The organism is Klebsiella sp. JB_Kp042 (genome assembly GCF_040065275.1).
In the GTDB taxonomy this organism is placed as follows: domain Bacteria; phylum Pseudomonadota; class Gammaproteobacteria; order Enterobacterales; family Enterobacteriaceae; genus Klebsiella; species Klebsiella quasipneumoniae.
Genome location: NZ_JBEAJL010000115.1, coordinates 1 through 56,259, shown reverse-complemented (window position 1 = coordinate 56,259; position 56,259 = coordinate 1). Strand labels below are relative to the sequence as shown.

Genomic DNA, 56,259 nt, shown 5'->3' with positions numbered 1-56,259 from the left:
TGCCCAGTGATGAGCGATGACTTCAGTGGATGTTGACATACGCATTGCTTAACCAAAAAAGTGTAGCGCCAAAACCCTCTGCTCTTACTGGCAGATGAACGCCACAGCGTTTCACGGGAGGAATAAAAAATAACCGTGCAAAAAAGCGTCCCTGGAAGATGTGAGAAGCCCAGATGCCGTGGCTTTTTACCCCTTTCTTTAACCTTTTGTCAACTTTAACAAAAGTTTTCATAACATTAATTTACATTGGAATCTTTTCATTAACATTAAATGCCCTTTTATGCGAAATAACCTTGCATACTGTTCGGTTTTAGTGTTGTTGAATCGTGTCCGTTTCCGTCGTAAATCAAAAATCCCTGCTATTTTGACAGGATTTAGCCTCGATTCCTCCCCCCAAAGAGGGGTATTTTCTTGATCTGCGACACGGTTTTGTTAATTACCCCAGGAAATCGGCAACAATCCATCCGGTTTTTTAACATTAGCAGGAAGTGTTGAAAGTGCAGGAAAAAGTCGGCAAGGTGAGCGTCCGGTCACGCCAATGTGCTGATTTTTCTGCAAAGAAATAAAAAAAAGATTCAAAACATCAATAAGAGTGCAAAAAAAAGAGCCACCAGACGAGAAACCCACCCCTGAGGCTCTTTTTGGACACTTACATTCTGTTACCAGTTTTTGTGATCTTTGTTAGCAAAATAACCTCACAAAATGAAGGTGCTTCCTCCCTCTTCCGGAGTAAGTGCCGGCCCCGCGCGCCAGGGATCGCTCTCCTGGCTCAGAGACTGAAAAATCGCCTGCGGTAGTTCGCTCACCGTCTGCGGATTGCAGCTGACGACGTACCGGGTATCCGGCAGGACCGGCAGGCCATCGCTAATGCCGGCCACGCGCAAATCCGGGCTCATCATTTCGACCGGACGCGCGGTGACCCCCAGTCCGGCTTTCACTGCCGCTTTCACCCCGGAGAGCGACGAGGCGCCGTGGGCCAGATGCCAGGAGACGCGGGCAGCCTCCAGCACGGCGATGATGTCCTCACGGAACGGGCCAGGCTCTTCGAGCAGGATCAGGGGGATCGACTCCCCTTTAGCCAGCACGTAGTCCGCCGCACAGTACCAGAGGGTAGGCGACGTTCTCAGCGTAAAAGCGGTAAAACCGGGAAGCTGATGGGTGGTTAATGCCAGATCGACCTCTCCCCCGCTCAGCATCGCCATGATGACGGCGTGGGGATGGACTTTAATCTCCAGCGTCATTCTGGGATAGAAGCAGCCGATGCGGTTTAACAGAAACGGCAGGATAGTATCAGCGGTTTCTTCCGACGCGCCGATGGTCAGTCCCCCCTGCAGACTGCCATACATCAGCGACATGCAGGCTTCATCGTTAAAGCGCAGGATTTTGCGGGCATAGCCCAGCAGCTGAATGCCCTGCTCGGTCAGCAGTTTATTGCGTCCGTGACGAGCGAAAAGCTCCTTGCCAACCAGCTGCTCCAGGCGTTGCATTTGCTGGCTGACCGCGGACTGGGTACGGCACACTGCGGCGGCGGCGGCGGCGAAGGTGTTCAAATCAGCGACGGCTACAAAGGTGCGCAGCAGATCGAGATCGAGGTTGAGTATCGGACGTGTTGTATTAATCATCTTTCTTCACTTACAGGTGGCTAACGCTGACCTGCCTTGTTGATGCTTTACGCCAGGTTTCCGGCTATTCCCTGAGCCTTGTGCTCACCGTCAGATGGCGGATAAACAACTGGACGAACGTTATTACATGCCAAAGTACTCATCTGAGCAAATGCGCAGAACACCGGAGTAATATATTGTTCGTATTCCTCATTATTATTAATTACCACGGCCAGCAAGGCGTCATACGTCGCCCCGGGAAATCGCACAGTGGTGGTGAGAAAGCCTCTCTTTCGCCGGACTTCTTTTTTGGCGAAAAACGAACAATAAAATTCTGTAATAACAATATATTAGATACCAATTCAGCCGTAAATCATACCGACTACCACTGATATTAACGGCGATATTCTAACCGATCCCCATCCTTTTTATAAGCCTTAATAAGGATTAACTGAGTTAATTTTAAATTTTTTTCAACATTTTATATAAATTAACAAACCTCAGATTATTACCTGTCAAAAATAATAATAATGCGCTTGCGCACAGTTTTTTATTAAAATTACTTAACATCAAGATTACAAATCAACCGCTATTACATTAAGGATAGCGTTTTTTTGCGGCCATCCATTCTTCAGCCCCCCCGTTTACCCGACAAACAAACCAGATAAATGATGGTAAAAAAGGCACAACCTCAACATAGACGACCGAAAAAATGCCATGAAAAGGCATAAACAACAGGAAAAATCAGCAATCAGCAGATAAATCAATTACGCTTAAAATCCTGCGTTAGCAAAATCTTCTCCTGCAAAGCCTTCAAAACAGCGGGGAGGCGGAGTACATTGTTCCGTGCTGACTTCCACGGCAGGGAGTGGCGATAACAGCTAAAAGGTCAAGATTCATGTCCCCCATCGAAAAATCCAGCAAGTTAGAGAACGTCTGTTATGACATCCGCGGCCCGGTTCTGAAAGAAGCGAAACGTCTTGAAGAAGAAGGCAATAAGGTTCTGAAACTGAACATCGGCAACCCGGCGCCCTTCGGCTTCGAAGCCCCTGACGAGATCCTCGTCGACGTCATCCGCAATCTGCCTACCGCCCAGGGTTACTGCGATTCGAAAGGATTGTACTCGGCGCGTAAAGCCATCATGCAGCATTACCAGGCGCGGGGAATGCGCGATGTCACCGTGGAAGATATTTACATCGGCAACGGCGTGTCCGAACTGATTGTCCAGGCGATGCAGGCGCTGTTAAACAGCGGCGATGAGATGCTGGTTCCCGCCCCGGACTACCCGCTGTGGACGGCGGCGGTGTCCCTTTCCAGCGGTAAAGCGGTGCACTATCTGTGTGACGAATCCTCTGACTGGTTCCCGGATCTTGACGATATCCGCGCTAAAATTACGCCTCGCACCCGCGGGATCGTGATCATCAACCCCAACAACCCCACCGGCGCGGTCTATTCCAAAGAGCTGCTGCAGGAGATCGTGGAGATCGCCCGCCAGCACAACCTGATTATTTTCGCCGATGAGATCTACGACAAGATCCTCTACGACGAAGCCCAGCATCACTCCATTGCCGCTCTGGCGCCCGATCTGCTGACGGTGACCTTCAACGGACTGTCGAAAACTTACCGCGTCGCCGGCTTCCGTCAGGGCTGGATGGTGCTGAATGGCCCGAAAAAACATGCGAAAGGCTATATCGAAGGACTGGAAATGCTGGCGTCGATGCGTCTGTGCGCCAACGTGCCGGCCCAGCATGCTATCCAGACGGCGCTGGGCGGCTACCAGAGTATCAGCGAATTCATCATTCCCGGCGGGCGTCTGTATGAACAGCGCAACCGCGCCTGGGAGTTGATCAACGATATTCCGGGCGTCTCCTGCATGAAGCCAAAAGGCGCGCTGTACATGTTCCCGAAAATCGACGCCAAACGCTTCAATATTCACGATGACCAGAAAATGGTGCTCGATTTCCTGCTGCAGGAGAAAGTGCTGCTGGTGCAGGGTACTGCCTTTAACTGGCCGTGGCCGGATCACGTACGCATTGTGACCCTGCCTCGCGAAGACGACCTGGAGATGGCGATCTCCCGCTTCGGCCGCTTCCTCTCCGGCTACCATCAGCTGTAATCGTGCCGCCGCCGGCATTTGCATCCGGCGGCGATCCCTGCGCACAATGGAACCCGATGTTGTCACTGATTAAGGGTTCCTATGAGTCAGAGTCATTTCTTTGCCCACCTCTCCCGTCTGAAACTGATTAACCGCTGGCCGCTGATGCGCAACGTGCGCACTGAAAATGTCTCCGAGCACAGCCTGCAGGTGGCGATGGTCGCCCACGCGCTGGCGGCGATCAAAAACCGCAAATTCGGCGGCCAGGTCAACGCCGAGCGTATCGCCTTGTTAGCGATGTACCATGACGCCTCGGAAGTCTTAACTGGCGATCTCCCTACTCCGGTGAAATATTTCAATTCGCAGATTGCCCAGGAATATAAGGCGATTGAGAAAATCGCCCAGCAGAAGCTGGTGGATATGGTGCCTGACGAGCTGCGCGATATTTTCGAACCGCTGATTGACGAGCATCACTACAGTGAGGAAGAGCAGTCGATCGTCAAACAGGCTGACGCCCTCTGCGCCTACCTGAAATGCCTCGAAGAGCTGTCGGCGGGCAACAACGAATTTCTGCTGGCCAAAGGCCGTCTGGAAAAAACGCTGGCATCGCGGCGCAGCGCGGAGATGGATTACTTTATGCAGGTGTTTGTCCCGAGCTTCCAGCTGTCGCTGGATGAAATCAGCCAGGATTCGCCGCTGTAATTTTTCAGGCCGGGCAGCGGTCGCCCCCTACCCGGCCTGCATACCTTAAAACGGGAAGAGCACCGGGATCAGCAGGACGCAGACCACCATTACCAGCACGGTAAAGGGCACGCCAATCTTTACAAAGTCGCTGAAGGAATACTTACCCGGGCCAAGCACCAGGGTGTTGACCGGCGAGGAGACCGGGGTCATAAACGCCGCCGAAGCCGCCATCGCCACCACCATGGCAAAGGGATAGGGCGACACGCCCATCGACTTCGCCGCCGCTAAGGCAATAGGCGCCATCAGCACTGCAGTGGCCGTGTTAGAGATAAACAGGCCTATCGCCGCGCACATCACAAACAGGCAGCCGAGCATCAGATAAGGCCCCTCGCCTCCGGCAACGTCCATCAGTCCCTTGACCACCAGATCCACCCCACCGGTTTTCTGCAAGGCCAGGGCAAACGGCATCATCCCGACAATCAGAATAATGCTCGGCCAGTGGATCGCCTTGTAGGCACTTTCGGCGTTGATGCAGCGGAATTTGCCCATCAGCAGACAGGCGATGATCGCGGCGATAGGGTTGGGGATTTCATCCGTCAGCATCAGGGCCACCATCAGCACCAGACAGAAAATCGCGTGCGGAGCCTGGCTGTGGGCCGGCGAAGCGTCATCGACCTCAACCGGCATATTGAGCACCACGAAATCCCGACCGCGCTTCGCCAGCAGGGCAATTTGCCGCCAGTTGCCGACCACCAGCAGGATATCGCCGAGCTGCAGCGGCTCATCGACCACGGAACCATCCATCGCTTTGCCATCGCGCTTCATGCCGACGATATTGAGACCAAACCGGGTGCGGAAGGCTATCTCACGCACCGTTTTACCTATCATCTCTGAATCCGGGATCAGCGCCACCTCCGCCATCCCCACATCCAGCGCCTGATCGGCAAAATACTCGCCGCGCAGCACCATCGGCTCGAGCATTTGCTCGCCGCAGAACTGGCGCAGGTCGACATCGGAGGCGGACATATCGATCAGCAGGACGTCGCGGGCGCGAAATTCCGATACCCCGTTGACGTTAACAATCACCCGACGGAACCGCCGCCAGCGCTCAACGCCGATAACGTTGGCACAGTAGCGCTCACGCAGCTTTAAATCATCCAGCCGCTGACCGATCATCGGCGAACCGGGTCGGATCGCCAGCCGGCGGGCGCGGCCGGTGAGGTGATATTCGCGAATCAAATCGCGGAAGGTGCTTCTTTTTCGTCCATCGCGCGCGGATTCGCCATTATCCGTCTTCAGCATAAAGCGCACCGCCAGCATATAGACGATGCCCAGGATCAGCACCACCAGGCCAATCGGGGTGACGCTGAAAAAACTGAAGCCGTGCAGCCCTTCGCGCAGCAGTTCGCTGTTGACCACCAGGTTGGGCGGCGTCGCCACCAGGGTCATCATCCCGCTGATAAGCCCGGCGAAGCTCAGCGGCATCATCAGCCGCGAGGGGGAGGTATTCATCCGCGCCGAGACGCTAAGGACCACCGGAATGAAAATGGCGACCACGCCGGTGGAGCTCATAAACGCGCCCAGCCCGGCGACGGTGAGCATCAGGTAGATCAGCATTTTGGTTTCGCTGTTGCCTGCTACGCTCACCAGCCAAGCGCCCATCTTGGTGGCTACCCCGGTACGCACGAGGCCGTCGCCGATAATAAACAGGGCGGCAATCAGGATCACGTTAGGATCGCTGAACCCGGAAAAAGCTTCGGTCAGCGTCAGCGTGCCGCTGAGGACAAAGGCGACAATGACCATCAGGGCGATAGCATCCATGCGCACCTTGCCGGTAGCAAACAGCACAACCGCGATGGCCAGGAGGGATAAAACCCAAATCAATTCACCGTTCACAACGTTTCCTTGTCACAAGTGGGAGTCGACATAGTGGCATAAAAAAGCCCCGACGACGCGGGGCGAAATCATGGGTTTACGCTTTAAGACGCACATTCACCACGCCGTCGGCCTGGCGTTCAACCAGCAGATCTTCCAGGCTGCTCAGCACGAGGTCGGCTTCATCCAGACGGGGGGCATCGGCAGGCACCTTGACCGCGATGGTGCGACAGCCTGCCGTCAGCCCGGAGAGCAGCCCCGCCGGCGCATCTTCCACCACCGCGCACTCCCCGGCAGGCAGCCCCAGCCGCTCGGCGCCCAGCAGATAGGCGTCCGGCGCCGGCTTGCCGTGCTTCACTTGCTCTGCGGTGACAAACACCTCCGGCATCGGCAGGCCCGCCGCGCGGTGACGCGCGTGCGCAACCGGAATCGAGCCGGAGGTGACAATCGCCCACGGGATCCCAGCCTCATTGAGCGAATTCAGCAGGGCTAACGCCCCCGGCAGGGCGACGATGCCTTCGATATCAGTGGCTTCCATCTGCTCGAGATAACGGAATTCGGCCTGGATATCTTCCTCGCTGCGACCCGGCATAAAATGGCGAATAGAGGTAATGGCCTGCTTGCCGTGAATAAAACTGAGAATTTCATCATGGTCGATGGCGAAACGATCCCCCCACTTGCACCATGAACGCTCCACCACCGGCAAGGAATCCACCAGCGTCCCGTCTAAATCGAACAGGAAACCTTTACACTGCACGGGCACCTCCCTCAGGCATTGATGATTTGGTTAATTTCGTTACTGCTCAGATGATACTGGCGCGGGCAGGCGTGCCAGACGCTCAGCATCCGCTGATATTTCTCCCACATCGGGGTCTGCGAGTTAAAGCCATGGGTGCCAGCGTCAAAGTGGCTGTAACGGCCTTCAACATTGACCATAAAGCGCACGTAGCCGAGAAAACGCGCTTCGGTGGCGGCATCAAAGCCGAGGAAGGTGACTCGGCGCTCGTCGATACCCTCCGCGTCTTTCAGGTTGGTCCAGGAGACGTGTAGCGCGTGGTACATCTCCATGATGTCGATAACGGTACGGCAGGTTTCTTCCGTCAACTGGCCGAACTCGCGGTCCAGTTCACGCATCTGCAGCCCATACCCACGCTCAATGATGGTTTGCAGACGACGGTAGCGCTCCGCATTGTCCGGGTCGAGCATCGTCATCATTTTGTACTGATTGGATAAAATCAGACGCTGCGCATTGGTCATTTCCATGTTGTGACTCCTGTAGCACGGTAGGGCGTGAAATAAAGAAGGCGCATAAATCATGCGCCTTCTTTTATATGCGTTTTCCGTAGTGAATTACAAATCATCAAGGAAAGTTTTATCGAGTTGTTTGAAGGCGCGCTTAAGCGTGTCAGCCAGCGCCTGATAATCGGGCTTGCCTTCGACAGGCGCCAGCGCCTGCCCCGCCTCCTGCAGTTTGCCGCGTACTTCGTAGAACCAGTTAAGAATGGAAGGCGGCAGCGGCGTCACTGAACGTTTACCCAACCACCATAACCCCTGCATCGGCAGGCTCAATGCAAACAGCGCGGTGGCCACGGCGGGACCCAGCTGGCCGCCCAACGCTATCTGCCAGCAGAGGGTGAAAATGGCGATCGGCGGCATGATGCGGATGGCGTAGCGGGTGGCACGAATGATGCGGTTTTCAATAAATACCGGCGCGAGGCGCTTGTCGAGAGGCCAGGTCTTGGCGTAGTGCTGCCCGCGGTTGAACAAGCTAAAGAAGCTAACGGGGCGTTTCTCAGGGGTCGACATGGCTTTACCTCAACTTTACATATAAAACTTAAAAAATTCGTGCAAAACACCAACTATGCATGACATCGTTCAAAAGATTTTGGCAAAGGATGCCGCAATCAGGTATCCTGTGCCCGCCTGAAAGGGCGGATAGACTCTTTTGCCAGGCTAGTCAAATTATCGCATATTCTGCCATTGGCTGAAAATTATGCAAAATGGCATAAAATCAAATGTACTTATCTCATCGTGCCTGAAAACAGAACAAGGCATGATGTTAATCATAAATGTCGAGGTCATCCTGCGCTACGCTAATGACACACTGACGTTTTTTTAGCCACGTATCATAAAAAGGTACTTCCATGTCGAGTAAGTTAGTACTGGTTCTGAACTGCGGTAGCTCCTCTCTGAAATTTGCTATCCTTGACGCCGTGAACGGCGACGAATACCTGTCCGGTTTAGCGGAATGCTTCCACCTGCCGGAAGCCCGTATCAAATGGAAAATTGACGGCGGCAAACAAGAAGCCGAATTAGGCGCGGGCGCCGCGCACAGCGAAGCACTGAACTTTATCGTTAACACTATTCTGGCACAAAAACCAGAACTGTCTGCTCAGCTGACCGCAATCGGCCACCGTATCGTCCACGGCGGCGAAAAATACACCAGCTCCGTAGTCATCGACGAGTCCGTGATTCAGGGCATTAAAGACGCCGCGTCCTTCGCCCCGCTGCACAACCCGGCACACCTGATCGGCATCGCTGAAGCGCTGAAATCCTTCCCGCACCTGAAATACAAAAACGTGGCAGTATTCGATACGGCGTTCCACCAGACCATGCCGGAAGAATCCTATCTCTACGCCCTGCCGTACAGCCTGTACAAAGAGCACGGCGTTCGTCGTTACGGCGCGCACGGCACCAGCCACTTCTACGTGACTCAGGAAGCCGCTAAGATCCTGAACAAGCCGGTTGAAGAGCTGAACATCATCACCTGCCACCTCGGCAACGGTGGTTCGGTTTCCGCTATTCGTAACGGCAAGTGCGTTGACACCTCCATGGGTCTGACCCCGCTGGAAGGCCTGGTGATGGGTACCCGCTCCGGCGATATCGATCCGGCCATCATCTTCCATCTGCACGACACCCTGGGCATGAGCGTTGACGCCATCAACAAAATGCTGACCAAAGAGTCCGGCCTGCTGGGCCTGACCGAAGTCACCAGCGACTGCCGCTACGTGGAAGACAACTACCAGGAAAAAGCCGACGCTAAACGCGCGATGGACGTCTACTGCCACCGCCTGGCGAAATACATCGGCTCCTACACCGCGCTGATGGACGGCCGTCTCGACGCCGTGATCTTCACCGGTGGCATCGGTGAAAACGCCGCGATGGTGCGTGAGCTGTCGCTGGGCAAACTGGGCGTACTGGGCTTTGAAGTTGACCATGAGCGTAACCTGGCTGCCCGCTTCGGCAAGTCTGGCTTCATCAACAAAGAAGGCACCCGTCCTGCCGTGGTTATCCCGACCAACGAAGAGCTGGTCATCGCGCAAGACGCCAGCCGTCTGACCGCATAATTCCACACCGCCAGCCCTGACCCGCAATACTTCGAGCTGCAGGAAAGCGGCGACACAGCAGATCCCCGGCGCGTACAGCGCGTACGCGACCGGGGCGAGCATGTAGAGCCAACGCACGTGCAACGTGGAGTATGACGGGTCGCTGGTGGTGCTGTTTTGTATCCCGCCTGATACTGGCGGTAACGAAAGAGGATATACCGTGTCCCGTACTATCATGTTAATTCCTACCGGTACCAGCGTAGGCCTGACCAGCGTCAGCCTCGGTGTGATCCGCGCTATGGAACGCAAAGGCGTTCGTCTGAGCGTCTTTAAACCTATCGCCCAGCCGCGCTCCGGCGGCGATGCCCCGGACCAGACCACCACCATCGTTCGCGCCAGCTCCTCCACCACCACCGCTGCCGAACCGCTGAAGATGAACCACGTTGAGTCTCTGCTCTCCAGCAATCAGAAAGATGTGCTGATGGAAGAGATCATCGCCAACTACCACGCGAACACTCAGGACGCGGAAGTGGTACTGGTGGAAGGCCTGGTGCCGACCCGTAAGCATCAGTTCGCCCAGGCGCTGAACTTTGAAATCGCCAAAACCCTGAACGCGGAAATCGTCTTCGTGATGTCGCAGGGCACTGATACGCCAGAACAGCTGAACGAGCGTATTGAACTGACCCGCAATAGCTTTGGCGGCGCGAAAAACACCAGCATCACCGGCGTTATCATCAACAAACTGAATGCGCCGGTCGACGAGCAGGGCCGTACCCGTCCTGACCTGTCAGAAATCTTCGACGACTCATCCAAAGCGAAAGTCGTGAAGATCGACCCGGCTCAGCTGCAAAACGGCAGCGCGCTGCCGGTGCTGGGCGCCGTACCGTGGAGCTTCGATCTGATCGCCACCCGCGCGATCGACATGGCCCATCACCTGAATGCGACCATCATCAACGAAGGCGACATCAACACCCGCCGCGTCAAATCCGTGACCTTCTGCGCGCGCAGCATCCCGCACATGCTGGAGCACTTCCGCGCGGGCTCGCTGCTGGTTACCTCCGCAGATCGTCCTGACGTGCTGGTTGCCGCCTGCCTGGCTGCGATGAACGGCGTGGAAATCGGCGCCATCCTGCTGACCGGCGGCTATGAAATGGACGCGCGCATCAGCAAGCTGTGCGAACGCGCCTTCGCCACCGGCCTGCCGGTATTCATGGTCAACACCAACACCTGGCAGACCTCCCTGAGCCTGCAGAGCTTCAACCTCGAAGTACCGGTTGACGATCACGAGCGCATTGAGAAAGTTCAGGAATACGTCGCCAACTACATCAACGCCGACTGGATCGAATCGCTGACCGCGACCTCCGAGCGCAGCCGTCGTCTCTCCCCACCAGCCTTCCGCTACCAGCTGACCGAGCTGGCGCGCAAAGCCGGCAAACGCGTGGTTCTGCCGGAAGGCGACGAGCCGCGTACCGTGAAAGCCGCCGCTATCTGCGCCGAACGCGGGATCGCCACCTGTGTGCTGCTGGGTAACCCGGATGAGATCAACCGCGTTGCGGCAGCGCAGGGCGTTGAGCTGGGCGCCGGTATCGAAATCGTCGACCCGGAAGTGGTACGCGAAAGCTACGTGGCTCGCCTGGTCGAACTGCGTAAGAGCAAGGGCATGACCGAAGCGGTCGCCCGCGAGCAGCTGGAAGATAACGTGGTTCTCGGCACCCTGATGCTGGAACAAGACGAAGTCGACGGCCTGGTGTCCGGCGCGGTACACACCACCGCCAACACCATTCGTCCGCCGCTGCAGCTGATCAAAACCGCACCGGGCAGCTCGCTGGTCTCTTCGGTGTTCTTCATGCTGCTGCCGGAACAGGTTTACGTTTACGGCGACTGCGCGATCAACCCGGATCCGACCGCAGAGCAGCTGGCGGAAATCGCGATTCAGTCCGCTGACTCCGCGATTGCCTTCGGCATCGAACCGCGCGTGGCGATGCTCTCCTACTCCACCGGTACTTCCGGCGCGGGTAGCGATGTAGAAAAAGTCCGCGAAGCGACCCGTCTGGCGCAGGAAAAACGTCCTGACCTGATGATCGACGGTCCGCTGCAGTATGACGCCGCGGTGATGGCTGACGTCGCGAAATCCAAAGCGCCGAACTCGCCGGTAGCTGGTCGCGCGACCGTGTTCATCTTCCCGGATCTGAACACCGGTAACACCACTTACAAAGCGGTACAACGCTCTGCCGACCTGATCTCCATCGGGCCGATGCTGCAGGGTATGCGCAAGCCGGTCAACGATCTGTCTCGTGGCGCGCTGGTAGACGATATCGTCTACACCATCGCACTGACCGCGATCCAGTCAGCTCAGCAGCAGAAGTAATCGCTCGCTGAGAGAAAAGCAAAAGGCAGCCAGATGGCTGCCTTTTTTTGTCAGGAGGCGAACAGCGTTTGCTGCCACGCGTTCGCGCGATTATTCGCGCTCGCTCTCTTCCGCGTCATCATACTCGTTACCGGCGTTGCGGGTCATCCACAGCGCCAGCGCTTTCAGGGAGTCGGGCGTGAACTCATCGCAGCGGGCGGTGATCTCTTCCGGCGTTAACCAGCACACCTCGCTTACCTCTTCTTCCTGCAGGGCAAACGGCCCGTGGGAAACGCAGCTGAACAGGCTTCCCCAGACGCGGCAGAATTTATCTTCGTAGTAGAACTGGCCGTGATCGGCGAACGGCACCCCGGCGATGCCTAACTCCTCTTCCGCCTCGCGGCGGGCCGACTCCAGCAATTGCTCATCAGCCTGCACGACACCGCCGGCGGTGGCATCCAGCATGCCCGGATGAAAGTCTTTTGTCTCGGTGCGTCGCTGCACCAGAATTTTCCCCATTCCGTCGTGAACGACGATATAGGTCGCCCGGTGGCGCAGGCACTGCGCGCGCATCTGCTCGCGGCTGGACTGTGCTATCACCTCATTGTTTTCATTAACAATATCGACCCATTCTGTGCTTGCCAAATGATTCTGTTCCGCCATCAGGAAACCTTACTTTAAAAGCGCTCTTGCGGCGCGTCTTTATGATTGAGGGCTAAATTACGGGTAAATTGCGACCTCTGCAATAACCTGATTATCATTGAGTGCTAAAACCTGCAGACGCCCCTCATCCAGTAGCCCATAGCTGGCGGAATATCCCCCTTTCGGGATACTCACTGAGCCTGGATTAAACAGAGAGATCGCCCCGCGTTTTTCAGCAACCGGAATATGAGTATGGCCATACGCCAGGACATCGCCAGCGGCAAGTGGCGGCAAATTGTCCGGGCTATACAGATGACCGTGGGTCAGAAACAGGCGATAGCCTTCGCCAAGCACCTGCTGCCAGGGCGCGGTCATGGGAAAACGAAGCAGCATTTGATCCACTTCGCTGTCGCAGTTACCGCGGACGGCAATGATGCGCTCCGCCACGCTGTTCAGCCGCTCGGCCACCTCCGCCGGCGCATAGCCTTCCGGCAACGCGTTGCGCGGTCCGTGATTAAGCACATCGCCGAGGATGATCAGCCACCTGGCGCCACTTTGCGCGAAACGTTCAAGCACGCGTTCCGTGGCGGGCAGCGAACCATGAATATCGGAGGCAAACATCAGCTTCATAGGTTCCATCTCCACTGGTTACGATGCCTCTATGATAGCGGAAGCGCAGCGGGTTATCAGCCTCCGCGTTTGGCGGAAAGCGCCACGTAACGCTGGATTGAGGCCCGCTGCCACTGGAACGCCGCATAATCCGCCAGCGCCTCCGGCACCTCATCGCCATTGAGAACCAGACGATTGAGCATCAGCGCCAGGTCGGCGTCGGCTATAGACCATTCGCCGAATAAATTTTGCCCGCCGTGGGCCAGCAGTGTGGTCGCGGTGGCAAACAGTTTTTCCGCCGACCGCTTGCCTGCCTCGCTGAGCGCCGGCATTTTCACTCCGCCAAACACCACGGCGGTGGATCGCTCTTCACGAATGGGCACCAGATCGCTGCGCAGCCAGGCCTGGATCTGCCGGGCGCGGGCCCGCTTTTGCAGATCGTGTGGATAAAGGCGCTCCCACTCAGGCGGCGCGAAACGTTCATCCAGATATTCGGTAATCGCCGAAGACTCGCTCAGCGCGAAATCGTCAACCTCAAGCAGCGGTACGCGACGGGTGGCGGCATAGCCCGTCCAGCCGGCCTGCAGATGTTCGCCGCGGTTCAGGTCGATGGTTTTAAGGCTAAAAGGCAGGCTCTTTTCCTGCAGCGCGACATAGACAGACATCACGTACGGTGAGAAAAAATCGGCATCGGACCACAGGGTAATCACAGGCTGGCTCATAGCTTCCTCAGGGTTGGTAGACAGGGCAATAAACCAACATAGCCTGTCTTACAGGCGATGTCACTGCTCGCCCGCTGCGTGGCTGGCGACAGACCGACGCGCCGCTCGCGGATTTTCTCCCGGGTCGCGCAGCTTCACCTATACTCGATCAGTTTGCGACCCACGACGGCGGGAAATATTATGATCGATCTCTACTATGCGCCCACCCCAAACGGCCACAAAATCACCCTCTTTCTCGAAGAGGCGCAGCTGGCTTATCGGCTAATCCGGGTCGATATCGGTAAAGGGGAGCAGTTTCATCCGCAGTTTCTGGCGATTTCGCCGAATAACAAAATTCCGGCTATCGTCGACCACATGCCTGCTGACGGCAGCGCGCCGTTGAGCGTCTTTGAGTCCGGCGCCATTCTGCTCTATCTGGCGGAAAAAAGCGGCAAGCTGCTGAGCGGGGAGCTGCGGGCGCGCTATACCACCCTGCAGTGGCTGTTCTGGCAGGTCGGCGGCCTGGGACCGATGCTGGGGCAAAATCAGCATTTTTCCCACTCAGCGCCGCAAACCGTGCCCTACGCGATTGAGCGTTTTCAGGTGGAAACCCAGCGACTCTACGGGGTACTGAATCACCGCCTGGGATCAAGCCCGTGGCTGGGCGGGGACCACTACAGCATCGCCGACATCGCCGCCTGGCCCTGGGTGAACTGCCATGTCCGCCAGCGGATCGATCTGGCGAACTATCCGGCGGTGCATAACTGGTATGAGCGCATTAAGCAGCGGCCGGCGACGGTGGAAGCGATGCTAAAAATTCAGTCTTATTAACCCCCTGCTCGCCCGTCGCGCTTTGTTGTATGATTGCAGGACTTACACCACGGAGGAAGCCTGCAATGTCTCAACCAGACGCCATTATTCGTATTAAGAACCTGCGCCTGCGTACTTTTATTGGTATTAAAGAGGAAGAGATCGCCAACCGCCAGGACGTGGTGGTGAATGTGGCCATTCACTACCCTGCCGATAAAGCGCGCGACAGCGAGGACATTAATGATGCGTTGAACTACCGCACCATTACCAAACGCATCATCAGCCATCTTGAGAATGGTCGTTTTTCACTGCTGGAAAAATTAACTCAGGATGTGCTGAATATCGCATGCGAACATCACTGGGTCACATATGCTGAAGTGGAGATCGATAAACTTCACGCGCTGCGCTATGCCGACTCGGTATCCATGACCATGAGCTGGCGGCGCTAACCATGTCAGGGAGGTGGTATGAAGATCCTGCTTACTGGTGGTACCGGCCTGATTGGCCGACATCTGATACCCAGATTGCTGGAGCTCGGGCATAGCGTCACGGTCTCCACCCGGCATCCGGATACCGCCCGCGCCCGTCTCGATCCGCGCGTCACGCTGTGGCGCGATTTCGAGGGCCATCACCACCTCAATGACATCGATGCCGTCATCAATCTGGCGGGCGAGCCTATCGCCGATAAACGCTGGACCGCCGAACAGAAACAGCGCTTATGCCATAGTCGCTGGGATCTCACTCAGCGGTTGGTGGGCCTGATCCACGCCAGCGACACCCCTCCCTCCGTGCTGATCAGCGGGTCAGCCACCGGCTATTACGGCGACCTCGGCGAAGTGGTGGTGACCGAAGAAGAGCCGCCGCACAATGAGTTTACCCATAAGCTCTGCGCCCGCTGGGAGCAAATTGCCTGCGAAGCGCAAAGCGAGCGCACTCGCGTCTGTCTGCTGCGCACCGGCGTGGTACTGGCGCCGCGGGGCGGTATTCTCGGCAAAATGACCCCAGCCTTTAAGCTCGGCCTCGGCGGGCCTATCGGCAGCGGCAGACAGTACCTGGCCTGGATCCATATCGACGATATGGTTAACGGCATTCTGTGGCTGCTGGATAACGATCTGCGCGGCCCGTTCAATATGGTTTCGCCCTATCCCGTGCATAACGAGCAGTTCGCCCACGCGCTGGGTCATGCGCTCAATCGACCGGCGATTTTCCGCGTCCCCGCCGCCGCCATCCGCCTGCTGATGGGCGAATCCGCCGTCCTGGTGCTCGGCGGTCAGCGCGCGCTGCCTAAGCGGCTGGAAGCCGCCGGCTTCGCCTTCCGCTGGTACGATCTCGACGAAGCGCTAAAGGATGTGCTGAGTTAATGGCTGACACGGGGGTGCATTGGCTCCCCTGATTCCATTCTGCTGGCTAATGCCCCACGCCTGGATGGTCTCAGCCTGGCGCTGCAGCGTCGCCCTATCCCGGAGAACCCGCGCCCTGAAGCGCCTGAGTTCATCGCCAGCGGGCCGGTTCGCCGGTGTTACCAGGCGGAGTAAAGTGCTAAGGTAGGCCTTTCCTTCTTCGTATTGACTGCCTTATGACGACCATCACCACGCCTCGCCTTTCGCTTACCCGCTTTGTTACCGATGACTGGCCCTTTTTTCTGCGCCTGCGCCAGGATCCGCAGGTGATGCGTTTTATGGGCGAAATGTTAAGCGAGGAGGCATTGCGCAGCGTGTTCGCCAGTCGCTGCGCCGATCCCGGCGTGTATGTTCTGCATAATCAGCACGGCGATGCGCTGGGCGATATTGGGCTTCGCATCAGCCCTAAAAATCCGCACGAGGCCGACGTCGGCTATGCGCTGCTGCCCGAGGCTCAGGGAAAAGGGTATGCCAGCGAAGCGCTGCGGGCGATCTGCGATTATGGTTTCAGTACGCTGGGGGTGCGGGCTATCAATGCCTGGGTTTTGGCAGAGAATCGTGGCTCATCGCGCCTGCTGGAGAAGCAGGGCTTTGTACGCACGCAGGTGCTGGAGAAAGCCTATCATCTGAACGGCGTCGATTACGATGACTGGATCTACCGGCTGGAGCGTGGATCCCACCCGGCGCCCGCGGACGCCGGGTGAGCTGTTTATTTCAGCGAACCTTTCAGAAACTGCTGCAGGCGCGGGCTTTTCGGCGCGCCGAACAGCGCGTCCGGATGCCCTTCTTCTTCAATTTTTCCCTGATGCAGGAAAATGACATGCGAAGAGACGTGGCGGGCAAAGCCCATTTCGTGGGTCACCACCACCATGGTTTTCCCCTCTTCCGCCAGCTGCTGCATAATGCGTAACACTTCGCCCACCAGCTCCGGATCCAGCGCGGAGGTCGGCTCATCAAACAGCAGCACCTCCGGCTCCATCGCCAGCGCGCGGGCAATAGAGACACGCTGCTGCTGGCCGCCGGAAAGATGCACCGGGTATTTCGCCTGCTGACGTTCGTCTATCCCGACCTTGGCCAGGTATTTTACCGCCCGTTCGCGCGCTTCCTGTTTGCTTAAGCCCAGCACCTGAATCGGCGCCTCCATGACGTTCTCCAGCACCGTCATATGGCTCCACAGATTGAAATGCTGAAACACCATGGTCAACCGGGTGCGCAGCAGGCGCAGCTGATTCTTGTCGGCTACCTTCAGCTGGCCGTCTTTATCCCGTACCAGGCCAATATTCTGGCCGCTGACGACGATCGTGCCTTCGCTCGGTTTTTCAAGGAAGTTAATACAACGCAAAAAGGTACTTTTCCCGGAACCCGATGAACCGATGATACTGATAACGTCCCCGGCTTTCGCCTGCAGCGAGACGCCCTTCAGCACCTCGTGTTCCCCATAGCGTTTATGCAGATCGATAACGTTTAATTTATTGTCGGACATGGCGTTCTCAATGCGTTGAAGAAGGTTTGATATGCTGCAACCAGCGCTTTTCCGCTTTGCGGAACAAGCTAATCAGCACATACGAGATAATTAAATAGAGCACCGCTGCGATACCGAAGGCGGTGAACGGTTGATAGGTGGCCGAGTTGATATCGCGGGCGATTTTCAGCAGATCCGGCACCGTGGCGGTAAACGCCAGCGCCGTTGAGTGCAGCATCAGGATCACTTCGTTACTGTAGGCCGGCAGCGCAATCCGCAGCGCGGAAGGCAGGATGATGCAGCGGTACAGTTTGACCGAAGAGAAGCCGTAGGCCCGCGCCGCTTCAATTTCGCCCGCCGGTACCGAGCGGATCGCGCCGGCGAAAATTTCGGTGGTATAGGCGCAGGTGTTCAGGGTCAGCGCCAGCACCGTACAGTTTAACCCACTGCGGAAAAAGGCGTTCAGCAGTTCAGTGCCTTTGACGATTTCCAGGGTGTACATGCCGGAGTAAAAGACCAATAGCTGCACGTACAGCGGCGTGCCGCGAAATATGTAAGTAAACAGCCAGATGGGAAACTGGATGAACTTATTGCTCGAAACGCGGCCGATAGCCAGAAAGACCGCCAGGATGCCTCCCATGACCACCGAAGAGATCAGCAACCATAAGGTAATCGCCACGCCGGTAAAGCGATAGCCGTCGGTCCACAGCAGTGATTTCCAGTACTCCTGAATAATTTCAATCACAGGTCAGCCCTCTTCACGCCAACGGTATAGCGGCGTTCGAGCAGCAGCAGTACGCCATTAGACAGGGTGGTAAACACCAGATAAATCAGGCCGCAGACGATGGCGAAGTAGAACGGCTGCCAGGTGCTTTTGCCCGCCAGCTGCGTGGCTTTGACCACATCCTCCAGCCCCAGCAGCGAGACCAGCGCCGTCGCCTTGAGGATAACCTGCCAGTTGTTGCCGATCCCCGGCAGCGCGTAGCGCATCATCGCCGGGAACAGGATGCGCCGGAACGTCTGCCCGCCGCTGAAGCCAAAGGCGGTGGCCGCTTCGATATGCCCCTTCGGCACCGCCAGGTAGGCGCCGCGGAAGGTTTCCGTAAAATAGGCGCCATAGATAAAGCCAAGGGTAATTATCCCGGCGATCATCGGGTCAATATCAAACTGCGACATGCCCAACGCGTCGGTGACGCTGTTGAGCGCAATCTGCAGGCCGTAGAAAATCAACAGCATCAGCACCAGGTCGGGGACGCCGCGGATCAGTGTGGTATAGCCTTCAAACACCAGCGCCAGAGGACGGTTGCTCGATAGCTTTGCGCCCGCGCCCGCCAGCCCGATCAGGACGGCGAGAACGACCGAGCTGAGCGCAAGCTCCAGGGTGACGAGCGCACCCTGCAAAATAACCTGTGAAAACCCATACAGCATGCTGCCTACCCTGTCTGTCATCCACCACTGCGCGTGAATCGGACGCGCAGTGGTGAGGCGTGAGAATTATTCGCCGTATACGTTAAAATCGAAATATTTTTTCGCCAGCTTGTCGTAGGTGCCGTCCTTACGCATCTCTGCAAACGCCTTATTCAGCGCTTCACGCAGTTCGTTGTCTTCCTTACGCAGCCCCATACCGGTGCCGACGCCGAACAGCTTTTCGTCTTTAATCGACGGACCGCCAAACTGGTAATCTTTACCGATAGGCTGTTTCAGGAACCCTTCGCTGGCCGCGACCTCATCCTGGAAAGCGGCATCAATACGGCCGGCGGTCAGGTCGGAATAGATATTGTCCTGTCCCTGATAAGAGACAATCTCGATACCTTTCGGCGCCCAGTGCTCATTACCATAAGTTTCCTGCGTCGTGCCCTGCAGCACGCCCACGCGCTTCCCCTTCAGGGTGGCGAGGTCCGGCGTCACGGGGCTGCCCTTTTTCACCACCAGACGCGAATCAGCCGCATACAGTTTGTCGGTGAAAGCGATTTCCTGTTGACGCTTTTCGGTAATCGACAGCGAAGACATAATCGCGTCGATTTTCTTCGCTTTTAAAGAGGGGATCAGCGCATCCAGCGGGTTTTCCACAAAGGTACATTGGGTATTAATACGCTTACACAGCTCTTTTGCCAGATCGATATCAAAACCCACCAATTCCCCCTGCGCATTCTTCGATTCGAAGGGAGCATAAGTCGGATCGGTACCGATACGAATTTTTTGCGGAATAGCGGCAAAGACCGTGGAAACGCTGGAAAGGGCCAGCGCTAAAGAGAGAGACAACGCCAGTTTTTTCATAACTATCCTCGACAGACTGTCATTCTAACGGGTTTATTAGAACTATTAACACCAGTTATCGTGCCATTATTCGCCCCTTGAGGGCAAAGATTTATGCACCAGAAAGGCCATTTTTTTGCATCACAAACGCTTAACTATGCATTTTTTAGCCACAAAAGCGGCCGCCTTTGCACTAAAATGATCCACAGCGTCTGGCGATGCACCTTTTCAGGGCTTTTACACGAGCATGGCGGCAGGCCCACCCGATAGCGCGGGCCTGCGGCAGTCTTAGTCGCCGTAGACGTTAAAATCGAAGTATTTCTTCGCCATTTTGTCGTAGGTGCCGTCTTTGCGCATCTCGCCCAGCGCTTTATCAAACGCGGCTTTCAGCTCGGCGTCGTCCTTACGCAGGCCGATACCGGTGCCGTCGCCAAAGTACTTTTTGTCTTTAACCGACGGGCCGGCGAAGGCGAAATCTTTCCCGGCGGGCTGTTTGAGGAAGCCTTCGCTGGCGGCGACTTCATCCTGCAGCGCCGCATCCAGACGACCCGCGGAGAGGTCGGAATAGATCAGGTCCTGGTTTTGATAGGCCACCACGTCAACGCCCTGGCTGCGCCAGCGATCGTTAGCATAGGCTTCCTGCGTGGAGCCCTGCAGCACGCCGACGTGTTTACCTTTCAGCGCTTCCAGCGTCGGCTGGATCGGCGAGCCTTTGGCCGCGATCAGACGGGAGTCGGCGGCATAAAGCTTGTCAGAGAAGGCGATCTCTTGCTGGCGCTTCTCGGTGATGGAGAGCGAGGAGATGATGGCGTCAATTTTCTTCGCCTTGAGGGAGGGGATCAGGGAGTCAAAATCACTGCCGACCCAGGTACATTTCACCTTAATACGGGAGCACAGTTCATTGCCTAAATCGATATCAAAGCCAACAAAGTCCCCTTTCGCGTCTTTCGACGAAAACGGCGCATAGGTCGCGTCAGTGCCAATGCGAATGCTCTGCGGCAGAGCAGCGAATACGCTGGCCGTGCTGCTCATTCCCACGAGTAAAGAGAGAGCCAGAATCGTCTTCTTCATACAGTACCCTTAAGTGTCGTGATGTGGTGCGTTGCTTGTTATGGTGATTGCCGAGCAATCCTGCAGTTTTTGTGCCATCTTCCCGGTGCGTGCCGGGAACAGGGTTAAATTTGTTAAAATAAAGTTGCAGGATTGTCTTAAAAGGGAAGATACCAGCATTACTGGCGAAACCGCAGCGCCTGAGCGCAAAAAGACGAAATAAATGTCGAGGATTTGATCGGGACGACAAATTTGCACCACCGCAGCGCAAGCGTACATTTCACGCACCTATTTGGTGCAATCCTGGGCCCCTTGCCAGCGAGTAAACAAGTCTTGTTCCAGGCTAATGTCGAACTGATCGAGCACCCGGTTGACGGTCTGGTTGATAACATCATCCAGGCTTTGCGGCCGATGGTAGAAGGCCGGCACCGGCGGCATAATCACCGCCCCCAGCTCCGCGGCCTGCACCAGCAGACGCAGATGGCCAAGATGGAACGGGGTCTCCCGCACGCAGAGCACAAGCGGACGACGCTCCTTCAGCACCACATCCGCCGCCCGCGTCAGCAGACCATCCGTGTAGCTATGGACAATACCCGAGAGCGTTTTCATTGAGCAGGGTAAAATCACCATCCCGGCGGTTTTAAACGAGCCGGAGGAGATGCTGGCGGCGATATCGCGGGCATCATGCACCACATCAGCCAGCGCCTGCACTTCACGCACGGTAAAGTCGGTCTCCATCGCCAGCGTCTGGCGCGCCGCCTGGCTGAGGATCAAATGGGTTTCAATATCCGGCACATCCCGTAGCACCTGCAGCATCCGCACGCCATAGATGGCGCCGCTGGCGCCGGAAATGCCAATAATCAGTCGTTTCACGTTCAGTTACCCCTTGCGCGTCGTGCCGCAGACTTTGCCGGATTATAGCCGTTGGCGCAACCATTGACGCACGGTTGCCGGGCGAAAAAAAGGCCCGCCTTCCATCAGGAACGGCGGGCCCGCGACGCGCGAACGGCTTAACCCTCGTTGTGCATCTCGAGGTTTTCGACTTCGTTCTGCAGCTGAACCGCTTTGGCATCATCGTTACGCAGGGAATCGAGGTAGTCGAGGTACTGCTGGTCGACATCCCGGGTGACGTATACCCCGTTGAACACTGAGCATTCAAACTGCTGAATATCCGGATTTTCCGCGCGCACCGCTTCGATCAGATCGTTGAGATCCTGGAAAATCAGGCCATCGGCGCCGATGATCTGGCGGATCTCATCCACTTCGCGGCCATGGGCGATGAGTTCGTTGGCGGTCGGCATATCGATACCGTACACGTTCGGGAAACGAATTTCCGGCGCGGCTGAGGCCAGATACACTTTTTTCGCCCCTGCTTCGCGCGCCATCTCGATGATCTGCTCCGAGGTGGTGCCGCGGACGATGGAATCGTCCACCAGCAGCACGTTCTTATCGCGGAACTCCGCACGGTTGGCGTTGAGCTTGCGGCGCACAGACTTACGACGCAGCTGCTGACCCGGCATGATAAATGTGCGGCCGACGTAGCGGTTCTTCACGAAGCCCTGACGATAAGGCTTGTCAAGGATGCGGGCGATCTCCAGCGCGATATCGCAGGAGGTCTCCGGGATCGGGATAACGACGTCAATATCCAGATCTTCCCACTCGCGGGCAATCTTTTCGCCAAGCTTAGTCCCCATATTGACGCGGGCGCTGTAGACGGAAATTTTGTCGATAAACGAGTCCGGACGGGCAAAATAGACATACTCGAACAGGCACGGGTTGCTGACCGGGTTATCGGCGCACTGACGGGTAAACAGCTGGCCCTTCTCGGTAATATAAACCGCTTCGCCCGGCGCCACATCGCGCAGGAATTCAAAGCCAAGGGTGTCAAGCGCCACGCTTTCCGAGGCCACCATATACTCGGTGCGGCCATCGCCTACGTCACGTTTGCCCAGTACCAGCGGACGAATGCCGTTCGGGTCGCGGAAGGCCACCATGCCATGACCGATGATCATCGCCACGCAAGCGTACGCGCCGCGGATCAGGCGGTTGGTCGCCGCAATCGCGGCAAAGATGTTGTCCGCTTCCAGTGGGTAGTGACGGAAGTTATCCAGCTCACTGGCGAAAATATTGAGGAGGATTTCGGAATCTGAGGTGGTATTGATATGGCGGCGTTTTTCTTCAAACAGCTTTTTACGCAGCTCATGGGCGTTGGTCAGGTTGCCGTTATGCGCCAACGTGATGCCATACGGCGAGTTGACGTAAAACGGCTGCGCTTCGGAGGCGCTGGAGCTGCCCGCCGTGGGGTAACGCACGTGGCCAATACCCATATTGCCCTGCATACGCTGCATATGGCGGGCTTCGAATACGTCGCTTACCAGCCCGTTAGCCTTACGCAACCGGAAGCAGTTGTTGGCATCAATGGTGATGATGCCAGCGGCATCCTGTCCACGGTGCTGGAGCACCGTTAGCGCATCATAAATCGACTGGTTAACCGGCATAACACCGGCGATACCGACAATACCGCACATACGTCTTTTCCTCGTTCAGCAACGACCCAAAGTCTATACTTTAGGCAAGAAACTTGACGAGCTTTGCAGGTATTCAAAAAACCATCTGATGACGGGGGTAAAATAGGGAATAAACTGCGACTGCTGCCAGTCATCGCTCTTCGCCATCCCGGTAAAGGTGTCAAGGAAGAACAGGATAGCGGCGATGATCAGCACCCCACGTAGCGCGCCGAAGCAGATCCCCAATACCCTGTCGGTACCTGACAAACCGGTCTTCTCCACCAGCTGGCCTATCACATAGTTCACGATAGCGCCAACGATGAGCGTCACGATAAACAGCGCCGCAATAGCAATCCCATTTCGAACCCGTTCATCCTCAAAGCCCGTAAACCAGACAGACAGGTCAGCGTAGTAGTGGCTGGCGACATAAAACGCGCAACCCCACGTGACTAACGATAAAGCTTCGCGAACGAAGCCGCGGATCAGGCTGACCAGGCAAGAAAGACCCAGCACCGCCATAATGGCGTAATCAATCCAGACCATATACGTCCCACGATTTTACGCCCTGTCGTCCAGTTCGGGGCGCATTCTAACAGAAAAAGAAAACGTTTGCGTAGGGATTTCCTTGCCCTACAGAAATAAAAATGGCGCTGAAAAAACATTCAACGCCAGACTGCCTTTCGCCTCTTCAGGGCGGCTGAGACAGGGTTTGCGGGGCGTTTAGCCCCGCCGCGTTCTCTCCGCATGGCGGAAAAAAACCATCAGTTCGGGGTGAAGCCCATCACCACCCCGCTGAGCCCGGAGATCTGTTGCAGATCGCCCAACTGGCCCTTCAGCTTGTCTTTTGACGCATCCGGGCCGACGAGGATACGGGTAATTTTACCCTGTACCGGCGTCGAAGGCGACGTATAGACTTTGAAGCCCGATGCCCGTAGTTTACCGACGATCTCGTTCACCTTATCGGCGTTCTTCAACGCGCCCAGCTGGACCACATAGGCCTTGCCGGTCGGTGCCGGCAGGGCCGCCTGCTGCTGCGGTGGTTGCTGCTGCTGAGGCTTAGCCGGCGGAGGGGTAGGCGTAGCAGCCTGCTGTTGCGGCTTCGGCTGCGGCTTCGGCTGGGGTTTAGGCTGCGGTTTCGCGGCAACCACCGGCTCCTGAACGTCATCGAAGCTGTTGCTGTTCACCGGGATACGCGACGGATCTAACGATGGCGCAGCGGCATCGCCAGCCCGCACCTCCTCCGCCGCCCCTTCCGGCGGCTGCGAAGGCAGCGCCTGAGTCGCCGCCGGCAGCATATCAGGTTCATCGCGATCGCCGGGTTTCGGCACCAGCGGGATCGCGGCAAACTCATCCTGATAATGCTTTTTCTGCCCGTCCAGCAGCCCTGGCAGGATAATCACCCCCAGCGCCACCAGCACGATTGTCCCGACTAAACGGTTCTGAAACTTACTCGCCACCGATTCTCCCCGCGTCAATCTCTTCCATTACCTGCGCTACCGTGTGAAATGAACCACACACCAGCACTGTATCTTCCGCTTGAGCGTCAGCCATGGCCGCGCGCCATGCCTGCGCCACGCTGCTATAGACTGTGCCGCCACGCAAATGTTCCACCAGCTGCTCCGCCGTCGCCCCGCGCGGACCCTCCAGCGGCGCGCAGTACCAGACGTCAACTTCCGGCGTCAGATTGGCCAGCGTACCGGCGATGTCCTTATCATGCAGCATACCAATAACCGCCAGCACGCGTCCCGTTTTCGCTAACGTTTTGAGACGCCCGGCGAGATAAGCCGCCGCGTGCGGGTTATGCGCCACATCGAGGATCACCCGCGGGGCGTCGCTGATAATCTGAAAGCGTCCCGGCAGCATCGCGTCGCGGATCCCCGCGCGCAGGATAGCGTCATCCACGGCAAGGCCGCTGGCGCGCAGCGCCGCCACGGCCGTGGCGGCATTCGGCAACGGCACCTGAGGCAGCGGCAGGCGGCTTAACGCCCCGCCCGCGTCGCGGAAGGACCATGTCTCGCCTTCCACCTCATAGCGCCAGTCGACGCCGCGGCGCTGGAGCAGCGCGCCCTTCTCGCGCGCCACTTCAGCAATGGTATGCGGCATATCCGGCTCCCCTACCACCGCCGGTTTACCGGCACGGAAGATACCGGCTTTCTCCCGGCCGATACTGTCGCGATCCGGTCCCAGCCAGTCGGTATGATCGAGGGCGATGCTGGTGACCACGGCGACGTCGGCATCCACGATATTGGTGGCGTCGAGACGGCCGCCGAGGCCCACCTCCAGGATCACCACATCCAGCTGCGCCTGCTTAAACAACCATAGCGCAGAGAGCGTGCCGTACTCAAAATAGGTCAGCGAGATGTCGCCCCGCGCCGCTTCAATCTCCGCAAACGAGGCCGTATGCGCTGCCTCCGGCAGTTCCGCGCCCTGAATGCGCACGCGTTCGGTGTAGCGCACCAGATGCGGAGAGCTGTAGACACCCACTTTATAGCCCGCCGCCATCAGGACCGTTTCCAGCGTGCGGCAGGTGGTGCCTTTGCCATTGGTGCCCGCGACCGTAAAGACGAACGGCGCCGGTTTGACGATATCCATCTGCCGCGCGACCTCGCTGACGCGCGCCAGCCCCAGGTCGATGGTTTTACTGTGCAGATGTTCCAGATAAGAAAGCCACGTAGCCAGGGGCGACGTGGCCTGAGGAATAGGATCTTTTTCCATGATGCCCGCAAGAATTGACGGTTAACGCGTTTGAATAAAAAAGGGCAGCGCCGCCAGGCCCTGCCCTCTGCTTTATCAGGCCTCGGGTTCCTGATCCGGTGCCGGCGGCACCACCACGCCTTCATGAGGCGTTTCCGAAGCGGCAACCGGCGCCGGCAGGTTCATCAGCTTCGCCAGAATGCTGGCCAGCTTGAGACGCATTTCCGGACGGCGAACGATCATATCGATCGCCCCTTTTTCAATCAGGAACTCACTGCGCTGGAATCCCGGCGGCAGCTTCTCACGTACGGTCTGCTCAATGACGCGAGGACCGGCAAAGCCGATCAGCGCTTTCGGCTCGGCAATGTTCAGGTCGCCCAGCATCGCAAAGCTCGCCGATACGCCGCCCATGGTCGGGTCGGTCAGCACAGAGATGTACGGTAATCCGCGCTCCTGCATTTTTGCCAGTGCCGCGGAGGTTTTCGCCATCTGCATCAGCGACATCAGCGCTTCCTGCATACGGGCGCCACCGGAGGCGGAGAAGCAGATCAGCGGGCAGTTATCTTCCAGCGCCTGCTCCACCGCGCGCACAAAGCGTGCGCCAACGACGGAACCCATCGATCCCCCCATAAAGGAGAATTCAAAGGCCGCGGCCACCACCGGCATCGCGTAGAGCGTACCTTTCATCACCACCAGCGCGTCTTTTTCGCCCGTCTCTTTTTGAGCGGACGCCAGGCGGTCTTTGTATTTTTTTGAATCGCGGAACTTCAGCACATCTTTTGGCTCAAGTTCGCTACCCAGTTCCACCAGGGAACCTTCATCCAACAGGCTATGCAGGCGATTACGCGCCGACATGCGCATATGGTGATCGCACTTAGGACAAACCTCCAGGTTGCGCTCCAGCTCGGCGCGGTAGAGTACCTGACCGCAGCTGTCGCACTTGGTCCATACACCCTCAGGAATGCTCGCCTTGCGGGTGGGAGTGATGTTGCTTTTAATTCGTTCAATCCAGCTCATTGATAACCTTTCTGCCTGAACCTGGTCGATGCCAGTTTTGTCGTAAGGGGCGCATAATGCCATTTTTGCCTCTTACAGACCATGAATGTTGCACATTAAATCATATCATCCCGGAACATGGGATAAAAAAGTGGTCAAACCGCTGCGCGTGACGCTCGTGCACCGTCACGCGCAACGCAGGCTAAACTACTTCGCCTGCTTCGCCGCCGCCCGCTTATGGCGAATAATCTCAATCACGCCCGGCAGGACGGAAAGCACGATGATCGCCACGATCAGCAGCTTCAGGTTCTCCTGCACCACCGGCAGATCGCCAAACAGATAGCCGGCGTAGGTGAACAGCAGCACCCACAGCAGCGCCCCGACGACGTTATAGGCCGCAAAATGACGATAGGACATATGCCCCATTCCCGCCACAAACGGCGCGAAGGTTCGGACTATCGGCACAAAGCGCGCCAGGATAATGGTTTTTCCGCCGTGACGTTCGTAGAAGCTATGGGTTTTATCCAGATAGCTGCGACGGAAAATCTTCGAGTTCGGGTTGCTGAACAGCTTTTCGCCGAAAAGCCGGCCAATGGTGTAGTTGACCGCATCGCCGACGATAGCCGCGATGACCATCAGCAATACCATCAGGTGGACATTCAGATCGTTGGTGGGCAGGGCCGAGAGCGCGCCCGCGACGAACAGCAGGGAATCCCCCGGCAGGAACGGCGTTACCACCAGCCCGGTTTCGCAGAACAGAATCAAAAACAGAATGGCATAAACCCAGACGCCATACTGGGCGACCAGCTCGGCCAGGTGCACATCAATATGCAGGATGAAATCAATTAAAAAGTGAATCAAGTCCATGTTTGTCTTTACCCTTAATGACCCTATTAGTCCGCCAGAAACAGCGGGCCCATTGGCAGCACCGGTAAATCATAATGGGCCGGGTAATCCACCGACACCAGATACAACCCTTCCGCTTTTGCCGTTGCCGCAGCGAGCGTCCTGTCTTTTGCTGCCAGCAGTTCTGCCATCCAGCTCTCCGGCTGGTTTCCGGCCCCGATTTCCATCAGGCTGCCCACAATATTCCTGACCATATGATGTACAAAGGCATTCGCTTTGATATCCACCACCACATAAGCGCCGTAGCGGGTAACGTTAATATGCATCACGTTGCGCCACGGGGTACGCGACTGGCACTGCACCGCGCGAAACGAGGTAAAGTCATTCTCCCCCAGCAGACACTGTGCGGCACGCTGCATGCGCGCGGCGTCGAGCGGCTGGTGAAAATGCGTGACGCCCTGACTTAATACCGCCGGACGCAGGCGATGATTATAGATGACGTAACGATAGCGGCGCGCCGTGGCGCTGAACCGGGCGTGAAAATCCGCCGGGACATGTTTGACCCAACGCACCGCGATGTCACCAGGTAAATTCGCATTTACCCCCAACGTCCAGGCGGCATCTTTACGCTGCGCCCGGGTTTCGAAATGCACCACCTGGCCGGTGCCATGGACACCGGCGTCGGTGCGGCCGGCGCAAAAGACGGTAATGGGTTCGTTCGCCACCTGCGAGAGCGCCTTTTCCAGCTTCTCCTGCACGCTGCGTACTTCGTTTTGCCGCTGCCAGCCGTAATATTTGCTACCGTCGTACTCGATGCCCAGCGCGATTTTACAGACCGGCTGTTGCTCCATCTCAGACATCAGTACAGGTACTCCTCAATCAGCTTCTCGGCGATCTTCACCGCCATCAGCGCGCCGCCGAAGCGGACGTTATCCGCCACCGACCAGAACTGGACTTGCTCCGGCATACCGTAATCATTATGCACGCAGCCGATGGAGAGACGGGCGTTGCCGGAGGCGTCGCCAACCTGAGTGGGGAATTCGCCCTCTTCAGAAAGTTCGATCTCCTCGCCGCGGGTAAAGGCGTCACGCGCCTCTTCCGCCGCCAGCGGACGCATCGCTTCAAAGTTCACCATCTGCGCATGGCCGTAGAAGACCGGCGACTGGACGACGCTGGCGGAGATCATCAGCCCGTCATCCTGAAGAATTTTGCGCGCTTCATCGACGATACGGCGCTCTTCGCGCACGCTACCTTCACGATCCGGCAGCAGCGGCAGCATGTTGAAGGCCAGCTGGCGGCCAAAGAAATCGTCTTCATCGATGGGGATGCCGTTCAGCAGCTTGGCGCTCTGCCCTGCCAGCGCATCCACCGCTTTTTTCCCCTGCCCTGAGGCGGAGAGCAGGTTAGTGACGCTAATACGCGACAGTCCACCCTGATCGATAAGCGGCTTCAGCGCCGTCAGCAGCTGGCTGGTCAGACTATTGGGCACCGCAATCAGATTGCGGTTGCGGTAATCGCCTAACACGAACGGGTTCACGTCCGGCACCACCAGCGGTACGTCCGGCTCCAGCGCAAACAGGCCGCTGAGATCGATAACCAGACATCCGGCGTTTGTCGCATCTTCGACATACGCTGCGCTGGCTTCGACGCCTGCGGCAAAGAAAGCCAGCTGGGCCTGGGTCCAGTCAAACTCGGCGGCGTCCTTGACGATCACCGACTTGCCACCAAAACGCAGATGTTCGCCCGCGCTTTCATTGCGCGCCAGAGCAAAAATCTCCCCCACCGGGAACTGGCGTTCAGCGAGAGTTTCGAGCAGGGCTTCGCCTACGGCGCCCGTTGCGCCCAGTACGGCAATATTCCAGCCTTCAGACATGGTGGTTTACTCCAGAAATAAAGCGGCCCTGCCGGAGTATCCGGCAGGGGCATTAAGAAGACATTAACGAACAGGATGATGCACGGCGTTAAAACCGAGCTGGCGCAACAGCGTCGCCGCCTGCTCATCGCTGCACTGCACGTACAGCGAAGACCATTCGCGACGTTCCTGATAATTTTTACGCAGCTTGTCGAATTCACCGGCGACGCCCGCCACCTTCCGCAGCGGCGCATCATCGCGGCGCACATCATACACCAAATGAACCAGTCTTTTCAGCGTCGGCTGATCGAGCGGGCCATGCAGGGTGATGCGGCCAAACTCCGGGGCCGGCAGCAGGGTATCCAGCGCCACCTGCTGCGGATGACCGATAAAGGCGCTATAGGCTTCGAATACCTGCGTCGTCCCGCGCGCCTTCCCTTCAAGGGTGTAGCCGGCGATATGCGCCGTGCCGATATCCACCCGCTTGAGAAGCGCTATGTTGAGATCCGGCTCCGGCTCCCAAACGTCCAGCACCACGCTCAGGGACTGACCGGCTTCCAGGCGTTTCAGCAACGCGGCGTTATCCACCACCGGCCCGCGGCAGGCGTTGATCAAAATCGTTCCGGGCTTCAGGCGGCTAATCAGCGCCTCATCCGCCAGATGCAACGTTTTATATTGTCCTTCTTTATACAGCGGGGTATGGAAGGTGAGGACATCGGCCTGCTGGACCAGATCGTCAAGGGAGCGGAAGTCGCCTTCGTCGCCGCGGTCAGCGCGCGGCGGATCGCAGAGCAGAGTTTTGATGCCCAGCGCCTCCAGACGCTTTTGCAGCCGCCCGCCGACGTTACCGACGCCGACAATCCCGACGGTGCGATCGCGCAGCGCGAAGCCGTCACGTTCGGCCAGCATCAGCAGCGATGAAAAGACATACTCCACCACCGCAATGGCGTTGCAGCCTGGCGCCGCGGAGAAACCAATCCCCGCCTGCTGCAGCCACGCCTGATCGACATGATCGGTGCCTGCGGTCGCGGTGCCGACGAACCTGATGGCCTTGCCGGCAAGCAATGCTTCATTGACCCGGGTGACCGAGCGCACCATTAAGGCATCCGCATCGGTCAGGGCATCGGCCGGGACCGGGCGGCCCGGGATCGCCTGCACGTCGCCTAAACGGCTAAAAAGCTCACGGGCATAGGGCATATTTTCATCAACGAGGATTTTCACAGTTCAGTACCTGTCTGAGAACGAGAGTTAACCGGGGAAGTGTGCCATAATCTGGCCGCCAGGCATACTCATCACCTGGTTCCAGCACCGCGATATCGAAAGGATGAATCATGACGCACCCCCTTGCAGATATGCCAGACCGTCCTCCAGGGCGAGGCCCATCAGGCACTGCCGCCACCGGCGAATCTTCGCTTTCCATGCAGCAACGCACCGTCCTGGAGCGACTGATCACGCGCCTGGTGGCGCTGACCTCGCAGCAGAATGCGGAAGTGTGGGCCTGCGTCAAACATGACCTCGGACTGAAAGGCGACACGCCCCTGCTGGCCCGCCATTTCAGCGCCGCCGAGGCCAGTCTCAACCAGCGCCTGGCCGCCGCGCAGGACAATCATCATCATCGCCAGACCCTGGCGCAGCTCAGCGATCTGCTCGGCCAGGGCAATAACCGCCAGGCGGTGAGCGATTATATTCGTCAGCATTATGGGCAAACGGCGCTGCATGCCCTCAGCCAGTCGCAACTGGAGAACATTCTGCATCTGCTGCAGCGCGGTCAGCTGTCGATCCCGCAGCCGCAGCAGCGCCCGCCGACCCTTCGTCCACTGCTGCCGGCCGAGCACAACACGCTCAATCAGCTGGTGACTAAGTTGGCGGCCGCCACCGGCGAACCAAGCAAACTGATTTGGCAGTCCATGCTGGAACTTTGCGGCGTCAAGTCCGGGGAGCTGATCCCGGCGACGCACTTCACGCCGCTTTCGTACTGGCTGCAGGCGCGGCAGACGCTCAGCGCGCAAAGCGCGCCCACGCTTACCTCGCTGCAGGGGGCGCTCAAGCAGCCGCTGGAGGCCGCGGAGTGGCAGAAGATTGTCGACTTTGCCCGTCGCAACTGGCAGGTCACGCCGCAGACCACGCTGAGTCCGGCGCAGATCCTGGCGCTGCTGAATAAGGTGTTTGTGCTGCGGGTAGCCCGCGCCCAGGAGACGCTGGCGATCCCGCAGGAGGAGCCCGCGACCCGGCGGACATGGGCCGCTAAGCCCTGGCAGCTGGCGCTGGGCGCGGTTGTCCTGCTCCTGGTGCTGTGGCTCCTGCTGTAGCCCAGCAGGCACTGGCGGCGTTCACTGCACCCTTTGATGCCAAACGCCGCAGTGTTTACTACGGCGATTTCTGGCCTGACAACAACCTAGCGGCGAAATGAGATGAGGGTGACGAGGATCCCCAGCGCCGCGCAGAGGGCGCCGGCAAGGAATACCGACGAGTAGCCCAGCGAAGTGGCCAGCAGACCGGTCAGCGGCCCGGTCAGGCCATAAGAGATATCCTGAAAGGCCGCATAGCCGCCGAGCGCAGTGCCGCGCACCTGCGCCGGGACGCGCTTCACCACCTCCACGCCAAGCGACGGGAAAATAAGCGAACAGCCGCATCCGGTCAGCGCCGCGCCGGCCAGCGCCACCCAGACGCCGGGCGCCAGCCCCAGCAGCGTCAGACCGACCGCCTCTATCAGCAGCGAGACCATCGCCACTTTAACGCCGCCAAACCGATCCGGCATCCAGCCAAACAGCACCCGCATCAGCACAAAGGCGCCGCCAAACGCCGTCAGGGTAAATCCGGCCATCGGCCAGTTCTGACTGGCAAAATAGAGAGAGACGAAGGTGCCGATCGCCGCAAAGCCGACGCCCTGTAGGCCCAGGCCAATACCCGGCCGCCAGATCATGCCGATGACGCTCCACAGTGAAGGCCGCTCGCCGCCGTGCGCCGCCACTTTGCGCACCGTGCCGTTGATGAGCAAGGCGACAAGCGGTAGTCCCATGGTGACGCAGGCCAGGACCGCCACGCCAAAGTGGCTGTAAATTAACAATCCCAGCGGGGCGCCCACCGCCAGCGAGCCGTACATCGCCATGCCGTTCCATGACATCACTTTGCCGGAGCGGGCCGGCCCCACCAGCCCCATCCCCCAGCTCAGGTTGCCGGTCAGCAGCTGGCTTTCGCCAAACCCGAGGATCAGGCGGCCCAGCAGCAACAGGCCCAGCTTCGCGAACACCGGCAGCGGCAGCAGCGCAGCGGCCAGCCAGGCCGCGCCGGCCAGGGCGCAGGCCAGCATCCCTTGCAGGACGGAGCGTTTGGCGCCGTACTGGTCTGCCAGGCGCCCGGCGTAGCCGCGGGTAAGAACGGTGGCGAGGAACTGGATCCCCACCGCTACGCCGACCATGGTGTTACCCAATCCCAGCTCCTGATGGACAAACAGCGGGATCACCGGCAGCGGCAAACCGACGGTCATATAGGTCAAAAAGACGGCGAGCGTAATGCGAAAAAGCGAAAAATTCGCGGAAGAATGAGATGTTGTTTCAGTGACTGCGGACATGCATTACTCCAGATTCGCAGAGTAAGGCGAGCAAAGCGACACGCCCCCTCCACCTGACTATCAGGGTTAAGGCGCGTTGGTTGACGTTAAACGCTTACGCATTAGTGGAGAGACTAATGGATCCGCCAGCAGTGTGCCTGCGGGCTCTTACCCTGTCAAGATGACAAAAAAGGGGAGCCGGTGGCTCCCCTCAGTGCATCGCGTGCCGATTAGGCGTTGTATTTACGCATCACCAGCGTGGCGTTGGTGCCGCCAAAGCCGAAGCTGTTGGACATCACGGTGGTCAGCTTAGCGTCAGTCGGTTTGGTGACGATGTTCAGACCGGCAGCCTGCTCGTCCAGCTCTTCGACGTTGATGCTCGGCGCGATAAAGCCGTGCTCCAGCATCAGCAGGGAGTAGATAGCTTCCTGCACGCCAGCAGCGCCCAGCGAGTGACCGGTCATTGCTTTGGTCGCCGAGATAGCCGGGCTGTTGTCGCCGAACACTTCGCGGATCGCGCCCAGCTCTTTCACGTCGCCGACCGGCGTGGAAGTACCGTGGGAGTTCAGGTAGTCGATCGGGGTATCAACGCCGTGCATCGCCATCTGCATGCAGCGCACAGCGCCTTCACCGGATGGGGCTACCATGTCTGCGCCATCGGAGGTTGCGCCGTAGCCGACGATTTCCGCATAGATGTGCGCGCCGCGCGCCAGGGCGTGTTCCAGCTCTTCCACCACGACCATACCGCCGCCGCCGGCGATAACGAAGCCGTCACGGTTGGCGTCATAGGTGCGGGAGGCTTTTTCCGGCGTGTCGTTGTATTTGGTGGACAGCGCGCCCATGGCGTCGAACTCGCAGGCCATTTCCCAGCACAGCTCTTCGCCGCCGCCGGCAAAGACGATATCCTGTTTGCCCAGCTGGATCTGCTCTACCGCGTTACCGATGCAGTGTGCGGAAGTGGCGCAGGCGGAGCTGATGGAGTAGTTAACGCCGTGGATTTTAAACGGCGTGGCGAGGCAGGCGGAAACGCCGGAAGCCATCGCTTTGGTGACCACATACGGACCCACGGCTTTCAGACCACGCGGGCTGCGCATGGCATCGGCGCCGAAGACCTGGAATTTCGGGGAGCCGCCGCCGGAGCCTGCGATCAGGCCGACACGCGGGTTATTCTGGTATGCTTCCGGCGCCAGACCTGCGTCGGCAACGGCCTGTTCCATGGACAGGTAAGCATAGATGGAGGCGTCGCTCATGAAGCGCACTACTTTGCGGTCAATGAGGCCAGTGGTATCCAGTTTGACGTTGCCCCATACGTGGCTGCGCATCCCTGAATCTTTCAGCTCCTGAGAGAAAGTGATCCCTGAACGTCCTTCACGCAGAGATGCCAGGACTTCCTGCTGGTTATTACCGATGCTGGAAACGATGCCCAAGCCAGTAATCACTGCACGTTTCATTAAATACCTCTGTAAGTCGCACTATTTTAAGTTTCGTGTCGCACGATAGCGTACACTTGTACGCCGAACAAGTCCGATCAGACATTTTGTGTATAAATTTGCGCCCTCAGGCACACATCGCTAAGATCGCGCTACGCCTTGTGATTCGAGTAACTTACGTGAAACAAAACGCTATACAACCCGCCAACCTGGAATTCAATGCTGAGGGTACACCTGTTTCCCGAGATTTTGACGATGTTTACTTTTCCAATGACAACGGTCTGGAAGAGACACGCTACGTCTTTCTCGGCGGAAATCATCTGCCGGAGCGCTTCTCCAGCCACCCTCGCCCGCTGTTGATCGTCGCGGAGAGCGGCTTCGGCACCGGGCTCAATTTCCTCACCCTCTGGCAGGCGTTTGACGTTTTTGTTCGCGATAACCCGGACGTTACCCTGCAAAGGTTACATTTCATCAGTTTTGAGAAATATCCGCTGAAGGCGGAAGATCTCCGCCTGGCGCACCAGCGCTGGCCAGAGTTGGCCCCATGGGCGGAACAGCTGCAGGCGCAATGGCCTTCGGCCTTCGCCGGATGCCATCGTCTGCTGCTCGACGGCGGACGGGTCACGCTCGATCTGTGGTTTGGCGATATCAACGAGCTGACCAGAGAGCTGGATGATTCGCTGAATCAGCAGGTGGACGCCTGGTTTCTCGACGGCTTTGCCCCGGCGAAAAATCCCGACATGTGGACCCAGGATCTGTTCAATGCCATGGCGCGCCTGGCGCGTCCTGGCGGGACGCTGGCCACTTTTACCTCCGCCGGTTTTGTCCGCCGCGGCCTGCAGGAAGCCGGGTTCACCCTGCGTAAAACCAAAGGCTTCGGCCGCAAACGGGAGATGCTGACCGGCGAGATGGCGCAAACGCTGACCTTTCCGGCGCGCGCGCCCTGGTTCGCCCGCCCCGGGAGCGAGGCCCGCGAGGCGGCCATCGTCGGCGGCGGTATCGCCAGCGCCCTGCTCTCCCTGGCGCTGCTGCGTCGCGGCTGGCAGGTGACCCTTTACTGTGCGGACGACGCCCCGGCGCAGGGCGCCTCCGGTAATCGCCAGGGCGCGCTCTACCCGCTGTTAAGCCAGCACGATCCGGCGCTGGCGCGCTTTTTCCCGGCCGCCTTTACCTTCGCCCGCCGCACCTACGACGCGCTGCCGGTGCTGTTCGATCATCAATGGTGCGGGGTCACCCAGCTTGGCTGGGATGAAAAAAGCGCACACAAAATCAATCAGATGCTGGCCCTGGAGCTGCCCCCTGATATCGCCTGCGCGGTGACGGCGGAGCAGGCTGCGGAGCTGACCGGCGTCGAGACCGGCTGCGGCGGCATAACCTATCCGGCCGGCGGTTGGCTGTGCCCGCAGCAGCTCACCGCCGAGCTGCTGGCGCTGGCGGCGACTCGCGGACTGCACGTGCATTATGGTTATCAGGTCGAGACGTTGAGCGCGGAGGGCGATGGCTGGCTGCTCAACCAGCAGCGCTATCATCAGGCGGTCGTGCTGGCCAACGGCCACCGCATATCGGATTTTGCGCAAACCGCGCCGTTGCCGGTCTACCCCGTTGGCGGCCAGGTCAGCCATATACCCACCACCCCACGGCTTTCCGCCCTGCGCCAGGTGCTGTGCTACGACGGCTACCTGACGCCGCAGAATCCGCAAAATCAGCAGCACTGCATTGGCGCCAGCTACCATCGCGGCAAAACCGACACCACCTTCAGCGAAGAAGATCAGCAGCACAACCGGCAACGGCTGATCGACTGCTTCCCGGGCGCGGAGTGGCCGCAGGACGTGGATATTAGCGCCAGTGACGCCCGCTGCGGCGTGCGCTGCGCCACCCGCGATCATCTGCCGATGGTCGGCAACGTGCCGGACTATGCGGCGACATTGACGCAATACGCCAGCCTCCACGAACGGCAGGATAACGCCGGTAGCGCGCCGGTCTTTCATAACCTGTTTATGCTTGGCGCCCTCGGATCGCGAGGCATTTGCACCGCGCCGTTAAGCGCTGAGCTGCTGGCGGCGCAGATGAGCGCTGAACCGCTGCCGCTGGATAGCGGCACCCTGGCGGCGCTGAATCCGAATCGGCTATGGGTGAGAAAACTGCTGAAGGGAAAAGCGGTGAAGTAACAGCGCAAGGGGAGAAAAATCCTGGGAAGCGCGACATTCCCGGCCTCATCCGGGCGACCAACGCGGTAGCCCGGCGAAGCACAGCGCAAACAGGGTAAATCCTGGTTGCGCCGTTAGCGTGTCGGATGGCGCTACGCTTATCCGACCTACATCATGGATCAGGCCTGATTTTTCGCCTGCTGATACAGGTTTTCCCACATGCCCTGCACCAGAATTTGGTCCGGCGGCGACAGTTCGCCAGCGCCGATGGCTTTCTCCAGGCTATGGCTGACTTTGCTGTGTACCGCTTCCGCTGAATGTTCGCCCTCACCTTCCAGCTCAGCCACCGCCAGCGTCAGGTGGCCGCGCAGATAACCGCCGGCAAACAGTTCATCATCACTGGCGTGGTCTACCATGTTGTCAATCAGCGCCAGAATGCGTGATTCAAACTCCGCGATCATCATCTTACCTCTTGTCATGTAATGTGTGGCCTTAGTGCAGGTCTTCCGGCCACGGAAAGTGTTCTGCCGTCAATGGCGGCGTTTGATAATAGTGTTGTAATGCGCGAATAAGACGCGCCGGACGTTCGGGGATCCCTTGTTCAAGCAGAGTCATCACCCGGGCATGTACCCGGCGCTGAAAGGCGATGCGATCGGGTTCAACGTCACCTTCCAGATTGTCGCAGCTGACGTTAAACGGAAATCCCGCCGCCACGCAGAACAGCCACTCCAGGGCCTGCGGTTTCACCTCCACGTCCTCAAACTGGCTTTGGGTCATCGCATCGCGGCCGTCCGGACAGTACCAGTAGCCAAAATCCACCAGCTCGCGGCGGGCTTTGCCGGCGATGCACCAGTGGGAGATCTCGTGCAGAGCGCTGGCAAAAAAACCGTGCGCGAAGACGATACGGTGATATGGCGTGTCATCGTCCGCCGGGAGGTAAATCGGCTCATCGTCGCCTTTCACCAGGCGAGTATTAAAATCTGCGGCAAAGCAGCTGTTGAAGAGGTCAATAAGCTGCTGATAATGGTGTTGCTGTTGCATTAATGAATTCCCAACCACTGCAAAATCTCAGCCCCGTGGCTGTCGTAGAGAAGTTTCGCGCTCATCACCGCCGAAACGATAACGATCATCGGTCGGATCAGCGATTGCCCTTTGCTCAGCACCAGCCGGGAGCCGGCGCGGGCGCCAATAAACTGGCCGGCCATCATCACAAAGCCGGTAGCCCAGATAACCTTTCCGCCGATAATAAACAGCAGCAGGCCGCCGACGTTCGAGGTGGCGTTGAGCAGTTTGGCGTGGGCCGTCGACTTCGCCAGGTTAAACCCGGCCAGGGTGACAAACGCCAGCGCATAAAACGAACCGGCGCCGGGGCCGAAAAAGCCATCGTAAAACCCGACGCTGCCGCCGGCGACCAGCGCAAACGGCAGGCCGTAGAGCCGACGCTGTCGGTCCGCTTCGCCCAGTTTCGGCATCAGCAGAAAATAGAGACCGATGCCGATCACCAGCAATGGCAGGATCTGCTTAAGAATATCGGACTGCACGTGCTGAACCAGCAGCGCGCCGGCGGTTGAACCGATAAAGGTCATCAGAATATTCAGCTTCTGATCGGCGAGATTGACCACCTTGCGGCGGACAAAATAGAGGGTCGCCGACAGCGATCCGCCGCAGGCCTGCAGCTTATTGGTCGCCAGCGCCTGGGCCGGCGGCATACCGGCGGCCATTAGCGCCGGCACGGTCAGTAAGCCCCCGCCCCCGGCCAGTGAGTCAATAAAACCGGCCAGGATGGCGACAAAGAAAAGCACCACCAGCACCAGCGGCGATACGGAAAACAACTCGATAAAACTATCCATTACAGCACATGCTCATCCAGTAGCGCCTGGCAGGAAGGCGGCAACGGCGGCGGCGTCTTCTTCACAGGTGGGGTAGACCCGGGTTTAGGTGGCTCGAACCAGCTCTGCAGCTCCGCACCGCAGCCATCGCCGGCCGGCGGCGGCGCCTGATCTTCGCACTCCAGGCTGCCCGCCGGGCAGCGCAGACGGACGTGCATATGGGCGCGATGCTGGAACCAGGGACGAACTTTGCGCAGCCACTGGCGGTCGTTGCCCGCATCCAGACACAGCTGCTGTTTAATCGCCGGGTTGACGAAGATGCGGGTCACTTCGCTATCTTCCGCCGCCAGCTTGATCAGCTGGCTGATTTGCGGACTCCACAGCGACGGCACCACGCGTTTGCCATCGCTGGCGACCAGATCCAGGGCCTGCGGCTTCAGCAACTGGGACGAAGTCCAGCGCGTCTGCGGCAGCTGGAGGAAGATATCGACATCGAGGCCCGTCTGATGGCTGGCGTGGCCGCCGTTAAAGCGGCCGCCTGCCGGCATCCCCATGTCGCCAATCAGCACGGTCCCCATGCCTTTATTGTGCACCTGATTGCTCAGGCGCTGAATAAACTGAACCAGATCCGGATGACCGAAGTAGCGACGCTGATCGGTACGCATCACCTGATAGCCGGCGGCGTTCAGCGGCAGCGCCTCGGCGCCAACGATACAGCCATTGGAGAACGCGCCAATCGACTGCGCGCTGCCGCCGATTGGCTGAGATATCTTCTGCCATGGCGTGGCGGCCAGGCTGCCGGCGCTGACCAGCAGCGCCAGCAGGGCGATAACGGTGTTTTTCATGGTTACCAGCGTGGAATTGTCGTCGTCACGTCGCCATTCTGCGCGCGCTGACGCATAAAGTGATCCATTAAGACAATCGCCAGCATCGCCTCAGCGATCGGTACGGCGCGTATGCCGACGCACGGATCGTGACGCCCTTTGGTGATCATCTCCACCTCTTCGCCAAAGCGGTTAATGGTATGACCGGGAACGGTAATACTGGAGGTCGGCTTCAGCGCGATGTTGGCAACGATCTGCTGACCGCTGCTGATGCCGCCAAGAATGCCGCCGGCGTGGTTGCTCTGGAATCCGGCTTTGGTGATCTCATCGCGGTTTTCGCTGCCGCGCAGCTTCACCACGTCGAAACCGTCGCCAATCTCCACGCCTTTCACGGCGTTGATGCTCATCAGCGCGTGGGCGATATCGGCGTCAAGGCGGTCAAAGACCGGCTCGCCAAGGCCCGGCGGTACGCCGTCGGCGACGACGGTCACTTTGGCGCCAATGGAGTCGCCCTCTTTTTTCAGACCGCGCATCAGTTCATCGAGAGCGTCGATTTTCTCCGGGTCCGGGCAGAAGAAAGGATTCTGTTCAACCTGATCCCAGTCTTTAATGGCCAGCGGAATGTCGCCCATCTGCGTCAGGCAGCCGCGAATGACGATGCCGAACTTCGCGGCGAGGAATTTTTTGGCAATCGCCCCGGCCGCCACGCGCATCGCGGTTTCGCGGGCGGAGGAGCGACCGCCGCCGCGATAGTCGCGCAGACCATACTTTTGTTCGTAGGTGTAATCCGCATGGCCAGGACGGAACAGATCTTTGATCGCGCCGTAATCCTGCGAGCGCTGATCGGTGTTCTCAATCAGCAGCCCGATACTGGTCCCGGTGGTGACGCCTTCGAAGACGCCGGAGAGGATTTTGACCTGATCCGGCTCGCGACGCTGCGTGGTGTAACGCGAGGTACCCGGGCGACGACGATCGAGGTCGTGCTGCAGATCGGCTTCGGTCAGCGGAATGCCCGGCGGCACGCCGTCAACGATGCAGCCCAGCGCCAGGCCGTGCGACTCGCCGAAGGTGGTGACGCGAAAGAGTTGTCCAATTGTATTTCCTGCCATCACGGCTCCATTCTTTGTCGTTATGTTGGCGTGTTGTTTTTTTTAGTCTTTATAAATACCGAAGTGCGCGCGAGCGTCAATCAGCTGCTGTTTGGTCAGCATAAAAACGCCGTCGCCGCCGTTATCAAACTCAAGCCAGGTAAACGGCACGTCCGGATACTGCTCCATCAGATGTACCATGCTGTTACCGACTTCACAAATCAGAATCCCGTCGTCGCTGAGATAATCCGGCGCATTGCCGAGGATGCGGCGCGTCAGCTTCAGGCCATCGCTTCCGGAGGCCAGACCCAGAACCGGCTCATGCTCATACTCTTCCGGCAGATCGGCCATGTCCTCTTCATCGACATACGGCGGATTAGTGACGATCAGATCGTACTGTAGCTTCGGCAGGTCGCGGAACAGGTCGGAACGGATCGGCGTCACATGATGGATCAGGCCATGGGATTCCACATTGTGCTCGGCGACGGCCAGCGCGTCCGGGGAGATATCCACGGCGTCGACTTCAGCTTCCGGGAAGGCATAGGCGCAGGCAATGGCGATGCAGCCGCTGCCGGTGCACATATCAAGGATATGCTGCGGCTTATGGGTAATCAGCCCGGCAAACTGGTTATTGATCAGTTCGCCGATCGGGGAGCGCGGCACCAGCACTCGCTCATCGACGTAAAACTCATGGCCGCAGAACCACGCTTTGTTGGTCAGATAGGCGACGGGAATACGCTCGTTCACGCGGCGAATCACCCGCTCTACAATGCGGTGTTTCTCGCTGGAGGTCAGGCGCGCAGTGCGCATATCTTCCGGAATATCCAGCGGCAGATACAGCGAAGGCAGCACCAGCTGTACCGCCTCGTCCCATGGGTTGTCAGTCCCGTGACCGTACCAGATATTAGCAGCGCTGAAACGGCTTACCGCCCAGCGCAGCATGTCCTGAATGGTATGCAGCTCATTGACTGCCTCATCAACAAAAATTTTATCCACGACATCCTCCAGGGCACACTCTGCTATAAATTCGGCGGCTAGTGTGCCATGAAGACGGCGATAAATCAGCATTCTTGCGTGGGGTGGCGGGGGAAAAAACAGGTTTTCCTTGCCCGAAGGGATATTGAGTCGGGTAAACTAGCGCAAAGTATTAATGAGGGCGGACAATGAAAAAGAAGACATCGCTTAGCGAGGAGGATCAGGCGCTGTTCCGTCAGCTGATGACCGGCACGCGGAAGATCAAACAGGACACCATCGTTCACCGCCCGCAGCGCAAGAAAATCACCGAGGTTGCCCCTAAGCGTCTGCTGCAGGAACAGGCCGACAACAGCCACTATTTTTCCGATGAGTTTCAGCCGTTACTGAATACCGAAGGCTCGACAAAATATGTCCGCGCCGACGTCAGCCATTTTGAGCTGAAAAAGCTGCGCCGTGGGGATTATTCGCCGGAACTGTTTCTCGATCTGCATGGGCTCACCCAGCAGCAGGCCAAACAGGAACTGGGCGCGCTGATTGCCGCCTGCCGCCGCGAGCATGTGTTTTGCGCCTGCGTGATGCACGGGCACGGTAAGCACATTCTCAAACAGCAAACCCCGCTGTGGCTGGCGCAGCATCCGCACATCATGGCTTTTCATCAGGCGCCAAAAGAGTACGGCGGTGACGCCGCACTGCTGATTCTGATTGAGGTCGAGGAGTGGCAACCGCCGGAGCTGCCTTGACGGCGAGCTCCGGGGTCGTCAGATGGCGTTGGCCATCTTGAGATTGCAGGGGCTTTTCTGCCAGAGGTATTCACCCTTGCCGTCGGCGTCCAGATTAACGCAGGCGATAGCCGAGGTGGTGAACATCGGGGGCGTTTCCCCCGGGCACAGCTCTGAGACCAGGTACCCCACCAGCGGCAGGTGGGAGACGACCAGCGCCGTCGCCACGCCTTCATTTGCCAGCGCCTGCAGATAGGCGCTCACCATTCCCACATCGCCGCACGGCGTGAGTTCCGGCATCACGTCGACATGTTTCGGCAGGTTCATGCACTCCCCAACAATATCCAGCGTCTGTTCCGCACGCAGATAGGGACTGACAAGAACGCGCTCAATATCCACTTTTTGACCTTTCAGCCAGGTTGCCATCTGACGAGACTCATCACAACCGCATACGGTTAATGGACGAACCGAGTCGCTGGCTGCATCGAGGGCAGCGTCGCCGTGACGCATAATAAAAACTTGCATATTGCACCGCTTTTGTTAACCAGAAGCACCGTAGTTTGGCCTGCGAAGACAATACGCAGGTGACCCGGTGGCCGGGCATTGTGCCTGATCCATTCAACGAATGAAACGCTGTTTTTTACCTCAATGGCGTAAGTATAGTCAATGATTGTTTACAAAACAGCCAATCAACAGCGTCATCCGCAGCCGGATTTACCTTCTTTGACCATAACTTAGGTCATCCGTTCATCCGCTGGCCAAAAGGTGGTCCCCTGTTCGGCCATGCGTAATAAAGTGTCACAGGGTGTAAAACGTGGGCCGTACTGGGCGGCCAGGCGCTGCAGGATCGCGGCAACTTCACCCGCGCCGATAGTATCCATATACCGGAACGGGCCGCCAAGAAATGGCGGAAACCCTATACCAAATACGGCGCCGATATCACCATCGCGCGCGCTACGGATAATCTGCTCATCAAAGCAGCGCGCCGCCTCGTTAAGCATCATCATCACACAGCGCTCCGCCACCTGCTGCGCGGACAACCGCGACTGGGGGCGGTCGATGCCCAGCAGCTGATAGACTGCCGGGTCGGGCCGTTTTTTGCTTTTACGCCCTTTTGTCTCATAAAGATAGAAACCACGATTATTTTTTCTACCTTTGCGATCGTCCTTCAAAATCGCGTCAATGATGTTTGCAGGCGGGCTGAAACGCTCTCCAAAGGCCTTCTCCAGCACGGGAATAATTTTGGTGCCGGTATCGATACCCACTTCATCCAGCAGTTGAATCGGTCCCACCGGGAAGCCGAATTTCACCAGCGCCTTATCAATCACCTCAACCGGTTCTCCCTCCACCAGCAGGCGCATCGCTTCATTTATATAAGGCGCGAGGATGCGGTTCACATAGAAGCCCGCTTTGTCCGCCACCACGATCGGCGTTTTCCCCTGACGTTTAGCCAGTTGCACCACCGTGGCGATGGTCTGCGGATCGGTTCCATTATGCGGGATCACCTCAACCAGCGGCATTTTCTCCACCGGACTGAAAAAGTGCAGGCCGATCACCCGCTCAGGGTGGCTGGCATGGGCGGCTATATCGCCTATCGGTAACGACGAGGTATTCGAGGCAAAGATAGTCTGCGGCCCGCCGTTTTGCTCCACTTCACTGACCATCCGCTGTTTCAGCGCCAGGTCCTCGAATACCGCCTCAATCACCACGTCGCGATGGGTAAAGCCCTGATAGTCGGTTGTGCCTGTGATCAGCGCCAGTTGACGATCGCGCTCGCTGGGGCGCAGTCGACGCTGGCGAACCTGTTTGTTCAGCAGATCCCAGCTGTACTTTAAGGCATGGTTGATCCCGCCCGGCTGAATATCTTTGATTCGCACCGGCAGTCCGCCTTTACAGGCAGTCACATAGGCGATCCCCCCGCCCATCAGGCCGCCGCCCAGGACGGCAACGCTTCTCAGCGGAGCGGGTTCCGCCTCGGCGCCACGGTCTTTTTTCAGATCGGTACTGGCAAAGAAGATCGATCGCAGCGCCTGCGACTGCGGGCTCATCGCCAGTTCGCCAAACGCGCGGGCCTCTTCGGCGTAACCGCTGCTGCAGCCATGGGCCAGACCATTCTCGACGACCTGCAAAATTCGCTTCACCGCCGGGTAGTTGCCCTGGGTCTTGCGCTGCGTTTGCTTGCCGACGTACTGGAATAACAGATGGCGACCCAGGGGGCCCGCCAGCACGCGTTCGCGAACAGGCACCTCGCGGCTGGCCGGGCGCCCCTTCAGCGCCAGCTCCACCGCCGCCTGCAGTAAAATTGTCTGCGGCACCACCTCGTCCACCAGACCGGCCTTCAGCGCCTGGCGCGGCCGTAACTGCCTGCCGGTGAGCATCATATCCAGCGCCGTGCTGACGCCGATCAGCCGCGGTAAACGCTGCGTCCCGCCGGAACCCGGCAGCAGGCCAAGCTGTACCTCCGGCAACCCGAGTCGGGTTTTTTCGTCATCGCTACAAATGCGGCCATGGCAGGCCAGCGCCAGCTCCAGTCCGCCGCCCAGACAAGCGCCATGGATGGCGGCAATGACCGGAATCGACAAGCCATGGATCTCGGCCATAATCTGCTGCCCCTGGCGGGCCAGCGCTTCCGCCTCCTGCGCGCTGCGGCAGCGGGCAATCATGTTGATATCTGCGCCGGCGATAAAGTTATCGGCTTTGGCGGAGATAAATACCACGCCGCGCACCGACTTATCGTCGCGTATCTGGCGTATCAGTCCCCGCACCTGATTGCCGAACTCGGCCTTCAGGGTATTCATTTTTTCACCCGGGGCATCGATGGTAATCACCGCGATGTTGTCCGCACGGACCTCAAGCTTAAAAGCGGAAACCGTATCCATTATTCAGCCTCCACAATCATCGCCGCGCCCAGACCGCCTGCCGCGCAGGCCGTCACCAGACCAAATCCCCCTCCCCGTCGCCGCAGCTCATGCAGCGTCTGGGTGATCATCCGCGCGCCGGTGGCGGCAAAGGGATGACCGTAGGCGATAGAGCCGCCGAGGACGTTAAATTTACTCTCATCCACCTCACCGGTGGCTTGCGCACGCCCCAGCACCTCGCGGGCAAAGCGGTCGCTTGCCAGACACTGAAGATTGGCCAGCGTCTGCGCGGCGAAAGCTTCATGCATATCGATAAGCGTGAGATCCGCCAGCGTCAGGCCAGCGCGCTCCAGCGCCAGCGGCGTGGACCATGCGGGCCCCAGCAGCATATCCTGCCAGACGTCGATGGCGGTAAAGGCATAGCTGCGCAGATAACCCAGCGGCGTCAGACCCAGCTCTTTGGCCCGCGACTCGGTCATCAGGATCACCGCCGCCGCGCCATCCGTCAGCGGCGTGCTGTTGGCGGCGGTAACGGTGCCATGTTTACGGTCGAAGGCCGGGCGTAACTTTTGGTAATCTGCGAGGGTTGAATTTTTACGGATGTTGTTGTCCTGCTCCAGCGGCTGGCGGAAGGGGGGCGCATAGGCGGTCATCACCTCCGCGGACAACTTTCCCTCTTCCCAGGCTTTAGCCGCCAGCTGGTGTGATCGATGCGCCAGCGCATCCTGTTGTCCCCGGCTGATCCCCCAGCTTTTCGCCATCTGTTCGGCGGTATCGCCCATCCGTAAGCCGGTTGAATATTCCGCCACCGCCGGGGGGACCGGTAGCAGGTCGCGCGGCCGCAGGCGGGAAAACAGCTTCAGTTTCTGGCTCAGCGTGCGGGCTTTGTTCGCATCGACCAGCGCGCGGGCCAGCGTTTTGCTGACGCCGACAGGCAGCACAGAGGAGGAATCGGCACCGCCGGCGATACCGGCGCGGATGGTGCCGGCCATCAGGCTTTCAGCGACATTCGCCACGGCCTGGAAGCTGGTGGCGCAGGCGCGACTGACGCTGTAGGCGTCGGTGTGCACGCTCATTCCGGTACCGAGCACAATTTCCCGGGCGATATTCGGCGCCTCCGGCATCTGCACGACCTGACCGAAGACCAGTTGCTCAATGGCTTCCACAGGAATGTCGCTGCGCGCCAGCATTTCGCCAACCACCATTTTTCCTAAATCAACGGCAGGAACGCCATGAAATGCCGTCGCCTGACGCGCAAACGGCGTGCGTAACCCTGTGACAATGGCAATGCGATCGCCCTGACGGGTGATAAGCGGTAATGCCTGACTCATAACTCTCCCCTGTTAACCAAGACAACCAAGTGGTCTGACCTGATAGCATTGTTAACTAATTTTTTACATTAAGCCAATCGGGGAAGCGAAAAATTGCGAGCCAAAACACATTGAACAGAAAAGATAACGCCCCGTTCACGGGGCGCTAAGCGGAGGGATCAACGCAGACCCAGCTGGAAGATGAGGGATTCGGCTTCACAGCTAAACACAAAATCGATATCCAGCTTTACGCCGCCGTCAACGTCGGCGAAGACGGGATTAATTTTGCACGGTTCAGATTCCACACTGCGGGCTTTTTCGCTCAGCGCGGCGAGCATTTGCTCTGCTTCCGCGCGGTTGGCGAATACGCGGCTGTATGAGGCGGTGCAGTCGGTGTTGTCGACAATGGTCCCAACATCCATACAGCAGCAAACCGGGGTTTCATCAGCGCTACATTTACTCATCGTAGATTTCCTCTGGATATGCACCTGCGGTGCCAGACAATTAATGTGCCTATTTTACGCCCGCCCTCCGGTTTGCCTCCAGCCGATAATCGCTATCACCGCGTTAAGTGACAGAAATCACACTTAAAAATGATCTAAAACAAAAATCACCTTTTCTCCGCCGCCTTCCCCCCGACAATTTTGCCAGCTGGATCGCGTTTCTGTTATCACAATTGAAAAACTTCATAAACAAACTTGCAACAACTCATCTGGTCAGACCTATACTCAGCGCACTGGTCTGATTTCTCTGTTGTACCGCAGACCCTACACTTCCGCGCTTCTGTTACGGCATGTAACATAGTTTAAAAAAAAATAACTCAATGAGGTTATGGGCATGAGCCAGAAAACCCGCTTTACCCAATCTGCCCTTGCAGTGGCTGTCGCACTTGTTTCCACCCAGGCCTGGTCAGCAGGCTTCCAGCTCAACGAATTCTCTTCATCAGGGCTGGGTCGGGCCTATTCCGGTGAAGGGGCTATCGCAGACGATGCAGGCAATGCCAGTCGTAACCCGGCATTAATTATGATGTTTGACCGTCCGACTATGTCGGCGGGCGCCGTTTTTGTCGACCCGGGCGTCAATGTCTCCGGGACTTCCCCCACCGGCAAAAGCCTGAATGCGGACAATATCGCCCCGACAGCGTGGGTACCCAACTTCCACTTTGTCGCGCCGATTAACGATCAGTTCGGTTGGGGGGCGTCCATCACCTCCAACTACGGCCTGGCAACAGAGTATAACGATGATTATGCGGCCGGCAGCATGGGCGGTAAAACCGACCTGACTACGGCTAACTTCAACCTGAGCGGCGCCTATCGCCTCGACAGCAACTGGAGCTTTGGCTTAGGTTTCGATGCGGTCTACGCTAAGGCGAAGATCGAGCGCTATGCAGGCGATCTGGGTCAGATTGTCGCTGGCTCTGGCGCGCTGCCGCCGGCGCTGGCAGGCCAGGTGGCGAAGATCCCAGCCGACACGCAGATCGCCCATCTTAACGGCAATGCGTGGGGCTTTGGCTGGAACGCCGGTATCCTCTATGAGCTGGATAAGAACAACCGCTACGGTTTAACCTACCGTTCCGAGGTCAAGATCGATTTCGACGGTAACTATCGCAGCAGTCTGCCAGCGGCCTATAACCAGATCCTTGGCAACTTCGGTCTGCCGGCGGGTACTAACGGCCAGACCACCGGCGGTTCACTGACCCTTAACCTGCCGGAAATGTGGGAACTGTCGGGCTATAACCGCGTGGCGCCGCAGTGGGCGGTCCACTATAGTCTGACCTACACCAGCTGGAGCCAGTTCCAGGAGCTGAAAGCCACCGGCAGCAACGGCCAGACGCTGTTCTATAAAGAGGAAGGCTTTAAGGACGCCTACCGCGTAGCGCTGGGGACGACCTATTATTACGACGATAACTGGACCTTCCGCACCGGTATCGCCTTCGACGACAGCCCGGTACCGGCCAACAATCGCTCCATTTCCATTCCGGACCAGGATCGCCTGTGGCTGAGCGCGGGTACCACCTACGCGTTCAACAAGGATGCGTCGGTTGACGTCGGGATTTCCTATATGCACGGGCAGCATGTGGAAATCAAGGAAGGCCCGTATACCTTCCGCTCCGAAGGGACCGCCTGGCTGTACGGCGCCAACTTCAACTACCGCTTCTGATAAGCAGCGCGCAACAAAAAAGGGTGAACATTATGTTCACCCTTTTTTTATTCGCAGATTACTGTGAATCGATATCTTTCAGTTCATCCTGAATGGCCTGGGCGTTCAGATTGTCCGCCGGGGTCAGCTTACCGCCGTTGGCGATAAAGTCATGACGCTGGAAGTAAGCCTCACGCACCAGAATGTAAGGATCGGAAGACTGACGCAGCAGGCCGTCGGAATCCAGCAGCTGAGCGCGTGTCTCAATCCCTTCTACCGCCCATTTGCCGATCGACATCGGCCAGGTCAGCCAGGAGAGCACCGGATAGAGGCCATCGGCCATATCGCCGCCTTCGTCACGCAGGGTAAAGCTGCCGTAGAATGGCAGTTGCACATACGGACCATAGCCGACGCCATAGTGGCCGAGCGTACTGCCGAAACGATGCGGTTCAACGCGCTGCAGCTGCGGATTAGCCATCCCGGCGACATCGATCAGACCCCCCATCCCGAGGATGGTGTTCAGGAAGAAGCGGGTAAAGTGGACCATACCTTTATACGGGTCGCCCTGCAGGAAGGAGTTCACCATCACCGCCGGCTCTTCCAGGTTGCTGGTGAAGTTGCTTAAGCCATTGCGCGCTGGCTGCGGAACATAGTCACGCCATGCCACCGCGACGGGACGAAGCACGTAAGGATCAACCACGTTAAAGTTGAAGTTAAACATCGTGCGGTTAAACCCTTCTAACGGGTCTGAGCGCCCCTGCGGCCGATCGCCAGAGCTGGAACTGGCACATCCCACCAGCAATGTGGCGCCAAGCGCAAGCGCCGACAGGCGATAATTCATAGATGTCTCCCTGGTTTTTATGGCTATCGCGAGTTGCCATCCATGACGGAAAGACAACGTTTCCGCCCGTACAGATGTGAGCGATTGTAACAGCACGTTGAACGATGTCTATATCACCCAAGTTGTTGATTTGATCATAGCCTGGGAATAACGAGATCGCGGGGCTCCTATTCTAGCGGAGCGACAAAAATCTGACGTTACCATTTTTGCGATTTCAGAGTATGCCCAGCCAGACGCCAGGTAAAGCCGCTACGCTATTACTATACAGAGTGATAGCGAGGGCCACGAAATGGATGAACTTGATGATAACAAATTAAAGCCAGCGGACGACGAACGTGAGGTCGAAAGTGAAGAAAAGCAGCGCGGGGAGGAGATAGAAGTGGATGAAGACCGTCTTCCCTCGCGGGCGATGGCGATCCATGAACATATTCGTCAGGAAGGGGAAAAAGAGATGGAGCGCGATGCGCTGGCCCTGCTGTGGTCTGCGATTGCGGCCGGTCTGTCGATGGGCGCCTCGTTGCTGGCGAAAGGGATTTTTCACGTCAAGCTGGAGGGGATCCCGGGAGGGTTTTTACTCGAGAACCTCGGGTATACCTTCGGCTTTATTATCGTAATTATGGCCCGCCAGCAGCTGTTCACGGAAAATACGGTCACCGCCGTACTGCCGGTGATGCACAATCCCACCCCCGGAAACGTCGGTTTACTCATGCGGCTATGGTCGGTGGTGCTGGCGGGCAATCTCATCGGCACCGCGGTGGCCGCATGGGCCTTCAATTATATGCCTGTTTTTGATGAGCCGACCCGCCAGGCCTTCGTCAGCATCGCCGAAGATGTGATGAAAAACAGCCCGACGGAGATGTTCGCCAATGCGATTATTTCCGGCTGGCTGGTCGCCACCATGGTCTGGATGTTTCCCCTCGCCGGCGCCGCCAAGATCGTGGTGATCATTCTGATGACCTGGCTTATCGCCCTGGCGGATACCACCCATATCGTGGTGGGCTCGGTGGAGATCCTTTATCTGGTGTTTAACGGAAGCCTGCCCTGGAGCGACTTCATCTGGCCTTTCGCCCTGCCGACGCTGGCGGGTAATATCTGCGGCGGGACCTTCATCTTCGCACTGCTGAGCCATGCGCAGATCCGTAACGACATGAGCAACAAGCGAAAAGCGGAAGCCCGCGCGCAGGCCGCTGCAAAAGCCAAAAATGCCGACCGGGCATAAAAAAGCGCTCAGAATGGCGAGGGTTTAAGCAGTCAGACGGTATAGCTATTACTCAGGCGGGCGAAAAACGCTATACTCGTGCCGCCTTGTCCCCTTAGTTAAATGGATATAACGAGCCCCTCCTAAGGGCTAGTTGCAGGTTCGATTCCTGCAGGGGACACCATATCGACATCCAGCCACATCTCCCCTAGTCTACAAAACCCCATCAAACCCTGATTATTAAAGGATTTTCGTTATCCTGACGTCCAGTTACATCTATTGAAATCCAGTGCATGTATGGGGCATAATCCGGGGCACTTCCGGTTCGATGTAAAATATGCCCCCAAAATGAACAGAAACATCCGCGACAAACTCTCAGCACAAACCTGTAAAACAGCCAAACCCAAAGAGAAAAGTTACAAACTCTCTGACGGTGGCGGCTTGTATCTTGAAGTATCCCCGACAGGTTCTAAATACTGGCGTATGAAGTATCGTCGTCCTTCTGACAGAAAAGAAGATCGCCTCGCTTTTGGCGTATACCCCGATCTGAATCTGGCTGGTGCCAGAGCAAAACGAGATGAAGCCAAAGGTCTTCTCCTCCAAGGTATCGATCCGAAAGCTAAGCAGAAAGAAGAAAAAGCAACGGCGAATGGAACCTATACTTTTGAAGCTATCGCACGCAGCTGGGCAAATCATCAGATGTGGAGTACAGATCATCAGAAACGGGTATTAAGCAGTTTAGAACGATACATTTTTCCTGCCATCGGCGCGTTAGATATCCGCAAACTGGAAAGCTTCAGCATTACACCGCTATTTCAGAAAGTGCACGAGATGGGAAAGCACGATACTGCGGATCGATTGAAACAGCGGGTAAAAGATGTGGTGCGCTACGCTCGATTGAGTGGTGCTAAAACTGAGATTATCCCTGATGACCTCAATATCCGTTTAAAGAAGCGTGATACAAAACATCATGCAGCATTAAAAACAGGTGACCTAGCCCTATTTTTCCAAAAGTTAGCAGGCTTTAACGGAAACCGGATAACACGTCTGGCTATAGAGCTAACCATGCTGACCTTTGTTCGCTCAAGCGAACTTCGCTTTGCTCGCTGGAATGAATTTAACCTTGATGAGGCTCAATGGGTAATTCCCAAAAAAAGAGAGTTAATCGAGGGCGTAAAATTTTCCGATCGTGGCACTAAAAAGGGAAAAGTCGAACACGTTGTTTTCCTCAGTCGACAAGCGGTTTCTGTAATCGAACGTTTAAGGCAAATCACCGGTAACTATGATGTGGTCTTTCCAAGCGAACGCAATCCTAAAGGTGTGATGAGCGAGAACACTATCAATAAGTCACTCCGTTTGATGGGGTATAACACGCAAGAAGAGGCTACCGCTCATGGCTTTCGTACCCTCGCCTGTAGCGCTCTCTATGAGTCAGGTTTATGGCAACAGGATGCTATAGAACGGCAGATGAGCCATAGAGAAAAAAATGATGTCAAGGCGACTTATAGCCGCGATGCAACCTATAACGAAGAACGGGCAACCATGATGCAATGGTGGGCTGATTATCTTGATGCCAATCGCGAAACACATGTCACACCCTATGAATTTGGAAAGTTGAATCACAATGGATAGAGTTACAGGACTAACCGCATTTTTTCATAACTCGGAAGATGCTATTTATTTTGAAAACTTAATAAATCAGCTTTATATAAAGAACAAAAAACATATAGATAATCTTGATAAAGAAACGATTGCTGCTGCAATCTTAAGCAACTACAGATTAAGCAAATCAGAACTAAACTCCTTTGGTCGTTTAGGCTTATACCAATATGATCGATCGTCAGAATTAACGACCAGCGAAGAGTTCGAAATGCAATGTATTGAATTTTTAGGCTACATTGCGAAGGGTTACGAATATCGTGAAAACCCTATTCCGGGGAATGAAGGCTCTTTTCACATGCGTAAAGGTAGAAATTTTCCATATCCAGACGATGAAGATGTTTGGTATGGAAATTATGAGGGATTTTTCTTTCGACGATCTGAATTGGTGAAATTCTTCCCAGAATTGGAGATGAATTATCTGATAGATGAAAAATCAATCGGGACAGAGCGTGTAGCGGAACACTGGCGAGGTCGAGAGTTCGGGTGGAAAATGATAATTGGATTGACTATTGCTCTGAGTGAATCGAGTAGTGATTTTAAATTCCCCACTACTAATGAACTCAATATGTCAGCAATTTATAGAAAAATAGCCGATACGCTTGCAATACATGAAGGTATTGAAGCCAAAGAAAACACATTACACAAAATACTAGATAGTGCAGTGAAAAAGTATGCTCCAAATTTTTTAGAAAAAATATCAAAACATAAGAAACAAACGTCATAAAAATGATTGCTATCGTCATAAATAGCTAAAATCCATCCAAAAATAGCGTCTCAATGGCGCTATCATCGTCATAAAAATATAGTCACCAACTTCCAAACATTCCATTTAAAACAATGATTTACTACCTCACATCGTCAAGCAACGTATTACGAGGTCAACATGAAAAACTCCCTGATTCGTTTACATGAAGTATTAAATCGTACTGGTTACAGCAAAGCATGGATCTACGCTCTGATGAGCAAAGGTGAGTTTCCCCAATCGGTAAAAATAGGCACTCGTGCTATCGCTTTCATTGAACGCGAAATCGATGATTGGGTTGAACAACGCATAGCCGAATCTCGTAATCACGGGCAGTGCCACCACAGTTAACAAACTTATTTAGTTATGTACAACGAAACACCAATATGAAAACGGAAAAATAATGAACAGCATTCACAAGCTGAACAAAAATCATTCATGGAAAGCCAAAGCAGCATTAATACTAAATGACATGGAAATAAAATCAGCAAAATTCGTCGACATTGATTTATTTTGTTTAGCGATCAGTTTGCCAAAATCCACTATGCGCCAAGAAGATGGTGACATCATAATCCATGATGTTTATTTGAACGATAAGCACCTCATGGCAATTTCTACCGGAAATACTCATCTCATTACAAGAATGAGTTAGTAAAAAGGTTGCCAGTCAAGACATTATCGATATATCTTAATCGTGATTGAGCAGGAAGCTCAATCACCTCTTACAGGATGTAAGAGGTAATATTTATAAGGAATTAGAGTGAAAGATCAATATCTGGTTGCAGACGATGCAGCCGCTCATCTCAATATCAGCCGCGCCCGTTTTTTCGACTTTCGCAGATTCATCCCCACTTTTCCCAAACCCATCAAGACACGTGTAAATGGCTCTCGCCCTCGCCTTGTCTGGACACCTGATCAGCTAGATGCCTTTGCATTGTCTTTCTGGGGGGATCGTGCACATGCGTAATCTGACCAGAACCGAAGTAGCCAAGCTGATCCGGAATAAGCTGCTGAACGGCGGCAGGCTGACACCAAAGCAACTTGACCGGATTTTGCAGAAACACGGAAATCACGAGCGTAGCCGCGTTCTGGAGCTGTTGCGCTGTAAGTGGGGTATTCCCATCACCACAGACCGGAAAGGCTGTTACAGCATCGCCGAGAGTCATTTACAATGCTTTAGGGATGACCCCGATGATGTTCTATCTGGCTGGAAGGAAGACGCGACAAAGAATCGTGAATATCGCCAGCTTTACCGCTTTGTTGCGACGCTTTCCAATTTAACTGGTATCAGCCGTGGGGCAAAAGGCGAAGTTCTGGCAGCAGTGAAAGCTCGGATTTAAGACAAAGAAAAGCCCGCTTTGCAGAGCGGGCTAGTAACACTTACTAGTTGAATGTATTAGAAAAACACTGTGAAATCATACTACTTATCGCTAGAAAAGCCAAAAGCAAAACACGCCTTTAAATCCAATGACAACCACGCCAGCGTATTTGTGCGCAGAGAGGGGCATAGCATTACAGCGGAGCATCGAGCATCAATGGGAGCAGGCAAAGCCAAAAGAAAAACCAGCAGACTCCCGCACAGCGCCGCAAAGCTTACAACATTCAGGAAAAACGCCCGCCTTATCGATCTGAACAAAACACCCGGCACGCCTTATTTCTTCACGCTGAAGCCTTTGAACGATATTGAACCGGGACACCTCAACAAGGTGTTGATAGGGTTAACAAGGCTTCTGAGAACCGCCTGCGCAGAGTATATCTACATACAGGAATGGGCAAGGCATGAAAAGACGCCGCACGTCCACCTTGTCGCCAATATACCTGGAGACACGATTGCAGAGGTGGAAGCATTTGCAGAGAGGGTTATCCGTTATTGGCTAAAGGAAATGCCGAAGAATATCAGCACCAGAATCAAGCAGGACGCCAGACCCGTTTACGATGCAATTGAATTATTTGGCTACATATCGAAGGGAACACCCGACGAGTTCAACGACAGAGCGGTAGCGACAGGCAAAGACTGGTCAGTAATTAACGTTACGGGTCGCTCAAGAGGCTGGGAGGAATCTAAGTTCATCGTTACCGAGGTGAGCCGCGAGATTGGGTTAGAAGTAAAACGAGAGATGAAGCGTGTTTCCAGTTCCAGAGGTGTAAAGCTGAGTAAGCGACCCAAAGGCTGCGACGACGAGACGAAGAGAACCATCTCGGAGGTTTCGCCTTTTACCATATCTGGGTTGTCGCGCACAGAGTCTGCGCGGTTGCTTGCTCAGGTCATTGACAACCAGCCACAGAAAGAACGGCAATTTCTCATAGAGATGCGTGATTTGTATCGCCAGGCACATGAGCGGGCTTCTCAAGAGGTAAAGAGCGAAATAGAACGGTTGTTACTCAACAAAGGCTATGACATGCACCATATGTTCCCTAAATGGGAAGCGCCGCAAATGAACAGATCTGAACGATACAATGCCGATCCCATTTTCAGACAGGTGTGTAACGCCCTGAAAGTGGTAAGGGCAGCCAGACGAAGGTCACCAGTTTCTGTTAGTAGTATGAAGGAATGACAGTTGTTAAGTTATCGACCAGTAAAATTCATAGATATAGAGTAGTCGCAAGCGGCGGTATTCACCGCCAAAGCCGCAAAACGTCCACGGTCAATCTAGGCGCTCCGCGCCAACGTTGAGAGCGGACGGAAACGGAAAACCAAAGTCCTAGAAAAAAAGCTAACTATCTCGAAGGGCATCCGAAGAGAGAAACTGGATTGAGAGAATAAAGACTTATACCTTTTTGTTGATGGTCTTTGGTTAACAAAAGTCAAAAAATTGACGTTAAAACGTTGGTTCTATAAGAACTGTTTGATCATCAGTTGATGTCCAGCGAGAGCACGTCGGATAAGGCATGAGAGGCTAAAACGCCGTATAAACCTTGCAACGTAAGGTCAAAAGAAAACCATTTTTTTATCTGTAAGAACAAGCGGGGCAATTTCGCCCCGCTCAATGCTCATAAAAATCACCGCTGGTGGTTTCACCACTCGAAATCAATATCCAGAGGTTCGATCTCAGGTATCGGTTCTGCGGCAAGGGAAGCGGTCAAAGCTGCGAGTTCAGGTTCCCAATCTTCCAGATGCTTTTCGACTTCAGCCATAGAAAGGCTTTGTTGAATAAATCGAACTTTTGCTGAGTTGAAGGATCAGATCACGCATC

59 protein-coding genes and 1 tRNA gene (1 of these 60 only partly in view) are annotated in these 56,259 nt (G+C 56.7%); 22 read left to right on the top strand and 38 right to left on the bottom strand.

The genetic code is table 11. The features are described from left to right. Positions 1-45, bottom strand: partial view of an NADH-quinone oxidoreductase subunit NuoA gene (gene nuoA / locus ABLV54_RS24315; RefSeq protein WP_002913181.1) — the beginning only. It extends 402 nt beyond the left edge of the window; only the first 45 of its 447 coding nucleotides appear in the window; the start codon lies at positions 43-45; the stop codon falls past the left edge of the window. Between the two features lie 650 nt (positions 46-695). After that, positions 696-1,622 carry a LysR family transcriptional regulator gene (locus ABLV54_RS24310; RefSeq protein ID WP_101881360.1) on the bottom strand — a complete coding sequence of 309 codons (927 nt, stop codon included), beginning with the start codon at positions 1,620-1,622 and terminating at the stop codon, positions 696-698. 877 nt (positions 1,623-2,499) lie between these two features. Between ABLV54_RS24310 and alaA the strand changes: the two genes are divergently transcribed. Together alaA and yfbR are read left to right on the top strand one after the other, a co-directional pair. Further along, complete coding sequence (alaA, locus tag ABLV54_RS24305) at positions 2,500-3,717, top strand: alanine transaminase AlaA (protein ID WP_004201748.1); 1,218 nt, start codon at positions 2,500-2,502, stop codon at positions 3,715-3,717. Between the two features lie 81 nt (positions 3,718-3,798). Then, the gene (gene yfbR, locus ABLV54_RS24300; protein ID WP_002913188.1) at positions 3,799-4,398 is read left to right on the top strand and encodes a 5'-deoxynucleotidase; all 600 of its coding nucleotides are present in this window, start codon (positions 3,799-3,801) and stop codon (positions 4,396-4,398) included. 45 nt (positions 4,399-4,443) lie between these two features. Here the strand turns inward: yfbR and ABLV54_RS24295 are convergent, their stop codons facing one another. From ABLV54_RS24295 to yfbV, 4 genes are all read right to left on the bottom strand, one after another. Continuing rightward, a complete protein-coding gene (locus ABLV54_RS24295; RefSeq protein ID WP_044524269.1) occupies positions 4,444-6,276 on the bottom strand; it encodes an SLC13 family permease in 1,833 nt (610 codons plus the stop codon). A 76-nt stretch (positions 6,277-6,352) separates the two neighbouring features. Continuing rightward, a complete protein-coding gene (locus tag ABLV54_RS24290) occupies positions 6,353-7,012 on the bottom strand; it encodes a sugar phosphatase (RefSeq protein WP_023290514.1) in 660 nt (219 codons plus the stop codon). Between the two features lie 11 nt (positions 7,013-7,023). After that, the gene (locus ABLV54_RS24285; protein WP_023290515.1) at positions 7,024-7,518 is read right to left on the bottom strand and encodes a YfbU family protein; all 495 of its coding nucleotides are present in this window, start codon (positions 7,516-7,518) and stop codon (positions 7,024-7,026) included. A gap of 87 nt (positions 7,519-7,605) precedes the next feature. Beyond that, the gene (gene yfbV / locus ABLV54_RS24280; RefSeq protein ID WP_002913194.1) at positions 7,606-8,061 is read right to left on the bottom strand and encodes a terminus macrodomain insulation protein YfbV; all 456 of its coding nucleotides are present in this window, start codon (positions 8,059-8,061) and stop codon (positions 7,606-7,608) included. Between the two features lie 338 nt (positions 8,062-8,399). Here yfbV and ackA point away from each other — a divergent pair, with 338 nt between their 5' ends. Both ackA and pta read left to right on the top strand, forming a co-directional pair. Beyond that, the gene (gene ackA / locus ABLV54_RS24275) at positions 8,400-9,602 is read left to right on the top strand and encodes an acetate kinase (RefSeq protein ID WP_348814243.1); all 1,203 of its coding nucleotides are present in this window, start codon (positions 8,400-8,402) and stop codon (positions 9,600-9,602) included. 199 nt (positions 9,603-9,801) lie between these two features. Beyond that, positions 9,802-11,949 (top strand): phosphate acetyltransferase, encoded by a 2,148-nt coding sequence (gene pta, locus ABLV54_RS24270; RefSeq protein ID WP_032453599.1) that lies wholly within the window; start codon positions 9,802-9,804, stop codon positions 11,947-11,949. A gap of 90 nt (positions 11,950-12,039) precedes the next feature. Here pta and yfcD read toward each other — a convergent pair whose 3' ends face one another. The 3 genes from yfcD to yfcF are packed head-to-tail and all read right to left on the bottom strand — an operon-like array spanning position 12,040 to position 13,901. Further along, a complete protein-coding gene (gene yfcD / locus ABLV54_RS24265; protein ID WP_002913197.1) occupies positions 12,040-12,591 on the bottom strand; it encodes an NUDIX hydrolase YfcD in 552 nt (183 codons plus the stop codon). 57 nt (positions 12,592-12,648) lie between these two features. Beyond that, positions 12,649-13,200, bottom strand: coding sequence for a phosphodiesterase (yfcE, locus tag ABLV54_RS24260; RefSeq protein WP_023290517.1), 552 nt, complete (start codon positions 13,198-13,200; stop codon positions 12,649-12,651). 56 nt (positions 13,201-13,256) lie between these two features. After that, positions 13,257-13,901, bottom strand: coding sequence for a glutathione transferase (gene yfcF, locus ABLV54_RS24255; protein WP_032453600.1), 645 nt, complete (start codon positions 13,899-13,901; stop codon positions 13,257-13,259). 180 nt (positions 13,902-14,081) lie between these two features. Between yfcF and yfcG the strand changes: the two genes are divergently transcribed. The 3 genes from yfcG (at position 14,082) to ABLV54_RS24240 (ending at position 16,051) form a co-directional block, all read left to right on the top strand. Then, positions 14,082-14,711 carry a GSH-dependent disulfide bond oxidoreductase gene (yfcG, locus tag ABLV54_RS24250; RefSeq protein ID WP_101881361.1) on the top strand — a complete coding sequence of 210 codons (630 nt, stop codon included), beginning with the start codon at positions 14,082-14,084 and terminating at the stop codon, positions 14,709-14,711. 65 nt (positions 14,712-14,776) lie between these two features. After that, positions 14,777-15,139 (top strand): dihydroneopterin triphosphate 2'-epimerase, encoded by a 363-nt coding sequence (folX, locus tag ABLV54_RS24245; protein ID WP_002913200.1) that lies wholly within the window; start codon positions 14,777-14,779, stop codon positions 15,137-15,139. Between the two features lie 18 nt (positions 15,140-15,157). Beyond that, positions 15,158-16,051 (top strand): TIGR01777 family oxidoreductase, encoded by an 894-nt coding sequence (locus ABLV54_RS24240; RefSeq protein WP_017899519.1) that lies wholly within the window; start codon positions 15,158-15,160, stop codon positions 16,049-16,051. Here ABLV54_RS24240 and ABLV54_RS24235 read toward each other — a convergent pair. Continuing rightward, positions 16,031-16,138: a hypothetical protein gene (locus ABLV54_RS24235; protein ID WP_032453602.1), complete on the bottom strand. Its 108-nt coding sequence runs from the start codon at positions 16,136-16,138 to the stop codon at positions 16,031-16,033. The two genes, ABLV54_RS24240 and ABLV54_RS24235, sit on opposite strands and share 21 nt — an antisense overlap. Before the next feature lie 128 nt (positions 16,139-16,266). Between ABLV54_RS24235 and ABLV54_RS24230 the strand changes: the two genes are divergently transcribed. Next, positions 16,267-16,794: a GNAT family N-acetyltransferase gene (locus ABLV54_RS24230; RefSeq protein WP_101881362.1), complete on the top strand. Its 528-nt coding sequence runs from the start codon at positions 16,267-16,269 to the stop codon at positions 16,792-16,794. Between the two features lie 5 nt (positions 16,795-16,799). On the opposite strand, the gene hisP is transcribed toward ABLV54_RS24230, so the two are convergent. The 5 genes from hisP to argT all read right to left on the bottom strand — a co-directional run bounded on the left by hisP (position 16,800) and on the right by argT (position 20,879). After that, entirely contained in the window at positions 16,800-17,573 is a 774-nt protein-coding gene (gene hisP, locus ABLV54_RS24225) for a histidine ABC transporter ATP-binding protein HisP (protein WP_002913206.1), read from the bottom strand. Between the two features lie 7 nt (positions 17,574-17,580). Further along, positions 17,581-18,297 (bottom strand): histidine ABC transporter permease HisM, encoded by a 717-nt coding sequence (gene hisM / locus ABLV54_RS24220; protein WP_002913207.1) that lies wholly within the window; start codon positions 18,295-18,297, stop codon positions 17,581-17,583. Then, the gene (locus ABLV54_RS24215) at positions 18,294-18,980 is read right to left on the bottom strand and encodes a histidine ABC transporter permease HisQ (RefSeq protein WP_023290521.1); all 687 of its coding nucleotides are present in this window, start codon (positions 18,978-18,980) and stop codon (positions 18,294-18,296) included. The genes hisM and ABLV54_RS24215 overlap by 4 nt, the downstream gene beginning before the upstream one ends. Before the next feature lie 66 nt (positions 18,981-19,046). Next, positions 19,047-19,829, bottom strand: coding sequence for a histidine ABC transporter substrate-binding protein HisJ (gene hisJ / locus ABLV54_RS24210; RefSeq protein WP_002913209.1), 783 nt, complete (start codon positions 19,827-19,829; stop codon positions 19,047-19,049). A gap of 267 nt (positions 19,830-20,096) precedes the next feature. Beyond that, positions 20,097-20,879 (bottom strand): lysine/arginine/ornithine ABC transporter substrate-binding protein ArgT, encoded by a 783-nt coding sequence (gene argT, locus ABLV54_RS24205; protein ID WP_004180753.1) that lies wholly within the window; start codon positions 20,877-20,879, stop codon positions 20,097-20,099. 40 nt (positions 20,880-20,919) lie between these two features. Between argT and ABLV54_RS24200 the strand changes: the two genes are divergently transcribed. Further along, positions 20,920-21,081 carry a hypothetical protein gene (locus tag ABLV54_RS24200; RefSeq protein WP_032424512.1) on the top strand — a complete coding sequence of 54 codons (162 nt, stop codon included), beginning with the start codon at positions 20,920-20,922 and terminating at the stop codon, positions 21,079-21,081. A gap of 65 nt (positions 21,082-21,146) precedes the next feature. Here ABLV54_RS24200 and ABLV54_RS24195 read toward each other — a convergent pair whose 3' ends face one another. From ABLV54_RS24195 to pdxB, 10 genes are all read right to left on the bottom strand, one after another. After that, positions 21,147-21,731 (bottom strand): UbiX family flavin prenyltransferase, encoded by a 585-nt coding sequence (locus ABLV54_RS24195; RefSeq protein WP_023290522.1) that lies wholly within the window; start codon positions 21,729-21,731, stop codon positions 21,147-21,149. Between the two features lie 137 nt (positions 21,732-21,868). After that, positions 21,869-23,386 (bottom strand): amidophosphoribosyltransferase, encoded by a 1,518-nt coding sequence (gene purF / locus ABLV54_RS24190; protein WP_004180758.1) that lies wholly within the window; start codon positions 23,384-23,386, stop codon positions 21,869-21,871. Positions 23,387-23,419: 33 nt separating this feature from the next. Then, positions 23,420-23,908 carry a colicin V production protein gene (gene cvpA, locus ABLV54_RS24185; protein ID WP_023290523.1) on the bottom strand — a complete coding sequence of 163 codons (489 nt, stop codon included), beginning with the start codon at positions 23,906-23,908 and terminating at the stop codon, positions 23,420-23,422. Positions 23,909-24,126: 218 nt separating this feature from the next. Further along, on the bottom strand, positions 24,127-24,822 hold the full coding sequence (gene dedD / locus ABLV54_RS24180; RefSeq protein ID WP_023290524.1) for a cell division protein DedD: 696 nt from the start codon (positions 24,820-24,822) through the stop codon (positions 24,127-24,129). Next, the gene (folC, locus tag ABLV54_RS24175; RefSeq protein ID WP_023290525.1) at positions 24,812-26,080 is read right to left on the bottom strand and encodes a bifunctional tetrahydrofolate synthase/dihydrofolate synthase; all 1,269 of its coding nucleotides are present in this window, start codon (positions 26,078-26,080) and stop codon (positions 24,812-24,814) included. Before folC ends, dedD begins: the two co-directional genes overlap by 11 nt. A 75-nt stretch (positions 26,081-26,155) precedes the next feature. After that, complete coding sequence (gene accD / locus ABLV54_RS24170; RefSeq protein WP_004201773.1) at positions 26,156-27,076, bottom strand: acetyl-CoA carboxylase, carboxyltransferase subunit beta; 921 nt, start codon at positions 27,074-27,076, stop codon at positions 26,156-26,158. Positions 27,077-27,262: 186 nt separating this feature from the next. Beyond that, positions 27,263-27,922, bottom strand: a complete 660-nt coding sequence (locus tag ABLV54_RS24165) for a DedA family protein (RefSeq protein WP_002913221.1) — start codon at positions 27,920-27,922, stop codon at positions 27,263-27,265. A 26-nt stretch (positions 27,923-27,948) separates the two neighbouring features. Further along, positions 27,949-28,761: a tRNA pseudouridine(38-40) synthase TruA gene (gene truA, locus ABLV54_RS24160; protein WP_032453605.1), complete on the bottom strand. Its 813-nt coding sequence runs from the start codon at positions 28,759-28,761 to the stop codon at positions 27,949-27,951. Beyond that, complete coding sequence (locus tag ABLV54_RS24155) at positions 28,761-29,774, bottom strand: aspartate-semialdehyde dehydrogenase (RefSeq protein WP_023290529.1); 1,014 nt, start codon at positions 29,772-29,774, stop codon at positions 28,761-28,763. The genes truA and ABLV54_RS24155 overlap by 1 nt, the downstream gene beginning before the upstream one ends. 63 nt (positions 29,775-29,837) lie before the next feature. After that, the gene (gene pdxB / locus ABLV54_RS24150) at positions 29,838-30,974 is read right to left on the bottom strand and encodes a 4-phosphoerythronate dehydrogenase PdxB (RefSeq protein ID WP_032453607.1); all 1,137 of its coding nucleotides are present in this window, start codon (positions 30,972-30,974) and stop codon (positions 29,838-29,840) included. Between the two features lie 110 nt (positions 30,975-31,084). Between pdxB and flk the strand changes: the two genes are divergently transcribed. Then, positions 31,085-32,062, top strand: a complete 978-nt coding sequence (gene flk / locus ABLV54_RS24145; RefSeq protein ID WP_101881363.1) for a flagella biosynthesis regulator Flk — start codon at positions 31,085-31,087, stop codon at positions 32,060-32,062. Between the two features lie 86 nt (positions 32,063-32,148). On the opposite strand, the gene ABLV54_RS24140 is transcribed toward flk, so the two are convergent. Together ABLV54_RS24140 and fabB are read right to left on the bottom strand one after the other, a co-directional pair. Next, positions 32,149-33,324 (bottom strand): MFS transporter, encoded by a 1,176-nt coding sequence (locus ABLV54_RS24140; protein WP_048336254.1) that lies wholly within the window; start codon positions 33,322-33,324, stop codon positions 32,149-32,151. 209 nt (positions 33,325-33,533) lie between these two features. Next, positions 33,534-34,754: a beta-ketoacyl-ACP synthase I gene (gene fabB, locus ABLV54_RS24135; protein ID WP_002913291.1), complete on the bottom strand. Its 1,221-nt coding sequence runs from the start codon at positions 34,752-34,754 to the stop codon at positions 33,534-33,536. Positions 34,755-34,912: 158 nt separating this feature from the next. Between fabB and mnmC the strand changes: the two genes are divergently transcribed. Beyond that, a complete protein-coding gene (gene mnmC, locus ABLV54_RS24130; protein ID WP_060590202.1) occupies positions 34,913-36,901 on the top strand; it encodes a bifunctional tRNA (5-methylaminomethyl-2-thiouridine)(34)-methyltransferase MnmD/FAD-dependent 5-carboxymethylaminomethyl-2-thiouridine(34) oxidoreductase MnmC in 1,989 nt (662 codons plus the stop codon). Between the two features lie 158 nt (positions 36,902-37,059). Here mnmC and ABLV54_RS24125 read toward each other — a convergent pair whose 3' ends face one another. The 6 genes from ABLV54_RS24125 to prmB are packed head-to-tail and all read right to left on the bottom strand — an operon-like array spanning position 37,060 to position 41,617. Further along, on the bottom strand, positions 37,060-37,341 hold the full coding sequence (locus ABLV54_RS24125; protein WP_023290534.1) for a YfcL family protein: 282 nt from the start codon (positions 37,339-37,341) through the stop codon (positions 37,060-37,062). 31 nt (positions 37,342-37,372) lie between these two features. Beyond that, positions 37,373-37,921, bottom strand: a complete 549-nt coding sequence (locus ABLV54_RS24120) for an elongation factor P hydroxylase (RefSeq protein ID WP_023290535.1) — start codon at positions 37,919-37,921, stop codon at positions 37,373-37,375. After that, positions 37,921-38,730, bottom strand: a complete 810-nt coding sequence (locus ABLV54_RS24115; protein ID WP_004201787.1) for a sulfite exporter TauE/SafE family protein — start codon at positions 38,728-38,730, stop codon at positions 37,921-37,923. The genes ABLV54_RS24120 and ABLV54_RS24115 overlap by 1 nt, the downstream gene beginning before the upstream one ends. Next, the gene (mepA, locus tag ABLV54_RS24110; protein WP_123822828.1) at positions 38,730-39,554 is read right to left on the bottom strand and encodes a penicillin-insensitive murein endopeptidase; all 825 of its coding nucleotides are present in this window, start codon (positions 39,552-39,554) and stop codon (positions 38,730-38,732) included. The genes ABLV54_RS24115 and mepA overlap by 1 nt, the downstream gene beginning before the upstream one ends. Positions 39,555-39,556: 2 nt before the next feature. Next, complete coding sequence (aroC, locus tag ABLV54_RS24105; RefSeq protein ID WP_044524280.1) at positions 39,557-40,642, bottom strand: chorismate synthase; 1,086 nt, start codon at positions 40,640-40,642, stop codon at positions 39,557-39,559. Between the two features lie 42 nt (positions 40,643-40,684). After that, complete coding sequence (prmB, locus tag ABLV54_RS24100) at positions 40,685-41,617, bottom strand: 50S ribosomal protein L3 N(5)-glutamine methyltransferase (RefSeq protein ID WP_023290538.1); 933 nt, start codon at positions 41,615-41,617, stop codon at positions 40,685-40,687. 167 nt (positions 41,618-41,784) lie between these two features. On the opposite strand from prmB, the gene smrB reads away from it, so the two are divergent. Further along, positions 41,785-42,336, top strand: coding sequence for an endonuclease SmrB (gene smrB, locus ABLV54_RS24095; RefSeq protein ID WP_004201792.1), 552 nt, complete (start codon positions 41,785-41,787; stop codon positions 42,334-42,336). Positions 42,337-42,354: 18 nt separating this feature from the next. On the opposite strand, the gene sixA is transcribed toward smrB, so the two are convergent. From sixA to ABLV54_RS24075, 4 genes are all read right to left on the bottom strand, one after another. Beyond that, positions 42,355-42,840 (bottom strand): phosphohistidine phosphatase SixA, encoded by a 486-nt coding sequence (sixA, locus tag ABLV54_RS24090; RefSeq protein WP_004201794.1) that lies wholly within the window; start codon positions 42,838-42,840, stop codon positions 42,355-42,357. Between the two features lie 209 nt (positions 42,841-43,049). Continuing rightward, complete coding sequence (fadJ, locus tag ABLV54_RS24085; RefSeq protein WP_101881366.1) at positions 43,050-45,194, bottom strand: fatty acid oxidation complex subunit alpha FadJ; 2,145 nt, start codon at positions 45,192-45,194, stop codon at positions 43,050-43,052. Further along, positions 45,194-46,504, bottom strand: a complete 1,311-nt coding sequence (gene fadI, locus ABLV54_RS24080; protein ID WP_060590095.1) for an acetyl-CoA C-acyltransferase FadI — start codon at positions 46,502-46,504, stop codon at positions 45,194-45,196. Before fadI ends, fadJ begins: the two co-directional genes overlap by 1 nt. Before the next feature lie 158 nt (positions 46,505-46,662). Next, a complete protein-coding gene (locus tag ABLV54_RS24075; RefSeq protein WP_023290542.1) occupies positions 46,663-46,947 on the bottom strand; it encodes a YfcZ/YiiS family protein in 285 nt (94 codons plus the stop codon). Between the two features lie 373 nt (positions 46,948-47,320). Between ABLV54_RS24075 and fadL the strand changes: the two genes are divergently transcribed. After that, on the top strand, positions 47,321-48,643 hold the full coding sequence (gene fadL / locus ABLV54_RS24070; protein ID WP_023290543.1) for a long-chain fatty acid transporter FadL: 1,323 nt from the start codon (positions 47,321-47,323) through the stop codon (positions 48,641-48,643). A gap of 58 nt (positions 48,644-48,701) precedes the next feature. Here fadL and mlaA read toward each other — a convergent pair whose 3' ends face one another. Next, complete coding sequence (mlaA, locus tag ABLV54_RS24065; protein WP_101881368.1) at positions 48,702-49,463, bottom strand: phospholipid-binding lipoprotein MlaA; 762 nt, start codon at positions 49,461-49,463, stop codon at positions 48,702-48,704. Positions 49,464-49,752: 289 nt separating this feature from the next. Between mlaA and ABLV54_RS24060 the strand changes: the two genes are divergently transcribed. The 9 genes from ABLV54_RS24060 to ABLV54_RS24020 all read left to right on the top strand — a co-directional run bounded on the left by ABLV54_RS24060 (position 49,753) and on the right by ABLV54_RS24020 (position 55,620). After that, a complete protein-coding gene (locus ABLV54_RS24060; protein WP_023290545.1) occupies positions 49,753-50,682 on the top strand; it encodes a formate/nitrite transporter family protein in 930 nt (309 codons plus the stop codon). Positions 50,683-50,770: 88 nt separating this feature from the next. Continuing rightward, a tRNA-Arg gene (locus ABLV54_RS24055) sits at positions 50,771-50,845 on the top strand. 164 nt (positions 50,846-51,009) lie between these two features. After that, positions 51,010-52,293: an integrase arm-type DNA-binding domain-containing protein gene (locus ABLV54_RS24050; RefSeq protein ID WP_227835522.1), complete on the top strand. Its 1,284-nt coding sequence runs from the start codon at positions 51,010-51,012 to the stop codon at positions 52,291-52,293. Continuing rightward, positions 52,286-53,047, top strand: coding sequence for a hypothetical protein (locus tag ABLV54_RS24045; protein WP_101881336.1), 762 nt, complete (start codon positions 52,286-52,288; stop codon positions 53,045-53,047). The genes ABLV54_RS24050 and ABLV54_RS24045 overlap by 8 nt, the downstream gene beginning before the upstream one ends. Positions 53,048-53,206: 159 nt before the next feature. Then, positions 53,207-53,416, top strand: a complete 210-nt coding sequence (locus ABLV54_RS24040; protein WP_072001503.1) for an AlpA family transcriptional regulator — start codon at positions 53,207-53,209, stop codon at positions 53,414-53,416. Between the two features lie 52 nt (positions 53,417-53,468). Further along, a complete protein-coding gene (locus ABLV54_RS24035; protein WP_101881335.1) occupies positions 53,469-53,717 on the top strand; it encodes a hypothetical protein in 249 nt (82 codons plus the stop codon). Positions 53,718-53,825: 108 nt separating this feature from the next. Continuing rightward, a complete protein-coding gene (locus ABLV54_RS24030; RefSeq protein WP_123822825.1) occupies positions 53,826-54,032 on the top strand; it encodes a hypothetical protein in 207 nt (68 codons plus the stop codon). After that, entirely contained in the window at positions 54,025-54,405 is a 381-nt protein-coding gene (locus ABLV54_RS24025; RefSeq protein ID WP_101881334.1) for a hypothetical protein, read from the top strand. The genes ABLV54_RS24030 and ABLV54_RS24025 overlap by 8 nt, the downstream gene beginning before the upstream one ends. A gap of 69 nt (positions 54,406-54,474) precedes the next feature. Beyond that, on the top strand, positions 54,475-55,620 hold the full coding sequence (locus ABLV54_RS24020) for a hypothetical protein (RefSeq protein WP_123822824.1): 1,146 nt from the start codon (positions 54,475-54,477) through the stop codon (positions 55,618-55,620). Positions 55,621-56,259 lie beyond the last annotated feature (639 nt).

What these genes read in the sequence shown, in the direction of transcription:
- ABLV54_RS24215 (WP_023290521.1), bottom strand. Translation starts at nt 18,980, where the DNA reads ATGCTGTATGGGTTTTCACAGGTTATTTTGCAGGGTGCGCTCGTCACC.
- ABLV54_RS24120 (WP_023290535.1), bottom strand. Translation starts at nt 37,921, where the DNA reads ATGCAACAGCAACACCATTATCAGCAGCTTATTGACCTCTTCAACAGC.
- flk (WP_101881363.1), top strand. Translation starts at nt 31,085, where the DNA reads ATGACGCACCCCCTTGCAGATATGCCAGACCGTCCTCCAGGGCGAGGC.
- ABLV54_RS24075 (WP_023290542.1), bottom strand. Translation starts at nt 46,947, where the DNA reads ATGAGTAAATGTAGCGCTGATGAAACCCCGGTTTGCTGCTGTATGGAT.
- yfbR (WP_002913188.1), top strand. Translation starts at nt 3,799, where the DNA reads ATGAGTCAGAGTCATTTCTTTGCCCACCTCTCCCGTCTGAAACTGATT.
- yfcD (WP_002913197.1), bottom strand. Translation starts at nt 12,591, where the DNA reads ATGGCGGAACAGAATCATTTGGCAAGCACAGAATGGGTCGATATTGTT.
- yfcG (WP_101881361.1), top strand. Translation starts at nt 14,082, where the DNA reads ATGATCGATCTCTACTATGCGCCCACCCCAAACGGCCACAAAATCACC.
- fadL (WP_023290543.1), top strand. Translation starts at nt 47,321, where the DNA reads ATGAGCCAGAAAACCCGCTTTACCCAATCTGCCCTTGCAGTGGCTGTC.
- ABLV54_RS24045 (WP_101881336.1), top strand. Translation starts at nt 52,286, where the DNA reads ATGGATAGAGTTACAGGACTAACCGCATTTTTTCATAACTCGGAAGAT.
- ABLV54_RS24040 (WP_072001503.1), top strand. Translation starts at nt 53,207, where the DNA reads ATGAAAAACTCCCTGATTCGTTTACATGAAGTATTAAATCGTACTGGT.
- folC (WP_023290525.1), bottom strand. Translation starts at nt 26,080, where the DNA reads ATGGAAAAAGATCCTATTCCTCAGGCCACGTCGCCCCTGGCTACGTGG.
- alaA (WP_004201748.1), top strand. Translation starts at nt 2,500, where the DNA reads ATGTCCCCCATCGAAAAATCCAGCAAGTTAGAGAACGTCTGTTATGAC.
- mlaA (WP_101881368.1), bottom strand. Translation starts at nt 49,463, where the DNA reads ATGAATTATCGCCTGTCGGCGCTTGCGCTTGGCGCCACATTGCTGGTG.
- hisJ (WP_002913209.1), bottom strand. Translation starts at nt 19,829, where the DNA reads ATGAAAAAACTGGCGTTGTCTCTCTCTTTAGCGCTGGCCCTTTCCAGC.
- ABLV54_RS24035 (WP_101881335.1), top strand. Translation starts at nt 53,469, where the DNA reads ATGAACAGCATTCACAAGCTGAACAAAAATCATTCATGGAAAGCCAAA.
- mepA (WP_123822828.1), bottom strand. Translation starts at nt 39,554, where the DNA reads ATGAAAAACACCGTTATCGCCCTGCTGGCGCTGCTGGTCAGCGCCGGC.
- smrB (WP_004201792.1), top strand. Translation starts at nt 41,785, where the DNA reads ATGAAAAAGAAGACATCGCTTAGCGAGGAGGATCAGGCGCTGTTCCGT.
- ABLV54_RS24310 (WP_101881360.1), bottom strand. Translation starts at nt 1,622, where the DNA reads ATGATTAATACAACACGTCCGATACTCAACCTCGATCTCGATCTGCTG.
- fabB (WP_002913291.1), bottom strand. Translation starts at nt 34,754, where the DNA reads ATGAAACGTGCAGTGATTACTGGCTTGGGCATCGTTTCCAGCATCGGT.
- folX (WP_002913200.1), top strand. Translation starts at nt 14,777, where the DNA reads ATGTCTCAACCAGACGCCATTATTCGTATTAAGAACCTGCGCCTGCGT.
- ABLV54_RS24230 (WP_101881362.1), top strand. Translation starts at nt 16,267, where the DNA reads ATGACGACCATCACCACGCCTCGCCTTTCGCTTACCCGCTTTGTTACC.
- argT (WP_004180753.1), bottom strand. Translation starts at nt 20,879, where the DNA reads ATGAAGAAGACGATTCTGGCTCTCTCTTTACTCGTGGGAATGAGCAGC.
- aroC (WP_044524280.1), bottom strand. Translation starts at nt 40,642, where the DNA reads ATGGCAGGAAATACAATTGGACAACTCTTTCGCGTCACCACCTTCGGC.
- ABLV54_RS24115 (WP_004201787.1), bottom strand. Translation starts at nt 38,730, where the DNA reads ATGGATAGTTTTATCGAGTTGTTTTCCGTATCGCCGCTGGTGCTGGTG.
- fadJ (WP_101881366.1), bottom strand. Translation starts at nt 45,194, where the DNA reads ATGGATACGGTTTCCGCTTTTAAGCTTGAGGTCCGTGCGGACAACATC.
- ABLV54_RS24050 (WP_227835522.1), top strand. Translation starts at nt 51,010, where the DNA reads ATGAACAGAAACATCCGCGACAAACTCTCAGCACAAACCTGTAAAACA.
- hisP (WP_002913206.1), bottom strand. Translation starts at nt 17,573, where the DNA reads ATGTCCGACAATAAATTAAACGTTATCGATCTGCATAAACGCTATGGG.
- ABLV54_RS24125 (WP_023290534.1), bottom strand. Translation starts at nt 37,341, where the DNA reads ATGATCGCGGAGTTTGAATCACGCATTCTGGCGCTGATTGACAACATG.
- truA (WP_032453605.1), bottom strand. Translation starts at nt 28,761, where the DNA reads ATGTCTGAGATGGAGCAACAGCCGGTCTGTAAAATCGCGCTGGGCATC.
- sixA (WP_004201794.1), bottom strand. Translation starts at nt 42,840, where the DNA reads ATGCAAGTTTTTATTATGCGTCACGGCGACGCTGCCCTCGATGCAGCC.
- accD (WP_004201773.1), bottom strand. Translation starts at nt 27,076, where the DNA reads ATGAGCTGGATTGAACGAATTAAAAGCAACATCACTCCCACCCGCAAG.
- purF (WP_004180758.1), bottom strand. Translation starts at nt 23,386, where the DNA reads ATGTGCGGTATTGTCGGTATCGCCGGTGTTATGCCGGTTAACCAGTCG.
- ackA (WP_348814243.1), top strand. Translation starts at nt 8,400, where the DNA reads ATGTCGAGTAAGTTAGTACTGGTTCTGAACTGCGGTAGCTCCTCTCTG.
- ABLV54_RS24155 (WP_023290529.1), bottom strand. Translation starts at nt 29,774, where the DNA reads ATGTCTGAAGGCTGGAATATTGCCGTACTGGGCGCAACGGGCGCCGTA.
- fadI (WP_060590095.1), bottom strand. Translation starts at nt 46,504, where the DNA reads ATGAGTCAGGCATTACCGCTTATCACCCGTCAGGGCGATCGCATTGCC.
- ABLV54_RS24240 (WP_017899519.1), top strand. Translation starts at nt 15,158, where the DNA reads ATGAAGATCCTGCTTACTGGTGGTACCGGCCTGATTGGCCGACATCTG.
- yfcF (WP_032453600.1), bottom strand. Translation starts at nt 13,901, where the DNA reads ATGAGCCAGCCTGTGATTACCCTGTGGTCCGATGCCGATTTTTTCTCA.
- ABLV54_RS24200 (WP_032424512.1), top strand. Translation starts at nt 20,920, where the DNA reads ATGGTGATTGCCGAGCAATCCTGCAGTTTTTGTGCCATCTTCCCGGTG.
- ABLV54_RS24060 (WP_023290545.1), top strand. Translation starts at nt 49,753, where the DNA reads ATGGATGAACTTGATGATAACAAATTAAAGCCAGCGGACGACGAACGT.
- ABLV54_RS24285 (WP_023290515.1), bottom strand. Translation starts at nt 7,518, where the DNA reads ATGGAAATGACCAATGCGCAGCGTCTGATTTTATCCAATCAGTACAAA.
- cvpA (WP_023290523.1), bottom strand. Translation starts at nt 23,908, where the DNA reads ATGGTCTGGATTGATTACGCCATTATGGCGGTGCTGGGTCTTTCTTGC.
- yfcE (WP_023290517.1), bottom strand. Translation starts at nt 13,200, where the DNA reads ATGAAGCTGATGTTTGCCTCCGATATTCATGGTTCGCTGCCCGCCACG.
- yfbV (WP_002913194.1), bottom strand. Translation starts at nt 8,061, where the DNA reads ATGTCGACCCCTGAGAAACGCCCCGTTAGCTTCTTTAGCTTGTTCAAC.
- ABLV54_RS24025 (WP_101881334.1), top strand. Translation starts at nt 54,025, where the DNA reads ATGCGTAATCTGACCAGAACCGAAGTAGCCAAGCTGATCCGGAATAAG.
- ABLV54_RS24140 (WP_048336254.1), bottom strand. Translation starts at nt 33,324, where the DNA reads ATGTCCGCAGTCACTGAAACAACATCTCATTCTTCCGCGAATTTTTCG.
- ABLV54_RS24165 (WP_002913221.1), bottom strand. Translation starts at nt 27,922, where the DNA reads ATGGACTTGATTCACTTTTTAATTGATTTCATCCTGCATATTGATGTG.